The sequence below is a fragment of the Mycobacterium timonense genome (genome assembly GCF_025821985.1).
GTDB lineage: Bacteria > Actinomycetota > Actinomycetes > Mycobacteriales > Mycobacteriaceae > Mycobacterium > Mycobacterium avium.
On sequence record NZ_JACKSY010000023.1, the window covers coordinates 114,748 to 170,746 of the forward strand.

Sequence of the window (55,999 nt, forward strand, 5' to 3'; positions counted from 1 at the left end):
GGTGCACCAGCAGATCACCCTGCACGTCACCAGCGATGCCACCGACGAACTGCACGTGCATTCGACGCCGGATCACAAGTTCGCCGTCGCCGCGGCGCCCCACCAGACCTTCCAGTTCGCCGTCGACGTGCCCGGCAACGTCGCCGTGGAGCTGCACCACCTGGACCGCACGATCGCGACCATCCAAATACAGCCATGAGCCCCGCCCCCGCGGCGGTGGTGCTCGCGCACGGGCTGGGCGGGTCCGGCGACCTGCCGGTGCCCTACGCCTATGCGATGGTCGGCGCGGCGTGGGCGCTGACCTTCACCTTCGCCCTGGTGGCCTTCGCCTGGCGGCGGCCGCGGTTCGATCCGCTCAAGCCGGGCCGGGCGCTGCCGGCGGCGCTGACCGCGTTCGTCGACGCCCGGGCCACCCGATACACCGCGGCCGGGCTGGCCCTGGCCGTGGCGGCGTGGGCGGTGGCCGCCGGCGTCTGGGGGCCCGAGTCCGACGCCAACGCGCTGCTCGGCGCCTTCTACGTGCTGCTGTGGGTGGGGCTGGTGGCGGTGTCGCTGGCGATCGGGCCCGTGTGGCGGGTGATCTCGCCGATCCGCACGCTGTATCTGCTGGCGCGCCGGGTCGTCCCGGAGCGGCTCGCCCGGCCGCGGCTGTCCTACCCGAAGCGCTGGGGGTACCGGCCCGCCGCGCTGGGCCTGTTCGCGTTCGTGTGGATGGAGCTGGCCAGCCCGAACCCGGCGGCCCCGTCCTGGGTGACGGGCTGGCTGCTGGTCTACACCGTGCTGATGGCCGCCGGGGCGTGGCTGTGCGGGCAGCGCTGGCTGGCCCGGGCCGACCCGTTCGGGGTGTACAGCATGGCCGTCTCCCGGCTGTCGCCGTTTCGCCGCAATCCGCGGACCGGCCAGATCGTCGTCGGCAACCCGCTCGACCACCTGCCGTCGCTGCCGGTGCGGCCCGGCGTCGTGGTGCTGCTGGCGGTGCTGCTCGGCTCCACCGCGTTCGACAGCTTCTCGTCGTCGCCGACCTGGCGGGGCTTCTCCGATCGGCTGACCCGCGAATTCGCGGCCCCGCCCGCGCTGGCGTCGTCGGTGCTGCGCACCCTCGGCCTGATCGTGTTCATTTGCGTTGTGGCCCTGACCTTTTCACTGGCGGCACGGGCCACCGGCGGGGTCGACGCGCAGCAGCGCCGCGCGTTGCCCGGCCAGATGGCGCATTCGCTGATCCCGATCGTGGTGGGCTACATCTTGGCGCACTACCTGTCCTATCTGGTGGAGCGGGGACAGCAGGCGGTGTTCGCGCTGGCCGACCCGTTCGGCCGGGGCTGGAACCCGCTCGGCCTGGCGCATCTGCAGGTCGCCTACGTGCTGTCCATGCATCCGCCGGTGCTGGCCGCGATCAAGGTGACCTGCGTGGTCACCGGCCACATCGTCGCGGTGATCGCCGCGCACGACAAAGCGCTGCGGCTGCTGCCGGCCGGTCACCAGCTCACCGGGCAGCTGGCGATGATGCTGGTGATGGTCGGCTACACGTTCACCGGTTTGTATCTGCTCTTCGGGGGGTAGGCGTTGCGGCGTGCGCCGCTATCCCCCACCCCACCCGGCCCCCAGCGATTGATGGCGCGGCGCTCGAGGGAGCAGCCCGCACCGGACCCGCAGCAGCCGGCTCGGCAGGCCGGACGCCGCCGGCCGGGGCTGTCGTGGATCAGCATCCAGTCCAAGGTGATGGTGATGCTGTTGGTGTCCAGCCTGGCGTCGCTCGGGGTGATCGGGACGGTCGAGTACGTCGCGGCGCGCAATGCGCTGCAGCCGGCCGCGTCCGAGCGGATGGTGCAGCTTCGCGAGGCACAGAAGCGGGCCATCGAGACGCTGTTCTCGGACCTGTCGGACTCGCTGGTGGTCTACAGCCGCGGATCCACCGCGCTGGAGGCGGTGCAGGCGTTCACCGCCGGCTTCGACCAGTTGGCCAACGCGCCCGTGGATCCCGCGCAGCAACGGGCGCTGGTGGACTTCTACACCGAGCGGCTGATCAAACCGTTCGAGCGTGACACCGGCAAGAAGTTGGCCCTGGACGCGGTGCTGCCCGCCGACAATGCGCAGCGGTACCTGCAGGCGCACTACACCGTGGCGGCGGGCGGACCCTTCGAGGGAACGGGGTCCGCGCCCGACGACGCCGGCGACGGCAGCGCCTGGTCGGCCGCCAACGCCCGCTTCAACGATTACTTCCGCGAGATCGCGACCCGCTTCGAGTACCGCGACGCGTTGCTCCTGGACACCCGCGGCAACGTCGTCTACAGCGTGCGCAAGAGCGCCTCGCTGGGGACCAACATCCTCACCGGCCCCTACCGGCAGTCCAACCTGCGCGGCGCCTACGAGAAGGCGATGGCCGCCAACTCGGTGAACTTCGTGTGGATCACCGACTTTCAGCCCTACCAGCCGCAGCTCGGCCAGCCCACCGCGTGGTTGGTCGCGCCGATCGGCGCGCCGGGCAGGGCGGCGGGCGTGCTGGCGCTACCGCTGCCGATCGCGAAGGTGAACCGAATCATGACCGCCGACAAGCAGTGGAGAGCCGCCGGCATGGGCCGCACCGCCGAAACCTACCTGGCCGGACCGGACAACCTGATGCGGTCGGATTCACGGTTGATCCTCGAAGACCCCGAGCGCTACGCGCGCGACGCGGTCGCCGCCGGCACGCCGCGCAACACCGTCGACACCGCGATCCGCTGGGGCGGCACCACCCTGGTCCAGCCCGTCGCCACCGCGGCCGTGCGCGCCGCGCAACGCGGCGAGACCGGAACCGTCACCGACACCGGCTACCTGGGCCGGCGCGAACTGGCGGCGTATGCCCCGCTGTCCCTGCCGAATTCCGACCTGCACTGGTCGATCCTGGCTACCCGGGAAACCGCCGAGGCCAACGCCCGTGTGGTGTCCCTGACCCAGACCCTGGTATTGACCACTACCGCAATGGTTTTCGTCATCTGCGTGGCCGCCCTGCTGGTCGCCCAGATGTTCGTGCGGCCCATCCGCAGGTTGCAGGCCGGCGCCCGGGAGATCAGCGCGGGCAACTACGACGTCACCATCCCGGTCACCTCGCGCGACGAGATCGGTGAGCTCACCGCCGCTTTCAACGACATGAGCCGCAACCTGCAGATCAAACAGGAGCTGCTGGGCGAGCAATGCAAGGAGAACGACCGGCTGCTGGCCTCGTTGATGCCCGAGCCGGTCGCGCGCCGCTACCGCGAGGGCGAACAGACCATCGCCCAGGAACACCAGGACGTCACCGTGATCTTCGCCGACATCGTCGGGCTGGACGAGATCTCCGCCAAGCTCTCCGGCCGCGAGCTGGTGGGCGTCGTCGACGAGCTGGTCCGCGAGATCGACTCCGCGGCGGAAACCCTTGGCGTGGAACCGATTCGCACGCTACACAACGGATACCTGGCCAGCTGCGGCCTGAACGTTCCCCGCCTGGACAGCGTGCAGCGCACCGTCGAGTTCGCGGTCGAGGTGCAGGGCATCATCGCCCGGTTCAACGGCAGGACCGGCTACCACCTGGGACTGCGGGCCGGGATCAACACCGGCAACGTGGTCAGCGGGCTGGTCGGGCGCTCCAGCCTGGTCTACGACATGTGGGGCGCGGCGGTCAACCTTGCGCACCAAACACGAAGCAGCACAACGCAAACCGGGATCTATGTCACCTCGAAGGTGTATGAGGTGATGCGCGACATCCGCCACTTCACGCCGGCCGGCACGGTCACCGTCGGCGGGGTCGAGCAGCAGATCTGGCAGTTGTCGGAAAGGACCGGGCCGTGAGCACCTTTGACTCGTCGTCGCTGTACTGGGCGGCCGCGGTGGTCTTCGGCCTGCCGCTGCTGCTGATCGTCCTCACCGAATGGCACCAGAGCCTGGTCCGCAAGCACAGCCCGCTGGCCCGGCCCGTCTTCCTGCTGCGCAGCTACCTGATCCCGCTGGGCGCGCTGCTGGTGCTGCTGGTGAATGTGGCCAGGATGCCCGCCCAGTTCACCTCGGTGCGGGTGCTGGCAACGGCGTTCGGCTTCGTGGTGGTGGTGCTGCTGCTGTCCGGGCTCAACGCCACCATCTTCGAGGGCGCACCGGAAGGCTCCTGGCGTCAGCGGGTTCCGGGCATCTTCCTGGACGTGACCCGCTTCGTGCTGATCGGTGTCGGGCTGGCGGTCATCTTCTCCTACGTGTGGGGCGTTCGGGTGGGTGGCCTCTTCACCGCGCTGGGCGTGACATCGGTGGTGATCGGCCTGATGCTGCAGAACTCCGTCGGCCAGATCGTGTCCGGGCTGTTCATGTTGTTCGAGCAGCCGTTCCGTATCGGCGACTGGCTGGACACCCCGGCGGCGCGCGGCCGCATCGTGGAGGCCAACTGGCGGTCGGTGCACATCCAGACCGGGCGCGGGCTGCAGATCACGCCCAACTCGGTGCTGGCCACCACCTCGTTCACCAACCTCAGCCGCCCGCCCGGTGGGCACCAATTGACGCTCACCGCAACGTTTTCCGAGACGGATCCGCCCGACCGGGTGTGCGCGCTGCTGCGCCGGGTCGCCGACGCGCTGCCGCAACGCCGGCCCGACGCGGTCGCGGCGGCGGTGCCCGCCGGAGGGGCCGAGTATCACGTCACGATCGGATTGACCTCGCCCGCCGACGATTCCGCCGCGCAGGCGACGCTGCTGCGCTGGCTCTGGTACGGCGCGCGCCGCGAGGGTCTGCGCCTCGACGGCGCCGAGGACGACATCTCCACCCCCGAGCGCATCGAGCGGGCGCTGCGCATGGTGGTCGCCCCGGCGCTGCGGCTGGGCCCGCCGGATCAGCAGGCGTTGGTGTCGCACGCGCGAATCGTCCGGTACGGGGCCGACGAGATCGTCGAGCACGCCGGCCGCGTCCCGGAGAAGATGACGTTCCTGCTCGCGGGCGGGGTGCGGTTGACCGCCGCCGCCCCGGACGGATCGGTGGTCGCGGTCGGCGGCCTGGACGAGGGCTCGTTTCTGGGAGTGACCGCGCTGACCCGCCAGCCCAACCTGGCCGACGCGCAGGCCGTCGCGGAGGTGACCGCGCTGGAGATCGACCGCGAACACCTCGTCGAGTTGGTGACCGGCAAGCCGTTGCTGCTGCAGGACCTGGGTCGCACCATCGACGAGCGGCGCGCCCTGGTGCACCGGGCCGTGACCGCCGAGCCGATGCCGTCCCGGGAGCCGGTGTCGTAAGCCATCGCTGTCGTCCCGGGCGACAAGGAACGGGTCAACGCCGATCTGCTCGACTTCCTGCGCCGCTGAATCCCCGCCTAACCGATCGGGTGCTCGACCTTCTTGTTGCCGTCCCAGCGGCGCAAACCCACGAAGCTGCACTCGATCTGGGTGGGCCGGCCGGCGATGCGCAGCGCCCGGCCGAGTTGGGCGCCGCCGACCCGGCGGGCCATGGTGACGTGCCCGGTCCACTGGCCGGGCAGGCTGTTGGGCATCGGTGCGGGCCGCAGGTGCGGGGCGCACAGCCGGTGCACCTGGGCGTGCAGGTCCAGCAGTTCGCCGGTGGGCACCACCAGTCGGGCGAAGACCACGCTGCCCCGGCCGAACAGCACCGGCGCGCCGATCAGGCACGGCAGCGGTAGCCGGGTACACAGCGGGGCCAGCAGAGCGTCCACGTCGGCAGTGATCGCCTCGGCGACCGCCAGCGTCACGTGCGGCCGGCTCGCCGGCGCCTGGCTGGGAATTCCGGCCGCCGCCAACGCTTTCCAGGTCTGCCGGATGGCCGCCTCGGTGTCCGGGTCGAAGACCAGCTCGATCGAGTGGACCATCAGACGGCCAGCGCGGTGACCCAGTCGCGGTCGAATGCGCCGGCGCTCACGGCCTCGAACTCGGCGGCGGCCAGCGCCGCCGCCCCCGCGGGCAGCACGGCGCGCACCGGGGCAAGCGCTTCGAGCGCGGGCCGATTCGACGTCTCGACCGGGCCGGGATGTTCGGGCCAGGCGCCGATCACCAGCCCGGCACACGAAAGGCCCTGCGCGGCAAGCGCTTCCAGGGTCAGCGCGGTGTGGTTGAGGGTGCCCAGCGCCGGCCGGACCACGACCAGCACCGCCGCGCCCAGCGCGACGGCGAGATCGCGTGCGGTGACACCGTTTTCGCCGAGCTCGACCAGCAGTCCCCCGGCGCCCTCGACCAGCGTCAGCCGCCCCGGCCGGTCCAGCTCGCCGATGAACCCCAGCAGCTGCTCGCGGCTGGGCAAGGCCATCCCCGCCGCGGCGGCGGCGGCCACCGGCGCCAGCGGCCGCGGGTAGCGGGCCAGCCCGGCCAGCTCGGTCACCCCGGACAGCCGGGCCACCTCGGCGAGGTCGTCGTCGCCGTCGTCGGTGCCGGTCTGCACCGGTTTGCACACCGCCACGTCGATGCCGGCGCGGCGGGCATGACACGCCAGCGCCGCCGTGGCGACCGTCTTTCCGACCCCGGTGTCGGTGCCGGTGACGACCAGAACCGTCACGGCCTCAGCCGAGCCCGGCGAGCACATCGGTGAGCACCCGGCGCGCGACCTCCAGTTCGGCGTCGTCCAGCGACGCGCGGGCGGTCAGCCGCAGCCGCGACGTCCCGGCGGGCACCGTCGGGGGACGAAAGCAGCCCACCCGCACACCGGCGTCCAGGCAGGCGGTCGCGGCGGCCACCGCCACGTCCGGGTCGCCCAGGATCACCGACACCACCGCCGACTGCGGCGCCTCGCGAACCCGGCAGACCTCGGCCAGCACGCCGGCGTGGCGCAGCACCGCGCCGGCCCGCCAGGGTTCGGCGCGCAGCACGCCCAGCGCGGCGCGCGCGGCGCCCACCGCCGCCGGGGCCAGGCCGGTGTCGAAGATGAACGTGCGCGCCGCGTCGATCAGATGGGCCCGCACCGCCGCCGGCCCCAGCACCGCGCCGCCCTGGCTGCCCAGCGCCTTGGACAGCGTGGTGGTCATGACCACGTCGGGCGCGCCGGCCAGGCCGGCCTCGAACACCAGCCCGCGCCCGCCGCCGCGCACCCCCAGGCCGTGCGCCTCGTCGACGATCAGCAGGGCCCGGTGCCGGCGGCACACCTCGTGCAGCTCGCGCAGCGGCGCCAGGGCGCCGTCGGTGGAGAACACCGACTCGGTGATGACGACGGCGCGTTCCTCGTCGCGGTCCTGCAGCGCCGCCCGCACCGCGTCGACGTCGCGATGCGGCGTCACCACCACCCGCGCCCGCGACAGCCGGCAGGCGTCCACCAGCGAGGCGTGCGAGTACGCGTCGGAGACCACCAGCGCCCCGCGGCCCGACAGGCCCACGACGGCGCCCAGGTTGGCCGCGTAGCCCGACGAGAACAGCAGCCCGCTGGCCGCGCCGACGTAGTCGGCGAGCTCGGACTCGAACTGCTGGTGCAGCTCGGTGTCCCCGGTGACCAGCCGCGATCCGGTCGCCCCGGCGCCCCAAAGGCGCAGCGCGGCGACCCCGCCGTCGATCACGTCGGGGTGCTGGGACAGCCCGAGGTAGTCGTTGGAGGCCAGGTCCAGCTCGGTGGCCACGGGCGGCCGCGGCCGCAGCGAGCGGCGCAGCCCGGCCGCGCGGCGCTGCTGTTCGACCGCGTCCAGCCAGGCCAGCGGGGAAACCTCGATGGGTGCTTTCATCGACCTAGAGCCTACGAGAGCCGAGGCGCGCGGCGACCTGCACCATCGCCGAGGCGATCCGGGCGATCTCGTCGGGCGGGCAGATGTAGGGCGGCATGGCGTAGATCAGGTTGCGGAACGGGCGCAGCCAGACGCCGTGGTCCAGCGCCGCCGGGGTGGCGACGGCCAGGTCGACGGGCCGGTGGCATTCGATGACGCCGATGGCGCCGCGCACCCGGACGTCGGTCACGCCGGGTAGCTCCCGGGCGGGTTCCAGCCCGGCCGCCAGGCCGGCGGAGATCTCGGCGACCCGCGACCGCCAGTCCTGCCCGAGCAGCACCTCGACGCTGGCCACCGACACGGCGCAGGCCAGCGCGTTGGCCATGAAGGTGGGGCCGTGCATCAGCGCCCCGGCCTCTCCGGCGCTGATGGCCTGCGCGATGTCGGTGCTGCACAGGGTGGCGGCCAGGCTGAGGTATCCGCCGGTCAGCGCCTTGCCGACGCACATGATGTCGGGGCTGACCCGGGCGTGGTCGGCGGCGAAGAGCTCGCCGGTGCGGCCGAACCCGGTGGCGATCTCGTCGAAGATCAACAGCACGTCGTGCCGGGTGCAGGCCTCGCGCAGGTCGCGCAGATACCGCGGGTCGTGGAACCGCATGCCGCCGGCACCCTGCACGACGGGCTCGACGATCACCGCGGCCAGCTCGTCGGCGTGCCGGGCCAGCTGCGCCTCGAACGCCGCGCTGTAGGCCGGGTCGTAGTCACGGGGCACCTGCGGGGCGAACACCTGCCGGGCCAGGATGTCGGTCCACAGCGAATGCATGCCGCCCTCGGGGTCGCAGACGCTCATCGGGGTGAAGGTGTCGCCGTGGTAGCCGCCCCGCCAGGTCATCAGCCGGTGCTTGGCCGGCCGGTGGCGGCTGCGCCAGTACTGCAGCGCCATCTTCACCGCCACCTCGACCGACACCGACCCCGAGTCGCTGAAGAACACGGTGTCCAGCCCGGCCGGGGTGATGCTCACCAGCAGCTGGGCCAGCCGCGCCGCGGGTTCGTGGGTGAGCCCGCCGAACATGACGTGGTTCATGGCGGCGAGCTGGTCGGACAGCGCCGCGTCCAGCACCGGGTGGCCGTGGCCGTGGATCGCGGTCCACCAGGAGCTCATGGCGTCGAGCGCCCGGACCTCGGCGCCGTCGCGGATCAGGGTCAGCCAGGCGCCGCGGGCGCCGACTGCCACCACCGGGGCGACGGATTCGGCGCCGATGGTGCTGTAGGGGTGCCACAGGTGCGCGGCGTCGATCGCGCTGATCTGCTCGGGCGTCAGCCCGGCCTTCGCCGCGGGCATAGTGATCGAGGGTAGAGCAGCCGATTCGCGCAAAACCGGGCCGTCGGGAAGCATGGGACAGCATGGCCACGCCGCAGCCGCCCGACGGGTCGGGCCCCGACGCAGGGCCCGCCGGCCCGGGCTGGTCCGGCGACGCCCGCGGCCCGGTGGCCGAGTACGACGAGGAAGCGCCCCGGGTGCTGCGCCTGCGGCTGGCGGCGTGGGACGTCGTCTGCACCGTCGCCCTGCTGGTCCTGCTCGCGCTGCTGGCCACGGCGACGTCCTGGCCGGAGCGGCTGTTCGGGTTTCTGGCCAATGTCTGCGAGGACGAGACCTGCGGGCCGGTTCCCTACGGGCTGGATCTGTACATCCATCCGGTGGTGTGGGGCGGCATCGGTGCGGCGCTGACCGCCGCCGTGGTGGGCCCGGTGGTGTCCCTCCTGAAGGGCTGGTACATGTCCTTCTGGCCGGTGCTGTCGTTGGCGCTGGTGATGGTCAGCTCGGTGGCCGGATCGATGCTGACGATGTTCAGCGAACGCTACTGGCTGTGATCGGGCCGCCCGGCGGCGCCGCCGTTCGCTAGCCGACTGAGACCGAAATCACAACTGCGCATACGGGATTCGCCGCGGCAGTCACCGTCGGGTCACGGTACGACAAAAAATCCCCCGCGACCCTGGCGGCTAAGACCTTCTGTTGTCAAAGTGGCTCTTGTGACTGGTGTGAATACAGCGGTTCGGCCGGCTGGTTCACGCCGCAAGTGGCATGGACGGCGTGCGATCCCAGCGTGGGGGTCCTCGCCCGGTCCATGAACCGGGGCGGACGCGCGAGGTCACCGCGCCGAGGCCCGACGAGTGCCGGAGAGGCCAGGAAAGGCCAGGAAAAATGAAACGCATCTACGCCTTCGCGATCGGTTTGGCCCTGCTCGGGGCGCCGGCGGCGCCGATGGTGGTTCCCGCCGTCGCGACCGCCGACCCGGGCGTCAGGGCGATGGACTATCAGCAGGCCACCGACGTGGTGATCGCGCGCGGTCTGTCGCAGCGCGGTGTGCCGTTCTCCTGGGCCGGCGGCGGCATCAACGGCCCCACCCGCGGCACCGGGACCGGCGCCAACACCGTCGGTTTCGACGCGTCCGGGCTGATGCAGTACGCGTACGCCGGCGCCGGCATCAAGTTGCCGCGCTCGTCCGGCGCGATGTACCGCGTCGGCCAGAAGATCCTGCCGCAGCAGGCCCGCAAGGGTGACCTGATCTTCTACGGCCCCGAGGGCACCCAGAGCGTCGCAATGTACCTGGGCAACAACCAGATGCTCGAGGTCGGCGACGTGGTGCAGGTGTCGCCGGTGCGTACCGCCGGCATGGCGCCCTACATGGTCCGGGTGCTGGGAACCACGGCGCCCACCCAGCAGGTTCCGCAGCAGGCGCCGCTGCAGCAGACCCCGGCGCAGCAGGCGCCCTTGCAACAGACCCCGGGCCAGCAGGCGCCCTTGCAGCAGACCCCGGGCCAGCAACTGCCCACCCAGCAGGCCCCGCTGCAACAGGTTCCGGGGCAACAGGTTCCGGCGCAACAGGTTCCGGCGCAACAGGTTCCGGGGCAGCAGCTGCCCACCCAGCAAGCGCCCCAGCAGGCACCCCTGCAGCTGGCGCCGACCCAGCAGGCGCCGCTGCAACAGCTGCCGACCCAGCAGTCACCGCTGCAGCAGCTGCCGGTCCAGCAGTCGCCACTGCAGCCGGCGGGCGCCGGGCTCACCCGGTAGTCCCGGACCCTGCGCGCCCGTCCGACACCCGCCACCTGCTCCCCCGCCGCGCGCGCGTCAGGAGTCGGTGGCGGGTTTTCGGTAAATTAGCGGTCGATCATGCAGACCCCGTCCCCGTCCCCAGCACCGGTCGCCGCCGCCGATCCGGGCACCTCGGGAGCGCGCACGCCGGGGTCTCGCGGGTTCTACCGCTACGACCTCGACGGCTTGCGCGGCATCGCCATCGCCCTGGTCGCGGTGTTCCACATCTGGTTCGGCCGGGTTTCCGGCGGCGTCGACGTGTTCCTGGCGCTGTCCGGATTCTTCTTCGGCGGCAAGGTCATTCGCGCCGCGCTGAACCCCGCGGTGGCGCTCTCGCCGGTGGCCGAGGTGATCCGGCTGGTCCGTCGCCTGGTTCCGGCTCTGGTGGTGGTGCTGGCCGGCTGCGCGGTGCTGACCATCCTGGTGCAGCCGGAGACGCGCTGGGAGACCTTCGCCGACCAGAGCCTGGCCAGTCTCGGCTACTACCAGAACTGGGAGCTGGCCAACACCGCGTCGGACTACCTGCGGGCCGGTGAGGCCGTCAGCCCGCTGCAGCACATCTGGTCGATGTCGGTGCAGGGCCAGTTCTACGTCAGCTTCCTGGTGCTGATCGCCGGCCTGGCCTACCTGTTCGGCCGCCCCCTGGGCGCCCGGCTGCGCACCCTGGTCCTGGTGGTGCTGGCCGCGCTGACGGTGGCCTCGTTCGGCTACGCGATCGTCGCGCATCAGCAGAACCAGGCGGCCGCCTACTACGACAGCTTCGCGCGGGGCTGGGAATTGCTGCTCGGCGCCCTGGTCGGGGCGCTGGTGCCGCGGATCCGCTGGCCGATGTGGTTGCGCACGCTGTTGGCGACGGTGGCGCTGGGCGCGGTGCTGTCCTGCGGGGCGCTGATCGACGGGGTGCAGGAGTTCCCGGGGCCGTGGGCGCTGGTGCCGGTCGGCGCCGCCATGCTGATGATCCTGGTCGGCGCCAACCTGGCCGGCGATCGCCTGCCGCTGCCGAACCGGCTGCTGGCCACCCGCCCGCTGGTCGAGCTGGGCGCCATCGCCTACTCGCTGTACCTGTGGCACTGGCCGCTGCTGATCTTCTGGCTGTCCTACAGCGGCCACAAGCACGCCGGCTTCGTCGAGGGCACGGTATTGCTGCTGGTGTCCGGCGTGCTGGCGTACCTGACCAACCGCCTGGTCGAGGACCCACTGCGGCACCGGGGCTCCGCGCGGCCGGCGCCCCGGCCCGCCGCGCCGACGGTGCCGTGGCTGGCGCGGGTGCCGCGGCCGACGATGGCGCTGGGGTCGGCGATCGTGCTGCTCGGTGTGACGCTGACCGCGACCTCGTTCACCTGGCGCCAGCACGTCACCGTGCTGCGCTCGGCCGGCAAGGAACTCAGCGTCCTCAACCCGCAGGACTATCCCGGCGCCCGGGCCCTCACCGAACACGTGCGGGTGCCCACGCTGCCGATGCGGCCCACCGTCCTGGAGGTCAAGCAGGACCTGCCCGCCTCCACCCGGGACGGCTGCATCAGCGACTTCGTCAACCCGGCCGTGGTCAACTGCACCTACGGCGACGTGACCGCCGACCGGACCATCGCGCTGGCGGGCGGATCGCACGCCGAGCACTGGCTGCCGGCCCTGGACATGCTCGGCAAGCTGCACCACTTCAAGGTGGTGACCTACCTGAAGATGGGCTGCCCACTGTCGACCGAACAGGTCCCGCTAATCATGGGCAACAACGCCCCCTACCCGCAGTGCCGCGAGTGGGTGCAGCGCACCATGACCAAACTGGTCACCGATCGGCCCGACTACGTCTTCACCACCACCACCCGGCCGTGGAACATCAAGACCGGTGACGTGATGCCGGCGACCTACATCGGGATCTGGCAAACGTTGTCCGACAACAACATTCCCATCCTCGGGATGCGCGACACCCCGTGGCTGGTGAAAAACGGCCAGCCCTTCGACCCGGCGGACTGCCTGGCCAAACGCGGCGGCACCGCCCAGTCGTGCGCCATCAAGCGATCCGACGTGCTCTCCGAGCGCAACCAGACCCTCGACTTCGTCGGGCAATTCCCGCAACTCAAGGTGCTCGACATGTCGGATGCGATCTGCCGGGCCGACGTGTGCCGGCCGGTGGAGGGAAATGTGCTGATCTACCATGGGGCCCATCACATGTCGCCCACCTATGTGCGGACCATGGCGCCCGAATTGGGCCGGCAGATCGCCGAGAGCACCGGTTGGTGGTAATCGGCCCCGTAATCGGCTCTGCCGCCTCAAAATACCCCGAAATATGTCCACGCGGCCCGCGCGTGCTTCCCACCGCAGCACGGCCGCAACCTTCGTGAGCGCCGCGCGGCGCGGATAAGGTCAAGAGGTGTCAAGCAACGAACCCGCTTCAGCAGCAGGCGGCGGTACTCACCAACCCGAAGTGCCTACCGTCTGGCCGGGCAGCCCCTACCCGCTGGGGGCGTCCTACGACGGCGCCGGGACGAACTTCTCCCTGTTCTCCGAGATCGCCGAGAAGGTCGAGTTGTGCCTGATCGACAGCCGCGGCGCCGAGACCCGGATTCCGTTGGACGAGGTCGACGGCTACGTCTGGCACGCCTATCTGCCCAACATCAACCCCGGTCAGCGCTACGGGTTTCGCGTCTACGGACCGTTCGAACCGTCGGCCGGTCACCGCTGCGACCCCAGCAAGCTGTTGCTCGACCCGTACGGCAAGGCTTTTCACGGCGACTTCACCTACGGCCAGGCGTTGTTCTCCTATGACCTCAAGGCCGTCGCGGCCGGCGGCGACGACGCCGACCCCGGGATCCCGCCCATGGTCGACTCGCTGGGCCACACCATGACCAGCGTGGTGAGCAACCCGTTCTTCGACTGGGGATCGGACCGGGCCCCGCTGACGCCCTACCACGAAACCGTCATCTACGAGGCGCACGTCAAGGGCATGACCCAGACCCACCCCAGCGTCCCCGAGCAGCTGCGGGGCACCTACGCCGGGCTGGCGCACCCGGCGATCATCGACCACCTCAAGTCGCTCAACGTCACCGCGATCGAGCTCATGCCGGTGCACCAATTCATGCACGACTCGCGTCTGCTCGATCTGGGACTTCGAAACTACTGGGGCTACAACACATTCGGCTTCTTCGCCCCGCACAACCAGTACGCCGCCAACCGCAACTCCAGCGTCGCCGAGTTCAAGTCCATGGTGCGCAGCTTCCACGAGGCCGGCATCGAGGTCATCCTCGACGTGGTCTACAACCACACCGCCGAGGGCAACCACCTGGGCCCGACCATCAACTTCCGCGGCATCGACAACGCCGCCTACTACCGGCTGGTCGACACCGACCTGCGGCGCTACAAGGACTACACCGGCACCGGCAACAGCCTCAACCCGCGCCACCCGCACGTGCTGCAGCTGATCATGGACTCGCTGCGCTACTGGGTCACCGAGATGCACGTGGACGGATTCCGCTTCGACCTGGCCGCCACCCTGGCCCGCGAGCTGCACGACGTCGACCGGCTGAGCGCGTTCTTCGATCTGGTGCAGCAGGATCCGATCGTCAGCCAGGTCAAACTGATCGCCGAGCCGTGGGATGTCGGCGAGGGCGGCTACCAGGTCGGGAATTTTCCGGGTTTGTGGACCGAATGGAACGGGAAGTATCGCGATACTGTGCGCGATTACTGGCGGGGTGAGCCCGCAACCCTGGGCGAGTTCGCGTCCCGGCTGACCGGGTCGTCGGACCTCTACGAGGCGACCGGCCGCCGTCCCAGCGCCAGCATCAACTTCGTCACCGCGCACGACGGGTTCACGCTGAACGACCTGGTGTCCTACAACGAAAAGCACAACATGGCCAACGGGGAGGACAACCGGGACGGGGAAAGCCACAACCGATCCTGGAACTGCGGTGTGGAAGGCCCCACCGACGACCCCGACATCACCGAGCTGCGCTACCGCCAGATGCGCAACTTCTGGGCCACCCTGATGGTCAGCCAGGGCACGCCGATGATCGCGCACGGCGACGAGTTCGGCCGCACCCAGAACGGCAACAACAATGTCTACTGCCAGGACTCCGAATTGTCTTGGATGGACTGGTCTTTGGTCGACAAGAACTCCGACCTGCTGGCGTTCGCGCGCCGGGCCACCACGTTGCGCACCAAGCATCCGGTGTTCCGCCGGCGCCGGTTCTTCGAGGGCGAACCGATCCGCAGCGGCGACGAGGTGCGCGACATCGCCTGGCTGACACCCGGCGGCCGGGAGATGACGCACGAGGACTGGGGGCAGAGCTTCCACAAATGCGTGGCGGTCTTCCTCAACGGCGACGCCATCACCGCACCCAACGCTCGCGGCGAGCAGGTGGTCGACGACTCGTTTCTGTTGTGCTTCAACGCCGGTGAGCAACCGGTGCAGTTCGTGATGCCGGGCGGCGACTACGCGAAAGAGTGGACGGTGGAACTGGACACCAACGAACCGACCGGCCGCAAAGAAGGCGCCGAGCCGCTGGTGGTGCACGCCGAAGAAGAGCTGACGCTGCCCTCGCGTTCGCTGCTGATATTGCGTAAGACGTTGTGACGCATGGGTTTACCCGTTCTATCCAGCTACCGGCTGCAGCTGCGCGGTGAGTCCAGCGGGTTCGCGTTCACCTTCGCCGACGCGGAACACCTGCTGGACTATCTGGACGACCTCGGGGTGACGCATCTGTATCTGTCCCCGATCATGACCGCGACCGCGGGGTCCAGCCATGGCTATGACGTCACCGATCCCACCACGGTGTCGGCCGAGCTCGGCGGCCGCGACGGGCTGGCCCGGCTGTCGGCGGCGGCCCGGGCCCGCGGCATGGGTCTGGTCGTCGACATCGTGCCCAACCACGTCGGGATCGACGCGCCCCGGCAGAACCCGTGGTGGTGGGATGTGCTGCGAAACGGCCGTTCTTCGCCGTACGCAACGTTTTTCGACGTCGACTGGGATCTCGACGAGGACGGCCGGATCGTGCTGCCGGTGCTGGGCTCCGACGACGACGCCGCCGACCTCACGGTGGACGGGGAGCTGTTGCGGCTGGGCGATCTGGCGTTCCCGATCGCGCCGGGCACCGCCGGCGGCACCGGGCCCGAGGTGCACGACCGCCAGCACTACCGGCTGGTCGGCTGGCGCAACGGCGTCTGCGGCTACCGCCGGTTCTTCTCGATCACCTCGCTGGCGGGGTTGCGGCAGGAGGACCCCGCGGTGTTCGACGCCACCCACGCCGAGGTCGGGCGCTGGTTCGCCGAGGGGCTCGTCGACGGCGTGCGCATCGACCACCCCGACGGCCTGTCCGATCCGTGCGGCTATCTGGCCCGGTTGCGCGAACTCGTCGGCCCGGACGCCTGGATCGTGATCGAGAAGATCCTGGCCGCCGACGAGGCGCTCGAGCCCACCCTGCCGGTCGCCGGCACCACCGGCTACGACGTGCTGCGCGAAATCGGCGGCGTGCTGCTGGATCCCAACGGCGCCCCGGCGCTGACCGCGCTGGTGGACTCCTCCGGCGTCGACTACCAAGCGATGCCAAAGATGCTGGCCGAGCTCAAGATCCATGCCGCGACCGTCACCCTGGCCAGCGAACTGGGCCGGTTGCGCCGCAGCATCGCGGCCGCCGCCGGCGTCGATCACCCGCTGCTGCCCGAGGCGATCGCCGCGCTGCTCACCAACATCGGGGTGTACCGCTGCGACTACCCCGGCCTGGTGGCACTGCTGCCCACCGCCCTGGCCGAAACCCAGTCCGCGGCACCGCACTTGGGCCCGGCGCTGCAGGTGCTGGCCGCCGCGCTGGCCCGCGGCGGTGAGCCGGCCACCCGGCTGCAGCAACTCTGCGGGGCCGTCACCGCCAAGGCCGTCGAGGACTGCCTGTTCTACCGCGACGCCCGGCTGGTGTCGCTGAACGAGGTGGGCGGCGAGCCGCACCGCTTCGGCGTCGGCGCGGCCGAGTTCCATCACAGCGCCGCCACCCGCGCCCGGCTGTGGCCGCACACCATGACGACGCTGACCACCCATGACACCAAACGCGGCGAGGATGTCCGGGCCCGCATCGGGGTGCTGTCCCAGGTGCCGTCGCTGTGGACCGAGTTCGTCGCCCGCTGGGAGGTCGCCGCCCCCTCCCCCGACCCGGCGACCGGACAATTCCTGTGGCAGAACATCTTCGGCGTCTGGCCGGTCACCGGCGAGGTCACCGCCGCGCTGCGCGGGCGGCTGCACGGCTACGCCGAGAAGGCCATCCGGGAAGCGGCCTGGCACACCTCGTGGAACGACCCGGACGCCGCCTTCGAGGACGCGGTGCACCGGTGGCTGGACACCGTGCTGGACGGTCCTGTCGCCGGGCAGCTGACCGAGCTTGTCGCCCAACTCAATCCCCATGCCTCCAGCGACGCGCTGGCCCAGAAGCTGCTGGCGCTGACGGTCCCCGGGATACCGGACGTGTACCAGGGCACCGAGCTGTGGGACGACAGCCTGGTCGACCCGGACAATCGCCGCCCAGTCGACTACCGGGCGCGGCGCGCCGCGCTGCAGGCGTTGGAGCATCCGAAGATCCGGGTGGTCACCACCGCCCTGCGGGTGCGGCGGGCCCATCCGGATACCTTCCTGCACGGCGACTACGCCCCCCTGCTCGCCGACGGGGACGCCTGCGATCACGTGCTGGCCTTTACCCGCGGCGCCGACATCGTGGTGGCGGTCACCCGCTGGACCGTCCGGCTGGCCGAAAAAGGTTGGGGCAACACGGTGTTGCCGCTGCCCGACGGCACCTGGAAGGACGCCCTCACCGGCAGCGTCGTGGACGGGCCGACGTCGGCCGCGCAGTTGTTCGCCGAACTGCCCGTCGTGCTGCTGGAGCGACACCATGACTGAGCAGAAGACCGAATTCCGGGTCTGGGCACCCAAACCCGCGCGGGTTCGACTGGACGTCGAGGGCCGGCCGCACGCCATGTCACGCACCGACGACGGGTGGTGGCACGCCGCGGTGGCCTGCGCGCCGGATGCCCGCTACGGCTTCCTGCTCGACGACGACCCCACCGTGCTGCCCGACCCGCGTTCGCCGCGCCAACCCGAAGGGGTGCACGCCCGCTCGCAGCTGTGGGATCCGGCCGCCGCGACCTGGACGGACTCCGCCTGGCCGGGCCGCTCGACCCACGGCGCGGTGATCTACGAGCTGCACCTGGGCACGTTCACCGCGGCCGGCACCTTCGACTCGGCCATCGAGAAGCTGGACTATCTGGTCGACCTGGGAGTCGACTTCGTCGAACTGATGCCGGTGAACTCGTTCGCCGGTACCCGCGGCTGGGGCTACGACGGGGTGCTGTGGTACAGCGTGCACGAACCCTACGGCGGCCCGGACGGGTTGGTGCGCTTCGTCGATGCCTGCCACGCAAGGGGTTTGGGCGTACTCATCGACGCGGTGTTCAACCACCTCGGCCCGTCCGGCAATTACCTGCCGCGGTTCGGCCCCTACCTGTCGTCGGCGAGCAACCCGTGGGGCGAGGGCATCAACATCGCCGACGCCGACTCCGACGAGGTGCGCCGCTACATCATCGGATGCGCACTGCGCTGGATGCGCGATTTCCACGCCGACGGTCTGCGGCTGGACGCCGTGCACGCGCTGGTGGACACCACCGCCATTCACATCCTCGAGGAGCTGGCCACCGAAACAGACTGGTTGGCAACACAATTGGGCCGTCCGCTGTCGCTGATCGCCGAGAGCGACCTCAACGATCCGCGGCTGATCACCGCGCGCGAACGCGGCGGCTACGGCCTGACCGCGCAGTGGGCCGACGACATTCATCACGCCATCCACACCGCGGTGTCCGGCGAACGCCAGGGCTACTACGCCGATTTCGGCAGCATCGCCACGCTGGCGCACACGCTGCGGCACGGCTACTTCCACGCGGCGACGTACTCGTCGTTCCGGCGCCGCCGGCACGGGCGGCCGCTGGACACCTCCGCGCAGACCGGCATCCCGGCCACCCGGCTGCTGGCCTACACCTGCACCCACGACCAGGTCGGCAATCGCGCCCTGGGCGATCGGCCGTCGCAGAACCTGACCGCCGGGCAACTGGCCGTCAAAGCGGTCCTGGCGCTCCTATCGCCGTATACCGCAATGCTTTTCATGGGTGAGGAGTATGGGGCCTCGACCCCGTTCCAGTTTTTCAGCTCGCATCCCGAACCGGAGCTGGCCCGGGCCACCGCCGAGGGACGCAAGACCGAGTTCGCCGAACACGGATGGGACGCCTCAAAGAAGGGGGAGATCCCCGACCCGCAGGACCCGCAGACCTTCGCCCGGTCCAAGCTGAACTGGGACGAGGTCGGCACGGGCGAGCACGCCCGCCTGCACCGGCTGTACCGAGACTTGATCGCGTTGCGGCACAACGATCCCGACCTCGCCGATCCGTGGCTGGAGCACCTCACCGTCGACTACGACGAGGATCAGCGCTGGATCGTGCTGGCCCGGGGCCGGCTGCGCATCGTGTGCAATCTGGGTGCCGAGCCGGTGACGGTCCCGGTCGGCGGCGAGCTGATGCTGGCCTGGGACGAGCCGACGGTCGACGCTGACACCACGGCGTTGCAAGGCCATTCGTTCGCGATTCTGTCGACGCCGGGGCAGCCTGTGGATAACTGATGGCGGGCGGGCGGCATCGCGCCGCATGATGCGGCCATGAGTCATTCTGAATTCGGCCACCGACTGCGACGGATCTGCTCGTGCAAACCGGACCGTCGCGGCGCCCGGCGCCCGGTGCGCCACGACGTACCCCCGCACGCCAGCATCGAGATGCTGTGGAAGGGCCCCGGCATCGACATGCCCGGCGACGGCGCCTGATCCGCGGTCAGACGATGGGCCGCCCGCTGGGGCGCACCGCCTGTGCGACGGCGTCGGCGAGCGGTTCGATCTCGTCGGGTGTCAGGTCGGCGATGGTGATGCGGATGCCCGCCGGCGTCTGCATCCGGAACCGGGCACCCGGCGCGGCCGCCCAGCCCGCGCCGAGCAACCGGGATACCGCGACCGCCTCGTCGGGAACGCGAACCCACACGTTGAGCCCGGACCGGCCGTGCGCGTCGACACCCCGCTCGGCCAGCGCGCCGCACAGCCGGCGGCGGCGGTCGGCATAGCGCCGCTCGGCCGTCGCGACGAGCTCGGACGCCGCTGTGTCGGACCATAATTCGACGGCCAGCTGCTGCAGGACGTGGCTGACCCAGCCCGGGCCGAGCCGCAACCGGCCGTGCACCCGATCCACGGTGCGCTGGTCGCCGGCCAGCACCGCCACCCGCAGGTCGGGGCCGTAGGCCTTGGACGCCGAGCGGACGAACGCCCAATGCGTGGTGCAGCCGGCCACGGGGTGCAGGGCCGCACCGGAAATGCCCGCGCAGTGGTCGTCTTCGACCAGCAGGACGTCGTCGGCCCGCCCGGACAACAGATCTCGCAGCGCCGCGGCGCGTTCCGCCGACAGCGCGGCACCGGTCGGGTTCTGCGCGCGCGTGGTCAGCACCAGCGCCCGCGCTCCGCGGCCCAACGCGCGGGCCAGGTCCTCGGGCAGCGGCCCGGCGTCGTCGACCCGCACCGGCTCGGCCGAAAACCCGAGTGCGGCAAGCAGATCGAGGAGATTCGCCCAGCCCGGATCCTCGACGGCGACGCGATCACCGGGACGCAGATGTGCGGTCAGCGCGCGCTCGATGCCGTCCAGCGCGCCGCTGGTCAGCGCCAGGTGATCGGCGGGCACGCCGTCGGCGGACAGCGCGGCCCGGGCGTACTCCGCCAGCGCCGGCGAGATGGCCGGCTCGCCGTAGAGGACCGCGCGGCCGGAGGCCGGGCGGGCCGGCGCGGCGGCGGCGAGGGGTAACAGGGCGGGGTGCGGGTTGCCGGTCGACAGGTCGCGCACGCCGGCGGGGACGTCGAGCCCGAGCAGCGATCGCGGGGTGGTCGCCGGCCGGTGCCGCACCCGGGTGCCGCGCCGGCCCGCGGTCTCGACCGCGCCCCGATGCCGCAGCAGGCGGTAGGCCGCCGCGGCCGTGTTGGCGTTCACGCCGAGCCGCGCAGCCAGCTCGCGGACCGGCGGCAGTGCGTCGCCGGGCGCCAGCGAGCCGGCCGAGATGGCCGCTTCGATGCTGGCGGCTATGGATTCCGCACCCGTCCCGGTTATGCTCTTTTGTACCGCCATGCAACAGATTATGTACTAGGACAAAATCGTATGTCGACCGAAGCCGACTACCAGCCGACGCCGCGCAGCACGCCGACCCGCTACCGGGAACGGGCGCGCTACGACCGCCGCACCGTCCACCGCATCCTGGACGAGGCGCTGATCTGCCATCTGGGCTACCTGAGCGGCGGACGCCCGGTGGTGTTGCCGACGACGCACGCGCGCCGCGGCGAGACGCTGTACCTGCACGGTTCGACGGGCGGCGGGCCGGTGCTGGCGGCCAGGGCGGCCGCGGCCGCGGGGGCGGGACTGCCGGTCTGCGTCACCGTCACGCTGGTCGACGCCCTGGTGCTGGCGCGCGCCGCGATGCACCACTCGGTGAACTTCCGCTCGGTCGTGGTGCTGGGGGACGCGCGGGTGGTCGACGATCCGGCGGAGAAGTCGCGGGCGCTGAGCAGCCTGCTCGATCACATCGCGCCCGGGCGCGCCGCCGACTGCCGGGCCCCCGACGCCCGGGAACTGGCCGCCACCGGGGTGCTCGCGCTCGACCTGGCCGAGGTGTCGGCCAAGGTGCGCAGCGGCCCGCCGGTCGACGATCCGCAGGACCGCGCGCTGCCGCACTGGGCCGGGGTGGTGCCGCTGCAGCTGAGCGCCGGCCCGCCGGTGCCGGCGCCGGACCTCGACCCGGCCGTTCCGCTGCCCGGCTACCTCGGGTAGCGGCGACTCACGCCTGCCGTTGCCGCTCGCGGGCCGGGCGGGTGTTGTCCCACCAGGTTCCGACGAGCATGACGGCGAACGCCCAGGCCGTGCCCAGCATCCAGCCGGAGAGCACGTCGCTGAGGTAGTGGACGCCGAGGTAGATCCGCGAGAACCCGATCAGCAGGACCGCGCCGATGGCGAGCGCCCACACCAGCACCCGCCCGGTCCACCCGGGAATCAGCCAGCGGGTGAGCAGCCACGCCGAGATGGCCATCATCGCCGCGGTGCCGGTGGCGTGCCCGGAGGGGAACGAGTACCCGTCGGCGTCGACGAGGGCGAACGGCAGCGGAGGGCGATGGCGACCCACCAGCGCCTTGGCGGTGAACAGCATGACCGGGACCCCGGCGCCGGCCACCACCGCGAGCAGCACGGGCCGCCACGACCGGTACCGCCACGCGGCGACCACGGAGATCGGGAGGGCCAGCGCGGCCAGGAACAGCGGGCCGCCCGCGACGGTGATCGCCTGCAGGACGGTGGTCAGCCACAGATCGCGGTGGGCCGCGAGCCATCGGGTCACCGGGTGGTCGATGACGGCGATGCCGTCGCCCTCGAGCACGTCGTCGAGCACTTCGGTGAAGCCGACCGCCAGCAACGCGACCGCCGCGAGCCCGAGAAGCAATGCCACACCGGCGATCTCGCTCACCGGAAAGCGGCGCGCCAGCGCCCGCCCCCGATCGCCGATCCGGTCGCGCAGCCAGGCCAGCGCCTCATCGACCACGGCGTTGTGGGTCGCCCGCTGCCAGAGCCGCTGCAACGGGTCGGCGCGCCGGGCGATCCACACGGCCGCCCACCCCAGCAGCACCAGCGACGCGAGGACAGCGGCGCTGACCAGCCCGAAACCGGCATGACCGGGTCCATACGGTGGGGGCATGTATCGGATTTAGAGCAGCAGGTAGCGGTAGGCCGGCGAGCCCGGCTTCAGGGTCTCGACGTGCAGCTCGGTCGCCCGCATTCGGGCCAGCAGGCCGTCCAGGTCGGCCGAGGACCCCAACTGGATGCCCACCAGCGCCTCGCCGGTCTCCCGGTTGTTGCGCTTGACATACTCGAACAGCGTGATGTCGTCGTTGGGGCCGAGCACCTCGTCGAGGAACCGGCGCAGCGCGCCCGGCTCCTGCGGGAAGTCGACCAGGAAGTAGTGCTTGAGGCCGAGGTGCACCAGGGACCGCTCCAGCACCTCGCCGTAGCGCGACACGTCGTTGTTGCCGCCGGAGATCAGGCAGACCACCGTCGAACCGGGCTCGATGTCGGCCTCCAGCAACCCGGTGACCGACAGCGCGCCCGCGGGCTCGGCGATGATGCCCTCGTTCTGGTAGAGGTCGAGCATCGCGGTGCACACCGCGCCCTCGTCGACCGTGGTGATCGACACCATGTCGCCGGCGGCCGCCAGCGCGGCATAGGTCAGGTCACCGGCCCGCCGCACCGCGGCACCGTCGACGAACTGGTCGACGTGGTCCAGCGTCACCGGCTCGCCGGCCGCCAGGGCGGCCATCATCGCCGCGGCCCCGGCCGGCTCGACGCCGAGCACCGCGGTGGTGTCGGTGCGCTCGGCGAGGTAGGTGGTGATGCCGGCGATGCAGCCGCCGCCGCCCACCGGGACCACCACCAGGTCCGGCTCGGTGTCGAGCTGGTCGAGCAGCTCGACGGCGATGGTGCCCTGGCCGGCGATGGTGCGCAGATCGTCATAGGGCGGGACGAGGGTGGCGCCGGTGCTCGCCACGTCGGCCAGCGCCGCCTCGGCGGCCTGGTCGTAGGTGGTTCCGCCGACGATCAGCTCGATGAACTCCCCGCCGTGGTAGCGGATCCGGTCCCGCTTCTGCAGCGGCGTCTTGGCCGGCACGTAGACGCGGCCGTGCACCTGCAACATCCGGCAGGCGTAGGCGAACCCCTGGGCGTGATTGCCCGCCGACGAGCACACCACGCCCGCGGCCAGCTCCGTCTCGGACAGCTGCACCAGCAGGTTGTAGGCGCCGCGCAGCTTGTAGGAGCGCACGATCTGCAGGTCCTCGCGCTTGAGGTAGACCTGTGCGCCGGTGATCGCCGACAGCCGGTCGCTGAACTGCAACGGGGTCGGCGTGACCACCGCGGCGATCCGCTTGGCCGCGTCGTCGATGTCAGCCGCTGAAAGCGGCGCGACGCTCGGGGACTGACTCAATTCGGCGGACACGGACTAATGGTGCCATGCGGGCTGGTCAACTACGGAATTCAGGCGACCGGGGTCAGCACGAACACCGGGATCTGGCGGTCGGTTTTGGTCTGGTATTCGGCGTAGTCGGGCCAGGCTTCGACGGCCCGCTGCCACCAGACGGCCTTCTCGTCGCCGAACACCTCCCGGGCGTCGTACTCCCGGGTGACCGGGCCGTCCTGCAGTTCGACCCGGGGGTTCTTCTTGATGTTGTGGTACCAGACCGGGTTCTTCGGCGCCCCGCCGAGCGAGGCGACCACGGCGTACTGCCCGTCGTGCTCGACCCGCATCAGCGGCGTCCTGCGCAGCTTGCCGGTCTTGGCGCCGACCGTGGTCAGCACGATGATGGGCTTGCCCTTCATGTCGGCGGCCTCGGCCCCGCCCGATGCGACGTACTTGTCGGCTTGCTCGCGGGACCAATCCCACGGGCTGGGTGCGTATTCACCTGAAAGCGGCATGACCCAACCTTAAGCGCGGTCCGGGTGGGGCGGCCCGACGGCTGGGCGCGCGACGAACGAACGCAGACGGCGCCGGGTCTGGTGGTCGGGCGCCCCGGGTTCGCCGTCGCTGTGCCGGCCGCGGGTGTAGTCGCCCTGCCACGGCACGCGCTCGTCGGCCACTTCCTGCTCGCGCCCCAGCGCGCCGCGCGAGCTCAGGAAGAACTCGTGCTTGCGGTGCAGTTCTTCGTCGGACTCGATCGGCCGCAGTTCCGGGGCGAACTCCTCCAGCTCGGCCCGCCGCTGCGGCACGATCATGCAGATCGGCTCGTCCACCTCGAACCGCACCGGCATGAATTCCCGGGTGAATTTCCAGTTCATGCTGAAACTCGAACTGGACCAATCGGTTTCGACGATGCCCTCCAACGGCGATATCCCGTCCTTGGGATGGTTGGCCGGTCCGCGGACCAACAGGTTGTAGCCCGGCGGGGTGCGGAACAGGATCGGCAGATGCCAGGTCAGGATGCCGAAGCCGAAGTGACTGTCCGGCAAAAACTGACCGCTGGCACGGGTGTCGGGCACGATCGTCAGGCTGGTGCGATCATCACCGCCCATCCACGTCGCGGTGAAGGCGCTGCGGTTGCGCACCTCCCAGCCGCTCTGGTTTGCGATCAACATCGGCAGGCATCGGTGCGGCCAGCCCTGGCGCATCTGCGACATCCAGGCGCGCCCGATCGGCGCGGGGGCGATCGGCGGCGCGATGTCATGGGTGATGTACCCGATCAACGGGCGCTGCGGCCCCTCGGACTGCTCCGTCATCAGATCCTCGCTTCACCGGCTCGCTGGTCCCCTACAGGCATAGCGCACGCCGGGCGTCGGCGCGCGCGGCACAGTATCGGGACCGGACGTGAACGTTTCGTGTCGAGTGCTTGCGTGCTATACCCCGGGGCGGCGCGGCGAGCCGAACGGGTTCAGCGCGTCCGCGCCAGCTCCGCGATGGTGTTGACGCGCCGGATGGCGGTGGCGATCTCGTCGGCGAACTGCCGGCGCCGTCGCGCGATATCCGGGTCCTCGAACCCGTCGACCAGCTCGCGGTGCCGGGCCAGGCGCAGTGCCGTCTTGAACAGTTCCATCGACCGCGACTCGGCATTGGCGATTCGGCGCTGCAGCTCCCACTGCTTGCCGACCTGCAGGCACTCCGCCAGAAACGCCTGCTCGTCGAACGAATCGTCCTCGTAGCAGGCCAGCCGGTCGGCGACAATGTGATAGGCGTCCAGGAACGGGCGCAACACCAGGTGCGCCAGCAGCAGGTCGGCCTGCTCCAGCAGCCCGCGCACCACGGCGGCACCGGCGGCCTTGCCGGTGTCCACCGGATCCTCGGCGGGCCCGATCAGCCGCACCTCGTCGGCGAGCTCCTTCTCGAACTGGGCGCGGGCGGAGAACAGGAACTCGAACTTGAGCAGCTCCCGCAGTTTGAGCGCCTCGTCGCGCACCGTCGCCGGCAGCACCGATCCGTCCCCGGACGTCTCGGAGACTTCGACGGCGGCCAGCAGCGCCGTCTCGGCGATGGCCCGGTCGACCAGGATGTGGATGGCGGTGTTGCGGTAGAAGGCGGCGACCAGGTGCTGGTCGGTGCCGATCCCCCACACCGCCTCGGTGCCGGCGTCGTAGACGTTGACCACGCCGGAGGCCACCAGTTGGTGCAGGGTCCAGCGGATGGTGGAGCGGTTGGTCAGATCGGCCGCCCCGGCCACCACCCAGTTGCGGGCGGCGATGTAGCTGGCCAGCGGTCGCACGGTGGCCAGCACCTCGCTGAGGGTCAGCGACCGGTCGGCGCCCAGCAGCGCCAGGCTGACCACCGCGGTCGGGGTGACCGGCGTGGCGCGGTTGATGCGGTGCTCGACGTCCAGGGCGATGCGTTCGATCTCGGTTTGGCTGCCCGACTCCTCGGCCCGCAGCTCCTCGAGCCGCTTGCGCAGCGGCAGCGGCTCGCCGAAGTCCAGATACGCCCGGCCCAACCGGGTGCCCTGCTGGCGGGCGAGCCGGATCAGGAAGCGGAAATCCTCGGGCCGTTTCGCCGCGCCGTAGGCCTCGGTGGTCATGGCCTCCACTTCGTGCAGCTGGTCGTACACGATCGAGGTCGGCACCAAATACACTTCCGGGCCGTCGATTTCGTCGACCGCGTCGGCGAGGTAGCGCAGGATCCCGAACACCGGGGGCCGCAGCTTGCCGGTCCTGGTGCGGCCGCCTTCGATGGACCAGCTCAGGTTGGCGTGGTTTTGCACCAGCTGGGCGGCGTAGGCGCGCAACACGAAGCGGTAGACGGGAAGGTCCTTGGTTTGGCGCCGGATGAAGATCGCCCCGGTGCGCTTGGCCCAGGCGCCCATCGGGAAGAAGTTCAGGTTCGACCCGCCGAAGGTGAGCGCGGGGAACAGCCGGTTGGCCAGGATCACCTCGGGCAGCAGCATGCCGTCCAGGTACGAGCGATGCGAAAAGGCAAATGCCAGTGTGGCTTTGCGATCCAGCTTGCGCAGCGCCGCGATCTGGTCCTCGTCGATCAGCACGTCGTAGGCCCGCATCAGCCAGCGACTGAACCCGCGCCAGGCCGCCACCGCCGACTCGTCGAGCGAGGCCGCCATCTCGCGCAGGTAGCCCGCGGCCTCGGCGCGCACATCGGCCGGGTCGCGGCCGAGCTCGCCGGCCAGGCTGCGCAGCCGCTCGTCGTACCAGGGCGCGCCCAGCAACTGCACGACCTCGGCCGGGTCGGTGGCCAGCGGCGACGTCGCTTCGTCCAGAATGCCGGTGCGCTGCAACAGCTTTCGCATTCCGACGCGACCGATCTCGCGGGCGCTGCCGGCCGGCCCGCCGGTCATACGGGCTGCACCGCGGCGGCGGCGGGCTCGTGCACCTCGGGCGGAGGTGGATCGGCGTAGAGCTGCTCGATCTCCTCGGCGTATTTCGCCATGATCGGCTTGCGCTTGAGCTTCATCGTCAGCGTGATCTCGTCGCCGCCGGGCTCCCACAGCGTGGGCAGGATGCGGAACCGTTTGATCTGTTCCACCCGCGACAGTTTGGCGTTGCCCGCCGCCACCCCGGCGGCGATCTGGGCGATGACGTCCGGGTCGGCGGCCAGCGCGGCCGGCGACGCGTCGGACAACCCGTGCCGGGCGGCGTACGGGCCCACCGAGTCGGCGTCGAAAACCAGCAGCGCGGTGTTGTACGGACGCCCGTCGCCGATGGTGATCATCACGCCGATCATCGGGCAGGCGGCCAGGATGGCGTTCTCGATGTTGGCCGGCGACATGTTCTTTCCGGCCGCGTTGATGATCAGCTCCTTCTTGCGGTCCACCACTCGCAGGTAGCCCTGCGCGTCGGCCTCCAGGATGTCGCCGGTGTGCAACCAGCCGTCGGCGTCGATGGCCTCGGCCGTCTTCGCCGGTTCCTTGCGGTAGCCCTTCATCACCAGCGGGCCGCGCACCAGGAACTCGCCGTCGTCGGCGATCTTGCCCTCCAGCCCGGGCAGCAACTTGCCGACCGAGCCCAGGCGCGCGTCGCGGGGATGGCTGACGGCCGCCACACAGCTCAGCTCCGACATCCCCCACACCTCGGCGATCGGGATGCCGATGCCGGCGAAGAACGCCAGCGTCTCCTTGGGAATCGGGGCCGCCCCCGACACCGCCCAGCGCAGTTCGCCGAAGCCCAGCCGCTCACGCAGTTTCGAGAGCACCAACTCGTCGGCCCGCGCCCATTCGGCGGCCAGCTCGTCGGGTATCTGCTCGCCGGCGACCAAGGCCGCGGCGCGTTGGGCGGCCACCGACATCGCCCACTGCAGCGCCGCCCGGGTGGCCTCGTCCTGCTCGTTGGCGACGGTGAATTCGATTCCCGCCTTGAGCTTTTCCCATATCCGCGGCACCGCCGCCCACACCGTGGGTCGCACGTCGGGCAGCGCCGCGGCGATGGCGCGCGGGTCGTCGACCACGGTCACCTGCGCGCCGAACACTTCCAGGCCGTAGAGCCCCATCGCGCGGTCGGCGATGTGCGCCGACGGCAGATACGACGTGACCCGGTCGCCGAATTTCGACGGCAGCACCGCGTTGAGCGCGTGGCACTCGAACAGCAGGTTGGCGTGGGTCATCTCCACGCCCTTGGGGTTTCCGGTGGTTCCCGAGGTGTAGATGAGCGTGACGACGTCGTCGGGCCGGACCGACCGCCAGGTCGACTCGAAGTCGAAATCCCTTGGGGCGGCGGCATACAGCTGCTCGACGGAGATGGTGCCCGGCGGGGCGCCGTCGATGCAGACGATGTGTTCGACGGGCGCGCCGCTGGCCCGGATGCGGTCGACGTACTGCTGTTCGCAGATCGCCACTTTGGTGCCGGCGTTGTCGAACAGGTAGGTCAGTTGCTCGGCCGGCAGCGTGTTGTACACCGAAAATGACGTGGCGCCAAGGTGTTGCGCGCCGATCTCCAGCGGGTAGAACTCGATCCGGTTGGCCATCATCAGCGACACCGTGTCGCCGCGCCGCACGCCCAGCCCCGCCAGCCCGGCGGCGACCTTGCGGACCTGCTCGGCGAGCTCTCGCCAGGTCAACGTCTGGGTAGCCCCGGGGGTGCGCAGCACGACCGCGTCCGGGTCGATCGCGGCGTTGCGCTGGAATGCCTCGCACAAGGTGGCCGGACGTTCCGCCGTCATTTCCGCTCTCCTTGCCCCGGATCAGAACCTTCTGGCTGAGCGTACGTCCGGGCCGACGGGTGCGGGCCGGGTTGGGTGAATGCCGCAGGTGCAGGAGTCGATCGACGGGCAGGTGCACCGCATCCCCCACTCGATGACGGCGCGGGCCCGGGCCAGCGACTCCAGCTGGGCGTCGATCTGGGCGAGTTTGGCCCGGGCCAGCGCGCGGCTGGCCGGGCGTCCCGGCGCGTCGTCGGCGAACAGGCGCTGGATCTCGTCCAGCGCGAAGCCGGCGGTCTTGCACAGCGCGATCACCTCGAGCCGGGACAGCACGGCCTCGTCGTAGCGGCGCTGCCCGCCCAGCCGGATCGGGGCGGGCAGCAGGCCGATCTGCTCGTAGTAGCGCAGGGTGGTCGCGGCGACCCCGCTGCGGCGCGCGACCTCGCCGATGGTCAGCATGGGCGGCTCCCGGGTTCGTGCTTGACTTAGAGTTAACTCTAAGTCGTTGACTGGGGCCATGCCGCATCGATCCTTCGCCGAGTTGCACACCGACCGCTACGCGCTGCTGCGGTCTTTCCGCCGCGACGGCACTCCCGTCGACACCCCGATCTGGTTCGCCGTCGACGACGACGGCGTGTTGTTTCGCACCAAGGTCGGTCCCAAGACCCGCCGGCTCGCCGCGCATGCCGGCGTGGAGCTGGCCGCCTGCGACTACCGCGGCCGGGTCCGCCCGGGCGCGACGACCCTGGCGGGGCGCGCCACGATCCTTTCCGGCGCCGACGCCGAGCGCGCCAACCGCCTGCTGCACCGGCGGTACGGCTGGCAGTGGAATATCGTGCCGCTGCTCAAGATTCCCGGCGTGACGAACGTGCACCGGGATCTGTGCCTGCGTGAGAAGCTGCGCCGGGCCCGCGATCGCGGGGTGTGGCCGGACAGCGTCATCGTGCGGGTGCAGCCCACGTAGGCGCCGGGGGCGCGGCGAGCGCGGCGGCCCCGCGCCTGGCCCCGCGCCTGCCGCGCGGCGAGCCCCGCGCCTGCCGCGCGGCGAGCGTGAAATTAGCTTCACGGTCGCGGCCGAGCGTGAAACTAACTTCACGCTCGGCGCGCCGAAGACCCGCTACCCGCCGAGGCAGCCGGGGCCGAGCAGCTCTTTGAGGTCGCCCATCAACGCCGGCGACGGCGTCACCCGCAGCGACGGGTCCAGCTCCAACGTGGTGATCCGGTCGCCGCTGATCAGCCGCAGATGCACCTGCGAGGTCCCCGGATGACGGGCCAGCACCTGCTTGAGCGCGGTGACCTTGTCGATGGTGCACTGCCGCGTCGGCAGGCTGACCGCCAGCGGCCGGTCCACCTGGGCAGTGGAAAAGTCCGGCACCACAAGCTCATTGGCGATCAGCGCGATCCGGTCGTCACGGATCGCCACCTTGGCGTTGATCAGCACCACGGCGTCGTCGGCGATGTCGGCGCCGTAGGTGGAGTAGGCGTGCGGGAAGAACATCACCTCGATGCCACCGGTGAGGTCCTCCAATTGCGCTGACGCCCAAGGCATCCCGTTCTTGTTGACCCGCCGGTTGACCGACGCCAGGATGCCGCCGACCCGCACCTGGGTCTCGTTGGGCACGTCGCCGTCCAGGATGGCCGGGATCTGGGTGTCCACCTGCGCGGCCAGCAGATGCGCCACCCCGTTGAGCGGATGCCCGGACACGTAGAGCCCCAGCATCTCCCGCTCCAGCGCGAGCTTGTGCTTGTCCTCCCACTCGTCGTCGGGCACCTTGATGGTGAACACCGACTCGGTGCAGCCGCCGTCGCCGCCGAACAGGTCGAACTGGCCCATCGCCTCGGCCTTCTTGGTTCCCAGCACCGAATCGACCGCATCGGTGTGTACCAGGAAGAGGCCCTTGCGCGCGTGCTTGAGCGAGTCGAACGCGCCGGCCTTGATCAGCGACTCGGTCACCTTCTTGTTGCAGGCCGAGATGTCGATCTTGTTCAGGTAGTCGGAGAAGTCGGTGAACTTGCCCTTCTCGTTGCGGGTCTTGATCAGCGAACCGACCACGTTGGCGCCGACGTTGCGCACCGCGCCCAACCCGAAGCGGATGTCCTGGCCGACCGAGGCGAAGTTGACCAGGGACTCGTTGACGTCCGGCGGCAACACGGTGATGCCCAGCTTGCGGCAGTCGGCCAGATAGACCGCGGCCTTGTCCTTGTCGTCGCCCACCGAGGTCAGCAGGCCGGCCATGTACTCGGCCGGATAGTTGGCCTTTAGATACGCGGTCCAGTACGACACCAGCCCGTAGCCAGCGGCGTGCGACTTGTTGAACGCATACCCCGCGAACGGAAGAATGGTGTCCCACAAGGCTTTTACCGCCTTCTCGGAGAACCCGTTGGCGGTCATGCCCTCGTAGAAGCCCTTGTACTCGGCCTCGAGCACCTCGAGCTTCTTCTTGCCCATCGCCTTGCGCAGCGCGTCGGCCTTGCCCATGGTGTAGGAGGCCACCTTCTGGGCGATGAACATGATCTGCTCTTGGTAGACGATCAAACCGTAAGTCTCGGAGAGGATTTCGCGCAGCGGCTCCTCGAGCTCCGGGTGGATCGGCTTGATCGGCTGGCGGCCGTTCTTGCGGTCGGCGTAGTCGTTGTGGGCGTTCATCCCCATCGGCCCGGGACGGTACAGCGCCAGCACCGCCACGATGTCGTTGAACTCCGTGGGCTGCATGCGGCGCAGCAGGTCGCGCATCGGGCCGCCGTCGAGCTGGAACACCCCCAGCGTGTCGCCGCGGCCCAGCAGCTCGTAGGTGGCCTTGTCGTCCAGTGGCACCGACTCCAGGTCGAGATCGATTCCCCGGTTGGCCTTGATGTTGTCCAGGGCGTCGCCGATGATCGTCAGGTTGCGCAGGCCCAGGAAGTCCATCTTCAGCAGGCCGATGGCCTCGCACGACGGGTAGTCCCAGCCGGTGATGATGGCCCCGTCCTGCGGCCGCTTCCACAGCGGGATGGCCTCGGTCAGCGGCTCGCTGCTCATGATCACCGCGCACGCGTGCACGCCGGCGTTGCGGATCAAACCCTCCAGGCCGCGGGCGGTCTGGTAGATGGTGCGCACGTCGGGGTCGGTCTCGATCAGGCCGCGCACCTCGGCGGCTTCCTTGTACCGCTCGTGGCTGGGGTCGGTGATGCCGGACAGCGGGATGTCCTTGGCCATGATCGGCGGCGGCAGCGCCTTGGTGATCCGGTCGGCGATCGCGAAGCCCGGTTGACCGTAGTGGATGCGCGCCGAATCCTTCAGCGCCGCTTTGGTTTTGATGGTGCCGAAGGTGATTACCTGGGCGACCCGGTCGGAGCCCCACTTGTCGGCGGCGTAGCGCACCATCTCGCCGCGGCGACGGTCGTCGAAGTCGATGTCGATGTCGGGCGCCGACGGCCGCTCCGGGTTGAGGAACCGCTCGAACAGCAGGCCGTGCGGAATCGGGTCGATGTTGGTGATGCCCAACGCGTAGGCCACCAGGGAGCCGGCCGCCGAGCCACGCCCGGGCCCCACCCGGATGTCGACCGAGCGGGCGTAGTTGATCAGGTCGGCGACGATCAGGAAGTAGGACGGAAAACCCTTGTCGCAGATGACCTTGATCTCGTATTCGGCCCGGTCGATGTAGTCCTGGCCGACCCCGTCCGGGAACCGCCGCCGCAGCCCGGCCATCACCTCGTGGTGCAGCCAGCTGGCCTGGTCGTGACCGTCGGGCACCGGGAAGACCGGCATCCGGTCGCGCGGCGTCCACACCTCCGCGTAGGACTGCACCCGTTCGGCGATCAACAGGGTGGAGTCGCACGCGCCGGGCACCTCGGCGTCCCAGATCTGGCGCATCTCGGCGGCCGACTTGAGGTAGTAGCCGTCACCGTCGAACTTGAACCGGTTGGGATCCGAGAGCGTCTTGCCGGTCTGCACGCACAGCAGCGCCTCGTGGTTGTGCGCGGCGTCGCGGGTGACGTAGTGGCAGTCGTTGGTGGCCAGCGGCGGGATGTTCAGCTTGCGGCCGATCTCCAGCAGGCCGTCGCGGACCCGCTGCTCGATGGACAGGCCGTGGTCCATCAGCTCGAGGAAGAAGTTGTCGGCGCCGAAGATCTCGCGCCACTTGGCCGCCGACTCGAGCGCCTCGCGGTCCTGGCCCAGCCGCAGCCGGGTCTGCACCTCCCCGGAGGGGCAGCCGGTGGTGGCGATGATGCCGTCGGCGTGTTCGGCGATCAGCTCGGCGTCCATCCGCGACCACTTGCCCAGCTGGCCCTCGAACGAAGCCAGCGAGGACAGCTTGAACAGGTTGCGCAGGCCGGCCGCGTTCTCGGCCACCATGGTCAGGTGCGTGTAGGAGCCGCTGCCGGACACGTCGTCGGCCTTCTGGCTGGGATCCCCCCACAGGATCCGCCGGGTGTCGAACCGGGAGCCCGGCGCGATGTAGGCCTCCACGCCGATGATCGGCTTGATCCCGGCCTTGGTGGCGGCGTTGTAGAACTCGCTGGCGCCGAACATGTTTCCGTGGTCGGTCATCCCGACCGCGGGCATGCCCAGCCGCTCCACCTCGGCGAGCATCGGGGTGATCTTCGCGGCACCGTCCAGCATCGAATACTCGGTGTGGTTGTGCAGGTGCACGAAGGACGAGTGGTTCATAGGGACGCCAGTCTATGACCGAGGACCGACGGGTTTCGGGCGTGTCGGGTCCGTGTGTTGGGTTTTATCCGTAGAGCTCGACGAAGTTGCGCAGCGACCTCTGCACGTCGCCCTTGACGGCGCGCGCGGCGGCCGATCCGACCGGCCCGAACAGCGCCCGACCGCCCAGCTCGAGCCGCAGGCCGAGGGTTGAGCCGTCGCCGGTGGGCCGCACGGTCAGCGAGACGGCGTACTTGGTCCCGCCCTTGCCCGAGCCCGTCATCGCCACCCGGTGCGGCGGTTCCCAGATGGTCACCGTCCAGGTCACCCGATTGCGAAAGCCCTTGGCGCGGGCCACCCCCACAACCTGGGTGCCCTCGCCCAGCTCGTCGGGCAGTTCGCCGCGCCAGGCCTCGTGCAGCACCAGCCAGTCGCCCAGCTCCGACAGGTCGGACACCCGGTCCCACATCTGCTGCGGGCTCATCGGCACCTCGGCGGTCATCTCCACGGCGGCCATGAGTTTCCTCCTCGCTCCCCCCGCGTCCACCCCACGCTGGCGTGACGCTCGGCACCGAACACCACGCTGGCGTGGCGCTCGGCGACACTCAGCGCTTGGGCCCGCCGCGGAACCGGTTGCCGATCCGGATGCCCGGCAGCAGCAGGCTGCGCGGGGCGAAGCGGCCGCCTGTGCTGACCACCTTGGGCACCACGCCCGGCACCACGGTGCGACGGCCGGTGAGCATGCCGCCGATCGCCGCCTCGGCCACGTCCCGCGGCGAGACCTGCGCGATCGGGATGCTGAACCGCTCGGCGTTGGCGATCTCGGCCCACTCGGTGGGCACCGGCCCCGGACACAGACAGGTGACCGACACCCCGCTGCCGTGCAGCTCCTCGTGCACGGCCTCGGAGAACGTCTGCACGAACGCCTTGGTCGCCGAGTAGACGGCCATGTAGGGAACCGGCTGAAAACCCGCGATCGACGCGATGTTCAGCACCGCGCCCGCCCCCCGCGACACCATGCCGGGCAGCGTCGCGTGCGTCAGCTCCATCAGCGCCAGCGCGTTGAGGGTGACCTCTTCGCTCTCGCGCTGCACCGGCAGCTCGTGGAAGACCCCGCTGGTGCCGAAGCCCGCGCTGTTGCACAACCCGGCGATCGATTCGCTGCGCAGCCGGCCGGCCAACCGGGCACGGGCCTTCGAGTCGCCGAGGTCCAGCGGCAGCACCTCGACGCCGACCGAGTACTGCCCGCCCACCTCGTTGGCGAGATCGTCGAGCCGCTCACGGCGCCGGGCGACCAGCAGCAGCGGGAAGCCACGGCGGGCCAGGCCGCGCGCCAGTTCGGCGCCGATGCCGGACGAGGCGCCGGTGATGACGACGGTGGTCGCGATGTCGGGTTTGGGAAGGCTCATCGTCTCACCAATGTATCCCTCTGGTCGCCCGCACGAACGTTTCGCTGCGCGCGTCGAATTCGGTTGCGTCGGTTGCGGATTCATCGCCCTTGGCGGCGCTGGAGTCGCCGAACATGGCGAACGCCCGGTTGCGCACCCGGTCCATCACGGCCGGGTTGACCGCGTCGGCGACGGCGGCGAACTGCCCGAACGGCGAGCTGGCCCGCCGCGGCCGGTGCACGATCGCGTCGGCGATCACCCCGGCCGCCTGCTCGGGCGTCAGCGCCGGGAACTTGTCGTACAACGTGGTCGGGCTGATCATCGGGGTGCGCACCAGCGCCATGTGCACGGTGGTGAATTTGACGTTGTCGTTGACGACTTCGGCCTGCAGCGCGTCGCACAGGCTGTCCAGCGCAGCCTTGCTGGCGATGTACGCCCCGAACCGCGGCGCGCGGGTCTGCACCCCGACCGACGACACGTTGATGATCTGGCCGAAGCCGCGCTCGCGCATGCCGGGGATGAACTTGAGGATGAGCTGCACCGCGCCCAGGTAATTCAACTGCATGGTGCGCTGGTAGTCGTGGATGCGGTCGTAGGACAGCTCCAGCGAGCGCCGGATCGAGCGGCCCGCGTTGTTGATCAGGATGTCGACGCCGCCCAGATCGTCGAGCACCCGATCGGCCATCGCGGCGATGGCGTCCATGTCGGACAGGTCGCACGGGTACACGTGGGCGCTGCCACCGTTCTCCCGGATTTCGGAGGCGACCTTCTCCAGGTTCTCCCGGGTGCGGGCCACCAGCGCCACGACACCGCCCGCCTCGGCGATCTTCTTGGCGGCGGCCTCACCGATGCCCGAGGAGGCGCCGGTGATCAGCACGGTCTTGGCGTCAACGGCCTCCTCGAGGGTGCGGCCCTGCACCGCGTCCAGCAGGTTCCGCAGATAGAACGGCCGGTATCGCCCGGCCGAGTTCGGGGTGTTGATGATGTTGGAGACCGCCGCGAGGGGCTTTTCCACCAGGTTCGTCAGGTCACCAAGGTTCATCGGCTTCGGCTCCCCCGCCCTCGCGCAACTGATGTGACGTGCGTCATGACGCCAACCTAGGACAAAAGCGCCCCGCGTCGATGCGGATTGCGGTCATGCGCCCCGACGCGGTCTCTCACCGTTCCCTTAGGCCGACCGCCAGGTGTGGGCAATCCGCTTGTTACACAGAGCAATCCGGGTGTGACCGCGCCCTAACTGACGGGCAACGCCGCGATGTTCCAATCGTGGTCATGAAAATTCTGGCGCGCTTCCGCAAGGCCGAGCCGGCCAGCATCTACGACCGGATCGGCGGGCACGAGGCGCTCGAGGTGGTGGTCGAGGACTTCTACGTTCGGGTGCTCGCCGACGAGCAACTGTCCGGATTTTTCACCGGCACCAACATGAACCGGCTCAAGGGCAAACAGGTGGAGTTCTTCGCTGCCGCGCTGGGCGGGCCGCACCCCTACACCGGGGCGCCGATGAAGCAGGTGCACCAGGGCCGCGGCATCACGATGCACCACTTCGGTTTGGTGGCCGGGCATTTGGCCGACGCGCTGACCGCCGCCGGCGTGCCGTCGGAGACGGTGAGCGAGATCCTGGGGGCGATAGCGCCGCTGGCGCCGGAGATCGCGACCGGCGAGGCGAAGGCGACGGTCTGAGCGTCGCGCCTAGCATGCCTGGCATGCGGCGCACGTTCGAGGATCTGATCGCCGAAGCCGAGGCCGCCCCGGTCGACGGCTGGGATTTCTCCTGGCTGGACGGCCGTGCCACCGAGGAGCGGCTGTCGTGGGGCTACCAGCGCCTGCTGCGCGACCGGTTGTCGACGGCGTCGGCGGCGCTGGACATTCACACCGGCGGCGGCGAGGTGCTGGCCGGGGCGGGCCCCTTCCCGCCCACCATGGCGGCCATCGAGACCTGGCCGCCCAACGCCGCGCTGGCGACCGCGCGGCTGCATCCGCTCGGCGCGGTGGTGGTGGCGGTGCGCGACGAGCCGCCGCTGCCGTTCGCCGACCACGCCTTCGACCTGGTGACCAGCCGGCACCCGGTCTCGGTGTGGTGGTCCGAGATCGCGCGGGTGCTGCGGCCCGGCGGCAGCTACTTCGCCCAGCACATCGGGCCCGCCACCATGGGCGAGCTGGTTGAGTACTTCATCGGGCCGCAACCGGAGAAGTGGGCCGAGTTTCACCCCGACGCGGTGCGCGCGCAGGTGGCGGCGGCGGGCCTGCGGGTGGTCGAGGTGCGCATGGAGCGGTTGCGGGCCGAATTCTTCGACATCGGCGCCGTCGTGTACTTCCTGCGCAAGGTGATCTGGACGGTGCCGGACTTCTCCGTGGCGCGCTACCGCGAGCGGCTGGCCGAACTGCACGAGCGCATTGAGTCCCAAGGCCCGTTCGTCGCGCACCCGACTCGGGTGCTCGTCGAGGCCCGCAAACCGGAGTGATCAGCCTTCGTCGCGCAGCACGTCGAGCGCGTGCTGCAGATCCGGCGGGTAGGGGCTGACGATCTCCATCCGCCGGCCGTCGGCCGGGTGCGCGAACGACAGCGACCGCGCGTGCAGCCATTGGCGTTGCAGCCCAAGCTTTTTCGCGAGCTTGGGGTCGGCGCCGTAGACCAGGTCGCCGCAGCACGGGTGATGCAGCGCGGAGAAGTGCACCCGGATCTGGTGGGTGCGGCCGGTTTCCAGGTGCACGTCGAGCAGGCTGGCGGCGACGAAGGCCTCCACGGTGTCGTAGTGGGTGAGGCTGTGCCGGCCGTCCTTGGTGACCGCGAACTTCCACTCGCCGCCGCGGTGCCGCCCGATCGGGGCGTCGATGGTGCCGCTGGACGGGTCCGGATGTCCTTGCACCAGCGCGTGATAGCGCTTGTCGACGGTGCGTTGTTTGAACGCCCGCTTGAGCACGGTGTAGGCGCGCTCGGACAGCGCCACCACCATCACCCCGGAGGTGCCGACGTCGAGGCGGTGCACGATGCCCTGCCGTTCGGGCACCCCCGAGGTGGTGATCCGGTAACCGGCGGCGGCCAGGCCGCCGAGCACCGTGGGTCCGGTCCAGCCCACCGACGCGTGCGCGGCCACCGCGGCGGGCTTGTCGACGGCGACGATGTCGTCGTCGGAGTACAGGATGGTCATGCCCTCGATGTCGACCGGGGTGTTCTGCGGCGGCGCCGGCGCCTCGGGCAGGCGCACGTGCAGCCACGCCCCGCCGGTCAGCCGATCGGATTTGCCGGCCGGCACCCCGTCCAGTTCGACACCGCCGTCCTCGGCCAGGGCCGCCGCCGCGCTGCGGGACAGTCCCAGCAGGCGGGCCAGCCCGGCGTCGACGCGCATGCCCGCCAGTCCCTCCGGGACCGGCATCGAGCGCTCAGTCACGGCTCTGGTCGGCCTTTTTCCGTCGACCGACGGTGTCGAAGTCGTAGCCGAAGATCGACAGCACGACCAGCAGGATGGCCCCGCCGACCACCGAGGGGTCGGCGACGTTGAACACCGGCCACCAGCCGACCGACAGGAAGTCCACCACGTGGCCGCGCAGCGGCCCGGGGGCCCGGAAGAAGCGGTCGACCAGGTTGCCCATCGCGCCGCCCAGGATCATGCCCAGGCCCACCGCCCACCAGGGCGACACCAGCCGTCGTCCCATCCAGAAGATGCCGACCACCACGCCGGTCGCGATCAGGGTCAGCACCCAGGTGTAGCCGGTCGCCATCGAGAAGGCGGCCCCGGAGTTGCGAACCAGCGTCCAGGTCACCGTGTCGCCGATGATCGGCACCGGCTGGCCGGGCGGCAACAGCTTGACGGCCAGCACCTTGGTGACGATGTCCAGGGCCAGGACTGTCGCGGCGACCGACAGCAGCAGACGCAGCCGTCGCGGCGGCCGGTCCTGCGGCGCGGTCGATCCCGTTGGTTGTTCAGGCACGCTCATATCATCCCCTACCGCGTCCGTAGACCGGCGACGTGCGGGCGGCGGCGATGCGCGATGATTCCCCCATGGCCCGCCTCACCGTGATCGCCACCGGGGGCACCATATCGACCGGCACCGGCGCCGACGGGGTGCACCGGCCCTGCTACAGCGGGGCGGATCTGACGGCCCCGTTCCGCGCCGATCACGACGTCGAGGTGGTCGACCTGCTGGCGGTGGACAGCTCGGAGCTGACCCTGGCCGACTGGGATCGGATGCGCGGCGCGGTGACGGCGGCGCTGGACGGCGGCGCCGACGGCGTGGTGATCCTGCACGGCACCGACACCATGGAGGAGACCGCGCTGTGGCTCGATCTGACCTACGACGGGCCGGCCCCGGTGGTGTTGACCGGCGCGATGCGCAGCGCCGACGCGCCGGACGCGGACGGTCCGGGCAACGTGCGCGACGCCCTGGCGGTGGCCGCGCATCCGGCCGCCCGCGGTCTGGGCGTGCTGCTGTGTTTCGCCGGCCGGGTGCTACAGCCGCTGGGCCTGTCCAAGGTGGCCACCGAGGACTTGAGCGGCTTCGCCGGCCGGCTGGTGGGCACGGTCGCCGGCGATGTCGCGCTGACCGGCCCGAAAACCCGGCCCTACCTCGGTGACCTGGGTGCCGCCGCGGCCCCGCGGGCCGACATCGTCGCGGCGTATCTGGGCAGCGACGCGGTGGCCCTGGACGCCTGCGTGGCCGCCGGGGCCCGGGCCGTGGTGCTCGAGGCGCTGGGTTCGGGTAACGCCGGGCCGGCGGTGGTCGACGCGGTGCGCCGGCACTGCGGCACCGGGGTGGTGATCGCGGTGTCCACCCGCGTGCCCGGCGGGCGGGTCGGCGCGAGCTACGGGCCCGGGCACGAGATGGCCGCCGCGGGGGCGGTGCCGGTGCCCACGCTGCGGCCGCCGCAGGCCCGGGTGCTGCTGATCGCCGCGCTGGCCGCCGGGCTACCGGCCGCCGACGTCCTCGGCCGGTGGGGCTGACGACTCCTGCAGGCCCTCGACGTAGTCCGGCCAGTCCAGCGAATCGACCGGGTTGGCGCGCACCAGCTCGGCGCTGTCGGCGGGGAAGGTGCGGGCCGGGCCCGGGCCGGAGGTGCGGGTCTCGAACCGGGCGGTGACCACGCCGTGCCCGGCGCCCTGCACCCAGCCGTGCCCCAGGTCGGGGTGGGCGACGTCGTCGCCCACCCGCCAGCCCGCGTCGTGTCCGGGCCCGAACATCGCCTCGGCCGCGGTCTCGACCGACTGCGAATCCGATTGCGGCGCAGGCATTTCCAGGTCCGGGAACAGCGACTCCTGACGCACCTCGCTCAGCCCGGAAAACCCCACCCCGAGCAGGCGGATCGGCCCGATCTCGCGCGGGTCGAGCAGCAGCCGCCGGGCCACGCCGACTAGCGCGGCGGCCTCGGTGGTCGCGTAGGGCAGGGTCGCGGAGCGGGTCAGCGTGCTCATGTCGGACTTCTTCAGCTTGACCGTGACGGTGCGCGCGCCCCGGCCGTCGCGCAGCAGGCGGTGATGGGCGTGCTCGGCGATCGGTTCGATCGCCTCGCGCAGCTGCTCGAGAGTGGTCAGGTCGGCGGCGAAGGTCGACTCGGAGCTGATCTGTTTGGCTTCGGCGCGTTCGGCGACGGGCCGGTCGTCGATGCCGCGGGCCAACCGGTGCAGCGCGGGGCCGATGGTGGCGCCCAGGATGTTGGCGGCCTCGGCGTCGGTCAGCGCGGCCAGCTCGCCGATGGTCTCGATGCCCAGCCGATGCAGCTTCTCCTCGGCGACCGGCCCGATCCCCCACAGCCGGCGCACCGGCAACCCGCCGAGCAGCTCGCGTTCCTCGGCGCGGCGCACCACCCGGACCCCGTCCGGTTTGGCCAGGCCGGAGGCGATCTTGGCGATCTGCTTGCCCGAGCCGGCACCCACCGAGGCGATCAGCCCGGTCTGCTCACGAACCCGTCGACGCAACTGTTCGCAGAACGCCTCGACGTCCTGAGCCGGCGCGCCGGCGAGTTGGGCCGGCTCGCCGAACCCCTCGTCGAAGGACAGTTGCTCGACGACGGGCACCACGGCGCGGATGGTGTCGAAGACCCTCCTGCTGGCCACGCCATAGACCACGCCGCGCGGCGGCAACACCACCGCGGAGACGCCGACCAGCCTCTTGGCCTGATGCATGGGCATGGCCGAGCGGGCGCCGAACACGCGCGCCTCGTAGCTGGCGCCGGCCACCACGCCGCGACCACCCAAACCACCCACCAGCACCGGACGCCCGCGCAGCGTCGGGCGGGTGAGCTGCTCGACGGACGCGAAGAACGCGTCCATGTCCAGGTGCAGCACCCATCGGGACTCCACCCGATCGATGCTATTGCCCGGGCCTGCTGCGGCCCGGGCTGACCGCGAGAGTGCATCTACCGACGCAGCCTCTCGGGAAACGCGTCGCTGGTTGCACTTTCGCGGCTCACAGCGGGCAGCCCGCCGCGCGCAGCGCCTCCCGGATCCTGCCCACTAAGACGTCCGGCCGATTACGCAACAGGTCCGCGCTCACCCGGATGATCCGCCAACCCCGGCGCTCCAATTCTGCGACGCGGTCGATGTCCTTGGCGCGGATGCGCGGATCGGTCCAGTGTTGGGCGCCGTCGTATTCGACGCCCACCCGCCACTGCTCCCACCCCAGATCGATGCGAGCCAGCACGAAACCCCAGTCGTTGTGCACCGTGATCTGGGTGCTGGGTTTGGGCAATCCGGCGCCGACGATCGCCAGCCTCGTCCGGGTCTCTTGCGGCGACTCGGCCCCTGCATCGATGAGAGGCAGCACCCGTCGCAACTGACGCACGCCTCTGGCGCCGCGGTGGGCCCGCATGAGCGGTTCGACACACTCGGTCGTCAGCCCCGTCGCCCTCGCCAACGAATCGATCGCTATGACCGCGGCCACCAAGCCGGGTCGCCGTCCCAGGTCGTACGCGGTGCGCACAGGCGTCGTCACCGGCACACCGCGGACTTCGGTGATCTCGTCAGGCAGCAACGTCTCATTGCGGGCGACGATCAATGGCGGCGGCCGCTTGCGATCAGTGATCAGTTCGGCGGGTGCGCGCGGATCGACCCATTGCGCGCCCAGCAACGCGGCCGCCGAGTTGCCGGCGACCACCGCGCGCCTGCCTGACCACAGCCAGGCAGCTATCGCCCGGTCGCTGGCGGTGAAGTCGGCACCGCGCTGGTAGACGTTGCGATAGATCCGCGTGCACGAGCGCCGCAGGTCGCGCTCCGTCAGCGCGCCTGCGCTCAGCGCCTCGGTGCCCACAAACAGCTGCCCCTCGCCCATGGGCGGAGGCTGCCACACAGCTCCGACAACCGACGAGAGTGCATCTACCGACACCGTTACTCGGTAAATGCGTCGCCAGTTGCACTTTCGCGGCTCAGACTTTGGAGATGCTCACCCGCACGCCGTCGCCGATCGCGACGGGGTCGGCCGGCTCCCCGAATTCGAAACGGGTGGCCAGGATTTCACCGGCGATCAGGTCGCGGTGGGTGTGCGCCCACTCGGCCCGCCCGGCGGGCACCGATATCACCACGCTGATCCGGTCGGAGACGTCCAGCCCGGTCGACTTGCGCAGCTCCTGCAATTCGCGGATCCGGTCCTTGGCCCAGCCCTCGGCCTCGAGCTCCGGGGTGACGGTGCCGTCGAGGACCACCAGGCCGGCCCCATTCGGCAGGGCCGCGGTGAATTCCGGGTCGGCGGCCACCAGCCGCGAGCTGTACTCCTCGGGCCGCAGCACGGCCGGGCCGGCGGTCAGGGTGCCGTCTGCGTTGACGACGCCCTCCCCCGCCTTGACGGCCTTGATGGCCGCCTGCACGTCTTTGCCCAGCCGCGGCCCGGCCACCCGGGCGTTGACGGTCAGCTCGAAGGTGCCGTAGGTGTCGATCGCGTCGGTCAACTCGACGCTCTTGACGTTGAGCTCGTCGGCGATCAGGTCGACGAACGGCGCCAGGTGTTGCGGATTCTCCACCGCCACAGTCAGTTTCGGCAGCGGCAGGCGCACCCGCAGCTTCTTTGCCTTGCGCAGCGAGGAGGCGGCCGAGCACACCTCGCGAACCTGGTCCATCGCCGCGACCAGGCCGGGGTCGGCGGGCAGCTCGCCGCTGCGCGGCCAGTCGGTCAGATGCACCGAGCGTCCGCCGGTCAGGCCGCGCCAGACCAGCTCGGTGACCGAGGGCAGCAGCGGCGCGGCCAGCCGCGCGGTCACCTCCAGCACGGTGTGCAGCGTGTCGATGGCGTCGGCGTCCTCGCTCCAGAACCGCGAACGCGACCGTCGCACATACCAGTTCGTCAGCGCCTCGGTGAACTGGCGCAGCTGCTCGCAGGCCCGCGAAATGTCGCAGGCGTCCATCTCCCGGGTCAGGTCGTCGCGCAGTTCGGCGAGCTTGGCCAGGATGTAGCGGTCCAGCACCTGGGTCGAATCCGTGCGCCAGGTACCGACTTTCGGCGCGTAGAGGGCCAGGAAGCTGTAGGCGTTCCAGAACGGCAGCAGCACCTGGCGCACACCGTCGCGGATGCCCTGTTCGGTGACAATGAGATTGCCCCCGCGCAGGATCGGCGAGGCCATCAAGAACCAGCGCATGGCATCGGAGCCGTCGCGGTCGAACACCTCCGACACGTCGGGGTAGTTGCGCAGCGACTTGCTCATCTTCTGTCCGTCGGAGCCCAGCACGATGCCATGGGCCACACAGGTTTTGAACGCCGGCCGGTCGAACAGCGCGGTGGCCAGCACGTGCAGGGTGTAGAACCAGCCGCGGGTCTGCCCGATGTATTCGACGATGAAGTCGCCGGGGTAATGCGTCTCGAACCAGTCGCGGTTCTCGAACGGGTAGTGGACCTGCGCGTACGGCATGGACCCCGAGTCGAACCAGACGTCGAGCACGTCGGGGATGCGGCGCATGGTGCTGCGACCGCTCGGGTCGTCGGGGTTGGGCCGGGTCAGCTCGTCGATGTAGGGCCGGTGCAGGTTGTCCGGCCGCACCCCGAAGTCGCGCTCGAGTTCGTCGAGGCTGCCGTACACGTCGATCCGCGGGTAGGCCGGGTCGTCGGACTTCCACACCGGAATCGGGGTGCCCCAGTAGCGGTTTCGTGAGATCGACCAGTCGCGGGCGCCGGTCAGCCACTTGCCGAACTGGCCGTCCTTGACGTGTTCGGGATACCAGGTGATCTGCTGGTTGAGTTCGACCATGCGGTCCCGGAATCGGGTGACCGCCACGAACCAGGACGACACCGCCCGATAGATCAGCGGGTTGCGGCAGCGCCAGCAGTGCGGGTAAGGGTGCTCGTAGGTTTCGTGGCGCAGCAGCACCGGCGCGTTGGCCGCGGCGGCGCCGCTGCCGTTCTTCAGGTCCCGGATGATCTGCGGGTTGGCGTCGAAGACGTTGAGGCCCTGGTAATCCGGGACGGCGGCGTCGAAGCGTCCGTTGGAGTCGACCGGCGTGACCGGGGCGATGCCCGCGGCGTCGGCGACGGCCATGTCGTCCTCGCCGTAGGCCGGCGCCAGGTGCACGATCCCGGTGCCGTCCTCGGTGGTGACGAACTCGCCGGCCAGCACCCGAAATGCGTTGGGGCTGTCCATGAAATACGGGAACGGCGGCAGGTACCGGGTGCCCAGCAGCTCGGCGCCCCGGTAGCTGCCCAGGATCTCGGGCTCGGGGCCCAGCTCGCGGGCGTAGGCGGCCAGCCGCGGCTGGGCCAGCACGAAACGACGGTCACCGGAGCGCACCTGCACATAGGTCACCTCCGGGTGGACGGCGACGGCCAGGTTGGACGGCAGCGTCCACGGCGTCGTCGTCCAGATCAACAGGTGCGCGCCGTCCAGCTCGCCGCCCACCACCTTGAACCCGACCGTCAGCGCCGGGTCCTGCCGGCTCTGGTACACGTCGTCGTCCATCCGCAATTCGTGGTTGGACAGCGGCGTTTCGTCGCGCCAGCAGTACGGCAGCACCCGGTAGCCCTCGTAAGCCAGGCCCTTGTCCCAGAGCTGCTTGAACGCCCAGATCACCGACTCCATGTAGGGCAGGTCGAGCGTCTTGTAGTCGTGGTCGAAATCGACCCAGCGGGCCTGGCGGGTCACATAGGCCCGCCACTCGTCGGTGTAGCGCAACACCGATTCGCGGCAGGCGTCGTTGAACGCGGCGATGCCCATGTCGTCGATCTGCGATTTGTCGGTGATGCCCAGCTGGCGTTCCACTTCCAGTTCGGCCGGCAGCCCATGGGTGTCCCAGCCGAAGCGGCGCTCCACCTTGTTGCCGCGCATGGTGCGGTAGCGCGGGACGATGTCCTTGACGTAGCCGGTGAGCAGGTGGCCGTAGTGCGGCAGCCCGTTGGCGAACGGCGGCCCGTCGTAGAACACGTATTCCTCGGCGCCGTCGCGGCGGGCGATGCTGGCCCGGAAGGTGTCGTCGCGGGCCCAGTAGTCGAGCACCTCGAGCTCGAGCGCCGGGAAGTCGGGCGCGCCGCCGGCCGGCTTCGGGTAGGTCTGCACGGAATCCGCCGGCTGAGCCTCGCGGTCAGCCTGGAACCCGAGATTGTCGGTCACGATGCGCGTTGTCTCCTGTGCCACGGTGCAAACCGGGGACGACGACGCGCTGGCTGCGCGAGCGCCGCGGTACCACCCCGCTTGCCGCGCTTTCGCGTGGCCACTCGAGTGCGGCTGTGACGGGCCTACCCGTTCGGTTCTACTGAGCCGCCCCGCCGGGCCGGCCGTTCTTCCGAAGGCTCCCCGGTGATGGCCGGATCGACGCCAGTACGACGATTCTACGAAACCCCGCAACCGCGGGTCCGCTCCAAGGGGCTACCTGGTCTCAGGGGTCGCCTGCGACCGGGAAGCCCCTCGGAGCGGTGTAGGTTCGCTGTCCATTTTCAGGCCTGGACTTCCAGCACACCGACCCGCCACAGCGCCGCGTACACGTGGCGCAGCGGGATGCTCAACAGGCGGGCGGCGCCGTCGACCAGCGGGTCGCCGCCGGCACCGAACGGCGCGCCGCTGCCCCGGCGAGTCTTGGGCGCGGGGGCCGCGATGGTGTCGGTGTCGCGCACCACCCGCAGGGTCGGGGCGGGCGCCACGGTGGCCACTTCGTCGTAGAAAGCTGCGGTCATGATCGCCTCCTGGCGGAGAAATTCCAACGGGGACTACGGGGACTGACGTGTCCCGTCCCGGGGTTGGTTCCGATCTTCGGAGAACGCTTGGCCGGCAAGGGTTTTCGCGTTGGCGACGGCTCAGCCGAGCGGGTCGCGCCGGAGACCGGGTCGGGACGAAACACGGTTCGGACTTCGGTCCGGACTGTCACTGGAACTCATGTGTCCCTCACCTCCTCGCGGTCCCGGCGCATGCGGGGTCGCATGCGATCTACGCGCAGCATGAGGAGCAGAACCCGACGATCGTCGGCAATCCGCACCCCTCTCGTCAGAGCTTTGACACCACACGACGTGTCCTGGCCCGAACGACAATCCGAGCCGGAAGCCACCTGGGCTCAACCCTTAAGCCGGGAGGAGCTGTCCTGACCCGGGGCGTCTTTCGACGTTCGGGGTCAGTGGCCTGTATTCGTGTAGACGCCTCACCTAACGAGGTGCTTACCCGACCGATAATGCACGAGCGCTCCGACACGGTCAAATCCCCCGCCAGCGTGTCCGCGATTCTTTACGCGTTCCGTGGGGGCGCCCACAGCATTCGGTCAGCTACCTGCGCTGACCTGGCCGGATGGCGATGGCCGATCAGTTCTCGATCAGGCCGTCGAGCCGTCCGACGGTGTCGATGAACTCCTCGACCATGTCCAGCACCACCGCGCGGGTGGGGCGGATCCGGTCCAGCGAGCCCACCACCTGCCCGACGAAGTAGGTGGCCAGCTCGCGGGCCTTGGCGCCCGGCTGGGTGGCGGCGGCGTTGATCCGCAGCTGCGGCTCGGTGATCAGCGCGGTCTGCAGCGGCATGCCCAGCGGGTCGGGGTTTTCCGGGCGGTCCCACTCGTCGGTCCACGCGGTGCGCAGCATCCGGGCCGGCTTGCCCGTCATCGAGCGCGACCGCACGGTGTCGGAGGAAGTGGCGGCCAGGAACTTCTCCTTGACCACCGGCACCGTCTCGGCCTCCTCGGTGGTCAGCCACACCGACCCGCACCACACGCCCTCGGCGCCCAGCGCCAGGGCCGCCGCGATCTGGCGGCCGCGGGCGATGCCGCCCGCGGCCAGCACCGGCACCGGCGCGACGGCGTCGACCACTTCGGGCACCAGGACCATGGTCGCCACCTCACCGGTGTGCCCGCCCGCCTCGGTGCCCTGCGCGACGATCAGGTCCACCCCGGCGGCGGCGTGCCGTTGGGCGTGCGCGGTGGTGCCGGCCAGCGCGGCCACCAGCACGTCGCGGTCGTGCGCGCGTTCGACGAGGTCGGGCGGGGGCGGGCCGAGCGCGGAGGCGATGAGCCGGATGTCGTGGGCGAAGGCCACGTCGAGCAGCGGCTGGTAGGTCTTGGGCGAGATGTTCAGGCCGCCGGCACGGATGTCCGCGGCGGGCGCGGTCACCCCGTAGCGGGCCAGCAGGTCGTCGACGAACGCGCGGTGCTCGTCGGGCAGCAGGGTGCGGGCCTGGCCGGCGTCGATGCCGCCCTGCTCGGCGCCGACGTATTTGGGTGGTAGCAACAGGTCGACGCCGTAGGGCTTGCCGCCGGTCTGCTGCTCGATCCAGTTCAGTTCGTTGTCCAGCCGTTGCGGGCTGTGCGCGGTGGCGCCCAGGATGCCGAATCCACCCGCATTGGTCACCGCGGCCACCACGTCGCGGCAGTGGCTGAACGCGCAGATCGGGAATTCCACGCCGAGCAACTCGGCGACCCTGGTTCTCATTGCCCGACGCTAAGAGCTCTTGACAGAGAAGTCAATCGGTTACGGCCGTGGGTGATTCGGCGTCAGCTCGCGGGCTCCCGGCCGTCCGGAGGCCAGCTCGCCACCCCGTCCTCCAACGGCACCTCGAGGCTCTGCAGGATCGAGGCGACCATCCGCCACGCGCCGATGACCGTGACCAGCTCGACGAGAACCGTTGTGTCCCCGTTGAATTCGTGCTCGCACTGCGCCCAGCTGGCGGCGCTGACCGAACCGTGGCGCACCACGTCGTCGGTGGCGGCCAGCACGGCCCGCTCGGTGGGCCCAAACCCCGGGTAGTTCCGCCAATCTCGCACCCCGAGCAGATCGTCGCCGGGCACGCCGAGCCGGGACGCGACCCGCCAGTGCTGCGTCCACTCGTAGTCGCAGCCGGTGAGCCAGCCGATGCGCATGATGATCAATTCGCGCAACCGGGAATCCAGCGCGCCGTGCCAGAGCATGGTGGCGAGCAGGTCGTTGATGGCACGGGCCAGGGGCGGATGGTTGAGCAGCACCTGGAAGATGCTGAGCTCGGCCATGTAGTTGGGCACGGCAGCTTCGTCGGCGGCGGCCTTGGCTTCGTCCAGGGGCAGTTTGGGCAGGCGCGCTGTGGGCATCGGGTGAGCACTCCTCGGTACTGGCGGGACCGTCGCGTTCTACGGTCATGGTAGCCAGCGCCGGGCGCGGCGACGACGGCCTGCGCGCCTATCACCAGAGCCTTTGCGGCCCAATATCTTTCAGAGCAAGCCCAGCAATTGCAGGTCGGTCACGTATTTGACGATGACCGGGGCGGTGATGTGCGGGATGTCGTTGTCGGCGCCGATTTTGGCTTCTTGCACCGCGGCGCGGAACCGCTCGGTGGGCCCCAGGCAGCCGCGGGCCGGGTCGGCCGGCGGCACGTGCCGGGCGTTGCGCAGCGCCAGCAGCTGCAGCACCGACTGGTGGCGCTGCCGTTCCGGCAGGGCGTGCAGCGCGGTCTCCATCCGGTGCAGCCACTGGTCGAAGTCGTCGACCCGCTCGATCGGGTAGCCCGCCTCGATCAGCCAGTCGACGTACTCGTCGAGCCCGATGCCGTCGTCGTGCGGGTTCATCACGTGGTAGGTCGCGAACGCGGTGCCGGCGTCCCGGCCCACCTGGGCGCCCAGCGTGGCGATCGCCTCGGCGACGAACTCGACCGGCAGCGCGTCGAAGTGCGCGCGCTGCCGGTTGCCGTGCGCGTCGAGCCGGTAGAACGAGCGCGGCGCCACGCCGCTGGCCACCACGCTGAACAGCAGCCGGGTGAACATGTCCGACAGGTTGAGCTGGCCCGCGTAGCTGGTGTCGGCCAGGATCATGTCGCAGCGGAACACCGAGACCGGCAGCCCGCACAGGTCGTGCGCCTCGCGCAGCAACACCTCACCGGCCCACTTGCTGTTGCCGTAGCCGTTGCCGTAGCCGCCGTCGATGGTGCGGATCGGCCCGGCGACCCGGATGTCGGCGTCCTCGGTGAACGCCGACGGCTCGATCTGGTCGCCGACGTTGGCGGTCGACACGTAGCTGTACGGCTTGAGTCTGGTGGACAGCGCCAGCCGGATCAGTTCGGCGGTGCCGGCGACGTTGGGGCCGAACAGTTCCTGGTAGGGCAGGACGCCGTTGACGACGGCCGCCGCGTCGACGATCAGGTCGACGGTGTCGGCCAGCCGCTGCCAGGTCCGATCGTCCAGGCCGAGGTTGGCGCGGCCCTTGTCGCCGGCGATGACTTCGAGGTGGTCGGCGGCCAGTTCGTGGAAGTACCGCAGCAGGGCGGGATCGCCGCTGTCGAAAGTGCGCTCGAGGCGGCGCCGCGCGTCGTCGTCCGAGGCGGCCCGCACCAGACAGATGAGTTTCCCGTCGGCCAGTTCCAGGCGTTCCAGCCATTGCAGCACCAGGTAGCGGCCCACGAAGCCGGTGGCGCCGGTCAGCAGCACGGTGCGCACCTCGGCGCCGGGGCCGGGCAGCGCGGGTGCGGCGGACAGCGTCGCGGCGTCGATGAACTTGTCCAGGGTCAGGTCGCTGGCGTACACCTCGGTGGCGTCGCGGCCGTGCACCGATGCGAAGTCGGCCCGAAGGCCTTGCGCCACAGCGGGATCGGCGTTCAGCCGCTGGCTCAGGCTGCGCACCGAGGGCGCCTCGAAGACGGCCCGCACCGGCAGGTGGATGTCCAGCGCGTTGTAGATGGCTGCGACCAGCCGCATGGCCGACAGCGAGTCGCCGCCCAGGTCGAAGAAGGATTCCTGCACCCCGACCCGCCGCGGCAGCCCCAGCACCTGGGCGTAGAGCCAGGCCAGGATCTCCTCCACCGCGCCGGCCGGGGCCAGGTAGTCCTCGGGGCCCTGGTAGTCGGGGGCGGGCAGGGCGCCGGTGTCGAGTTTGCCGCTGGGTGTCAACGGCAGCGCGTCCAGCACCAGCACCGCGGCGGGCACCATGTAGCCGGGCAGCCGTTCGGCCAGCGCGGTGCGGAGCTGCGCCGGGTCGGCGGTCCCGGTGACGTATGCGACCAGCCGCTTGTCGCCGGGGCGGTCCTCGCGGGCGATCACCGCCGCCTGCTCGACGCCGTCCAATTCGGCCAGGGCGGACTGGATTTCGCCGAGTTCGATGCGGTAGCCGCGAATCTTGACCTGCTGATCGGCCCGGCCCAGGTATTGCAGCTGCCCGTCGGTGCCCCACCGGGCCAGGTCCCCGGTGCGGTACATCCGCTCGCCGGCGCCGCCGAACGCGCAGGCCACGAACCGCGCCGCCGTCAGGCCGGGCCGGCCCAGATAGCCGGTCGATACCCCGGCGCCGGCCACGTACAACTCGCCGACCACACCGGCAGGCACCGGCCGCAGGTGTGCGTCGAGCACTCTCAGCGCGGTCCCCGGCACGGGCGCACCGATCGGCGGCGCCTCGGGGCCGGGGGTCAGCGGCGCGCTGACGGCGGCGACGATGGTGGTCTCGGTGGGCCCGTAGACGTTGATCATCACCCGGCCGGGCGCCCAGCGGTCCACCACCTCGACCGGACAGGCCTCGCCGGCGACCGCCAGCGTCGTCGACTCCAGACCGTCCGGTGAGAGCACGCCCACCTCGGACGGCGTCTGGGTCAACATGTCGACGCGTTCCGCAACGAGCAAGGCGTGCAGGTCTTTTGGCGAGCGGACCACGTCGTCGGGCACCACCACCACCCGCCCGCCGTGCAGGAGCGCGCCGAAGATCTCCCACACCGAGAAGTCGAAGGCCAGCGAATGGCACTGGCCCCACACCTTTCCGGGTGCGGCGGGCAGGCCGGCGGCTCCCAGCGACGCGAACAGCTGGGTGGCGTTGCGGTGGGTGACCGCGACGCCTTTGGGGCAGGCCGGCGGCTCCCAGCGACGCGAACAGCTGGGTGGCGTTGCGGTGGGTGACCGCGACGCCTTTGGGGACGCCGGTGGTGCCGGAGGTGTAGATGAGGTAGGCGATATTGTCCGGGGCGGGCGCGGGTGGTGCGGTGACGGGTTGTTCCGGGATCGACGGGTCGTCGACGTCGATGACGGTCTGGTGGTAATGCTGTAGGCGGCAATGGAATTCGGTGCTGGTGAGCACGGCCGCGGGTGCGGCGTCGGCGAGCATGAACTCGATCCGGGCGCTGGGCAGGCCGGGGTCGACGGGCAGGTAGGCGGCCCCGGCCTTGAGCACCCCCAGGATGGCCGCGACGGCCTCGGCGGAACGCTCCATCAGCACGGCCACGCAGCGGCCCGGCCCTGCGCCGTAACGAATAAGATGGTGCGCCAATTGGTTTGCCGAGGAGTCCAGTTCACGGTAGGTCCACGAACGCCGCCCGCAAGTGACGGCCACCGCGTGCGGGGTGCGCGCCACCTGGGTGGCGAATACCTCCGGGATGGAGGTGGGCGGGTGTTGTGGTCGGGTCAGTGCTGCGCGGTTGCCGAGGGCGTCGAGGCGGGCGTGCTCGTCGGGGTCGAGCAGGTCGATCGAGGACAACCGGCGGCCGGGGTCGGCGGTCATGGCCGCCAGCACCCGCCGCAACCGCTGGGTCAGCGCCTCCACGGTGGCGGTGTCGAACACGTCGGTGCGGAATTCGACGGCTCCCCCGATACCGGCGGGGGAGCCGTCGGATGTCCAGCGTTCGGCCAGCGACCAGGCCAGATCCATCCGGGCGGTGCGGGTATCCACCGGCAGCGGGCTCACCCGCACCTGCCCCAGGCTCAGCTCGGTGGGCTCGATGTTCTGCCAGGCCAACATCACCTGCACCAGCGGATGGTGCGCCAGGCTGCGGGCCGGGTTGAGTCGCTCCACCAGCACCTCGAACGGCACATCCTGATGCTCATAGGCAGCCAGGCTGCGTTGCCGCACCCGCGCCAGCAGCTCGGCCACCGTGGGATCACCGGAGACGTCCACCCGCAGCACCAGGGTGTTGACGAAAAAACCCACCACGTCATCCAGCGCCGGGTCGCGCCGCCCAGCGATCGGAAAGCCCACCGCCACATCCGAACTCACGCTCACCTTGGCCAGCAACACCGCCAACGCAGCCTGCACCACCATGAAACTGGTGGCATTATGCGCCCGCGCCAACTGCGATATTTGCTGCTGCAACTGCGCCGGCCAATCAATGGTCACGCTGGCGCCGCGGAAATCGGCCACCACCGGATACGGCCGATCGGTGGGCAATTCCAACCGCTCGGGCATGCCCGCCAACGCGCTTTCCCAGTAGCGCAGCTGACCGGCGATCAGGCTGTGCGGGTGCTGGCGCCGCGGAAATCGGCCACCACCGGATACGGCCGATCGGTGGGCAATTCCAACCGCTCGGGCATGCCCGCCAACGCGCTTTCCCAGTAGCGCAGCTGACCGGCGATCAGGCTGTGCGGGTCGTCGAGGTCACCGAACTGGGCGCGCTGCCACAACGTGTAATCGACATACTGCACCGGCAACGGCACCCAATCCGGGACCCGCCCCGCCGACCGACTCGCATACGCCCGCGCCAAGTCACGCACCAACGGCGTCAACGACCACCCGTCCGCGGCAATATGATGCACCACCGCCACCAACAAATGCTCCTCGACACCACACCGCAAAAGCACTGCACGCAACGGAATTTCAGCAGCCANAAGTCACGCACCAACGGCGTCAACGACCACCCGTCCGCGGCAATATGATGCACCACCGCCACCAACAAATGCTCCTCGACACCACACCGCAAAAGCACTGCACGCAACGGAATTTCAGCAGCCAGGTCGAACGGGTGGCTGACCACGGTCTCGATAGCCCGGCCCAGCTGAGTGGGCGACCAGCCACTGGCGTCGACGACCTGCCAGCCGATGTCGGCCTCGTCGACCTCGATCACCAGCTGCTGAGGTATGCCCTCGCGCGCGGGGAACAGGGTGCGCAGGCTCTCGTGGCGGCCCACCACGTCGGCCAGCGCCGCGCCGAACGCCGCCGCGTCGAGGCACCCGTGCAGCTGCAACGCGATGGCCATGTTGTGCACCGGCGACGGCCCGTGCAGCTGACCGATGAACCACAGCCGCGACTGGGCGAACGACAACGGCACCACCGCCGGCCGCTCGGCGGCCACCAGCGGCGCCCGCGCCGACCCGTCGGCCCCCAGCCGCGCGGCCAGCCGCCGAATGGTGGGCGCCTCAAACAGGGCCCGGACGCCGAGGTGGACGTCGAGGCGGGAGTTGACCTCCGCGACCAGCCGCATGGCCGACAGCGAGTCGCCGCCCAGGTCGAAGAACGAGTCGTCGACGCCGACCAGCCGGGGCGGCCGCACGTCCAGGACGTGGGCGTAGATGTCGGCCAGGGTCTGCTCGACCGCGCTCGCCGGGGCGTGGTATTGGTCGGCGCCTTGGTAGTCGGGGGTGGGCAGGGCGCCGGTGTCGAGTTTTCCGTTGGGCGTCAACGGCATTGCGTCGATCGTGACCACGGCCGCGGGGACCAGGTAGGCGGGCAGCCGTTCGGCCAGCGCGGTGCGGAGCTGCGCCGGGTCGGCGGTCCCGGTGACGTAGCCGACCAGCCGCTTGTCGCCGGGACGGTCCTCGCGGGCGATCACCGCCGCCTGCTCGACGCCATCCAACTCGGCCAGGGCGGACTGGATTTCGCCGAGTTCGATGCGGTAGCCGCGAATCTTGACCTGCTCGTCGGCCCGGCCCAGGTATTGCAGCTGCCCGTCGGTGCCCCACCGGACCAGGTCCCCGGTGCGGTACATCCGCTCGCCGGCGCAGCCGAACGGGCAGGCCACGAACCTTGACGCCGTCAGACCGGGCCGGCCCAGATAGCCGGCGGCCACCCCGGCGCCGGCGATGTACAGCTCGCCGGTCACACCGGCAGGCACCGGCCGCAGCCATCCATCCAGCACGAAGAATCCCAAGTGCGCCAAGGGCATTCCGATCGGGCTGACGTTGCCGTCGATGTCGCCGTCGACGATCTCCCGGAACGAGGCGTGCACCGTCGTCTCGGTGATGCCGTACATGTTGATCAGCCGCGGGCGTGCGGGATGCCCGTCCAGCCAGCCGCCCAGCCGGTGCGGGATCAGCGCTTCGCCCCCGAAGATCACCGTCTGCGGGTTGAGCCGCCGGGCGGAGTCGGCGCGCTGCAGCGCATCGAATGCCGACGGCGTTTGGCTGAGCACGTCGACATGTTCGTCGATCAGCAAGGCGCATAGGTCTTCCGAAGAGCGGACCACGTCGTCGGGCACCACCAGCAGCCGGCCGCCGTGCAGCAGCGCGCCGAAGATCTCCCACACTGAGAAGTCGAAGGCCAGCGAATGGCACTGGCCCCACACCTTTCCGGGTGCGGCGGGCAGGCCGGCGGCTCCCAGCGACGCGAACAGCTGGGTGGCGTTGCGGTGGGTGACCGCGACGCCTTTGGGGCAGGCCGGCGGCTCCCAGCGACGCGAACAGCTGGGTGGCGTTGCGGTGGGTGACCGCGACGCCTTTGGGGACGCCGGTGGTGCCGGAGGTGTAGATGAGGTAGGCGATATTGTCCGGGGCGGGTGCGGGTGGTGCGGTGACGGGTTGTTCCCGGATCGACGGGTCGTCGACGTCGATGACGGTCTGGTCGTACTCCTTTAGACGGCAATGGAATTCGGTGCTGGTGAGCACGGCCGCGGGTGCGGCGTCGGCGAGCATGAACTCGATCCGCGCGCTGGGCAGGCCGGGGTCGATGGGCAGGTAGGCGGCCCCGGCCTTGAGCACCCCCAGGATGGCCGCGACGGCCTCGGCGGAACGCTCCAGCAGCACGGCCACGCAGCGGCCCGGCCCTGCGCCGTAACGAATAAGTTGGTGCGCCAATTGGTTTGCGTGTTCCTCAAGCCGACGATAGGTGACCGAGCGACCGTTGGCGGTCAGCGCCACGGCGTGCGGGGTGCGCGCCACCTGGGCGGCGAACATCGCGGGGATGGAGGTGGGCGGGTTTTGCGGTCGGGTCAGTGCTGCGCGGTTGCCGAGGGCATCGAGGCGGGCGTGCTCGTCGGGGTCGAGCAGGTCGATCGAGGACAACCGGCGGCCGGGGTCGGCGGTCATGGCCGCCAGCACCCGCCGCAGTCGCTGGGTCAACGCCTCGACCGTGGCGGTGTCGAACACGTCGGTGCGGAATTCGACCGCTCCCCCGATACCGGCGGGGGAGCCATCGGGTGTCCAGCGTTCGGCCAGCGACCAGGCCAGATCCATCCGGGCGGTGCGGGTATCCACCGGCAGCGGAATCACCCGCACCTGCCCCAGGCTCAGCTCGGTGGGCTCGATGTTCTGCCAGGCCAACATCACCTGCACCAGCGGATGGTGCGCCAGGCTGCGGGCCGGGTTGAGCCGCTCCACCAGCACCTCGAACGGCACATCCTGATGCTCATAGGCAGCCAGGCTGCGTTGCCGCACCCGCGCCAGCAGCTCGGCCACCGTGGGATCACCGGAGACGTCCACCCGCAGCACCAAGGTGTTGACGAAAAAACCCACCACGTCATCCAGCGCCGGGTCGCGCCGCCCAGCGATCGGAAAGCCCACCGCCACATCCGAACTCGCGCTCACCTTGGCCAGCAGCACCGCCAACGCGGCCTGCACCACCATGAAACTGGTGGCATTATGCGCGCCGGCCAACCGCGATATTTGCTGCTGCAACTGCGCCGGCCACTCCACCGCGACACTGGCGCCGCGGAAATCGGCCACCACCGGATACGGCCGATCGGTGGGCAATTCCAACCGCTCGGGCATGCCCGCCAACGCGCTTTCCCAGTAGCGCAGCTGACCGGCGATCAGGCTGTGCGGGT

The 55,999-nt window shown here is 70.4% G+C and carries 39 protein-coding genes, 3 pseudogenes and 1 riboswitch (1 of these 43 cut by a window edge); of the genes and pseudogenes, 16 read left to right on the plus strand and 26 right to left on the minus strand.

The annotated features are described in order from the left end of the window. The 4 genes in view from H7I87_RS07740 to H7I87_RS07755 are tightly spaced (at most 51 nt apart) and all read left to right on the plus strand, a layout consistent with a single transcriptional unit that may run on beyond the window. Positions 1–199 carry the 3' portion of a hypothetical protein gene (locus H7I87_RS07740; RefSeq protein ID WP_023881800.1) on the plus strand. It extends 164 nt beyond the left edge of the window, so 199 of the gene's 363 nt are visible here — the last part of the coding sequence; its start codon lies off the left edge, out of view; the stop codon is at positions 197–199. Further along, entirely contained in the window at positions 196–1,560 is a 1,365-nt protein-coding gene (locus tag H7I87_RS07745) for a hypothetical protein (RefSeq protein WP_033724794.1), read from the plus strand. Before H7I87_RS07740 ends, H7I87_RS07745 begins: the two co-directional genes overlap by 4 nt. 51 nt (positions 1,561–1,611) lie before the next feature. After that, positions 1,612–3,804, plus strand: coding sequence for an adenylate/guanylate cyclase domain-containing protein (locus tag H7I87_RS07750; protein WP_009977409.1), 2,193 nt, complete (start codon positions 1,612–1,614; stop codon positions 3,802–3,804). After that, the gene (locus tag H7I87_RS07755; protein ID WP_033724793.1) at positions 3,801–5,222 is read left to right on the plus strand and encodes a mechanosensitive ion channel domain-containing protein; all 1,422 of its coding nucleotides are present in this window, start codon (positions 3,801–3,803) and stop codon (positions 5,220–5,222) included. Before H7I87_RS07750 ends, H7I87_RS07755 begins: the two co-directional genes overlap by 4 nt. Before the next feature lie 77 nt (positions 5,223–5,299). Here the strand turns inward: H7I87_RS07755 and H7I87_RS07760 are convergent, their stop codons facing one another. The 4 genes from H7I87_RS07760 to H7I87_RS07775 are packed head-to-tail and all read right to left on the minus strand — an operon-like array spanning position 5,300 to position 8,960. Beyond that, the gene (locus tag H7I87_RS07760) at positions 5,300–5,809 is read right to left on the minus strand and encodes a 2'-5' RNA ligase family protein (RefSeq protein WP_023881803.1); all 510 of its coding nucleotides are present in this window, start codon (positions 5,807–5,809) and stop codon (positions 5,300–5,302) included. Continuing rightward, positions 5,809–6,489: a dethiobiotin synthase gene (bioD, locus tag H7I87_RS07765; RefSeq protein WP_009977412.1), complete on the minus strand. Its 681-nt coding sequence runs from the start codon at positions 6,487–6,489 to the stop codon at positions 5,809–5,811. The genes H7I87_RS07760 and bioD overlap by 1 nt, the downstream gene beginning before the upstream one ends. A 4-nt stretch (positions 6,490–6,493) precedes the next feature. Beyond that, positions 6,494–7,639, minus strand: coding sequence for an 8-amino-7-oxononanoate synthase (locus H7I87_RS07770; RefSeq protein ID WP_033724792.1), 1,146 nt, complete (start codon positions 7,637–7,639; stop codon positions 6,494–6,496). A 4-nt stretch (positions 7,640–7,643) separates the two neighbouring features. Further along, a complete protein-coding gene (locus H7I87_RS07775; RefSeq protein ID WP_033724790.1) occupies positions 7,644–8,960 on the minus strand; it encodes an adenosylmethionine--8-amino-7-oxononanoate transaminase in 1,317 nt (438 codons plus the stop codon). A 62-nt stretch (positions 8,961–9,022) separates the two neighbouring features. On the opposite strand from H7I87_RS07775, the gene H7I87_RS07780 reads away from it, so the two are divergent. The 7 genes and pseudogenes from H7I87_RS07780 (at position 9,023) to H7I87_RS07810 (ending at position 19,546) form a co-directional block, all read left to right on the plus strand. Then, positions 9,023–9,490, plus strand: coding sequence for a hypothetical protein (locus tag H7I87_RS07780; protein WP_003876184.1), 468 nt, complete (start codon positions 9,023–9,025; stop codon positions 9,488–9,490). A gap of 331 nt (positions 9,491–9,821) precedes the next feature. Continuing rightward, positions 9,822–10,511 (plus strand): annotated as a pseudogene (gene ripD, locus H7I87_RS07785) (NlpC/P60 family peptidoglycan-binding protein RipD); the annotation flags it as partial. A 279-nt stretch (positions 10,512–10,790) separates the two neighbouring features. Beyond that, complete coding sequence (gene sucT, locus H7I87_RS07790; protein ID WP_023861775.1) at positions 10,791–12,953, plus strand: acetyltransferase SucT; 2,163 nt, start codon at positions 10,791–10,793, stop codon at positions 12,951–12,953. Between the two features lie 127 nt (positions 12,954–13,080). Continuing rightward, positions 13,081–15,279, plus strand: a complete 2,199-nt coding sequence (glgX, locus tag H7I87_RS07795; RefSeq protein ID WP_024637124.1) for a glycogen debranching protein GlgX — start codon at positions 13,081–13,083, stop codon at positions 15,277–15,279. Positions 15,280–15,282: 3 nt separating this feature from the next. Further along, positions 15,283–17,583 (plus strand): malto-oligosyltrehalose synthase, encoded by a 2,301-nt coding sequence (treY, locus tag H7I87_RS07800; protein WP_033727057.1) that lies wholly within the window; start codon positions 15,283–15,285, stop codon positions 17,581–17,583. Then, positions 17,576–19,348 (plus strand): malto-oligosyltrehalose trehalohydrolase, encoded by a 1,773-nt coding sequence (gene treZ, locus H7I87_RS07805; protein WP_011725329.1) that lies wholly within the window; start codon positions 17,576–17,578, stop codon positions 19,346–19,348. The genes treY and treZ overlap by 8 nt, the downstream gene beginning before the upstream one ends. Positions 19,349–19,384: 36 nt before the next feature. Next, positions 19,385–19,546 (plus strand): hypothetical protein, encoded by a 162-nt coding sequence (locus H7I87_RS07810; RefSeq protein WP_009977430.1) that lies wholly within the window; start codon positions 19,385–19,387, stop codon positions 19,544–19,546. Between the two features lie 7 nt (positions 19,547–19,553). On the opposite strand, the gene H7I87_RS07815 is transcribed toward H7I87_RS07810, so the two are convergent. Then, entirely contained in the window at positions 19,554–20,882 is a 1,329-nt protein-coding gene (locus H7I87_RS07815) for an aminotransferase class I/II-fold pyridoxal phosphate-dependent enzyme (RefSeq protein ID WP_011725330.1), read from the minus strand. Positions 20,883–20,912: 30 nt separating this feature from the next. Here H7I87_RS07815 and H7I87_RS07820 point away from each other — a divergent pair, with 30 nt between their 5' ends. Then, positions 20,913–21,578 carry a pyridoxamine 5'-phosphate oxidase family protein gene (locus H7I87_RS07820; RefSeq protein WP_011725331.1) on the plus strand — a complete coding sequence of 222 codons (666 nt, stop codon included), beginning with the start codon at positions 20,913–20,915 and terminating at the stop codon, positions 21,576–21,578. A 7-nt stretch (positions 21,579–21,585) separates the two neighbouring features. Here H7I87_RS07820 and H7I87_RS07825 read toward each other — a convergent pair whose 3' ends face one another. From H7I87_RS07825 to H7I87_RS07855, 7 genes are all read right to left on the minus strand, one after another. Continuing rightward, complete coding sequence (locus tag H7I87_RS07825) at positions 21,586–22,491, minus strand: phosphatase PAP2 family protein (RefSeq protein WP_011725332.1); 906 nt, start codon at positions 22,489–22,491, stop codon at positions 21,586–21,588. Between the two features lie 9 nt (positions 22,492–22,500). Further along, positions 22,501–23,784 (minus strand): threonine ammonia-lyase, encoded by a 1,284-nt coding sequence (gene ilvA, locus H7I87_RS07830; RefSeq protein ID WP_003876174.1) that lies wholly within the window; start codon positions 23,782–23,784, stop codon positions 22,501–22,503. A gap of 38 nt (positions 23,785–23,822) precedes the next feature. Then, positions 23,823–24,260 (minus strand): nitroreductase family deazaflavin-dependent oxidoreductase, encoded by a 438-nt coding sequence (locus H7I87_RS07835; protein ID WP_011725333.1) that lies wholly within the window; start codon positions 24,258–24,260, stop codon positions 23,823–23,825. Between the two features lie 9 nt (positions 24,261–24,269). Next, a complete protein-coding gene (locus H7I87_RS07840) occupies positions 24,270–25,058 on the minus strand; it encodes a DUF6065 family protein (protein WP_009977439.1) in 789 nt (262 codons plus the stop codon). 152 nt (positions 25,059–25,210) lie between these two features. Continuing rightward, a complete protein-coding gene (locus H7I87_RS07845) occupies positions 25,211–27,112 on the minus strand; it encodes a lysophospholipid acyltransferase (RefSeq protein ID WP_011725334.1) in 1,902 nt (633 codons plus the stop codon). Next, on the minus strand, positions 27,109–28,929 hold the full coding sequence (fadD11, locus tag H7I87_RS07850) for a fatty acid--CoA ligase FadD11 (RefSeq protein ID WP_033727058.1): 1,821 nt from the start codon (positions 28,927–28,929) through the stop codon (positions 27,109–27,111). The genes H7I87_RS07845 and fadD11 overlap by 4 nt, the downstream gene beginning before the upstream one ends. A gap of 21 nt (positions 28,930–28,950) precedes the next feature. Then, entirely contained in the window at positions 28,951–29,367 is a 417-nt protein-coding gene (locus H7I87_RS07855) for a helix-turn-helix domain-containing protein (protein ID WP_033727060.1), read from the minus strand. Between the two features lie 58 nt (positions 29,368–29,425). On the opposite strand from H7I87_RS07855, the gene H7I87_RS07860 reads away from it, so the two are divergent. Then, on the plus strand, positions 29,426–29,872 hold the full coding sequence (locus H7I87_RS07860) for a PPOX class F420-dependent oxidoreductase (protein WP_023885629.1): 447 nt from the start codon (positions 29,426–29,428) through the stop codon (positions 29,870–29,872). Positions 29,873–30,025: 153 nt separating this feature from the next. Here the strand turns inward: H7I87_RS07860 and dnaE are convergent, their stop codons facing one another. The 4 genes from dnaE to H7I87_RS07880 form a co-directional block, all read right to left on the minus strand. Beyond that, complete coding sequence (gene dnaE, locus H7I87_RS07865; RefSeq protein WP_033727061.1) at positions 30,026–33,559, minus strand: DNA polymerase III subunit alpha; 3,534 nt, start codon at positions 33,557–33,559, stop codon at positions 30,026–30,028. 64 nt (positions 33,560–33,623) lie between these two features. Then, a complete protein-coding gene (locus tag H7I87_RS07870) occupies positions 33,624–34,055 on the minus strand; it encodes a type II toxin-antitoxin system Rv0910 family toxin (protein ID WP_023861783.1) in 432 nt (143 codons plus the stop codon). Between the two features lie 88 nt (positions 34,056–34,143). Further along, positions 34,144–34,947: an SDR family NAD(P)-dependent oxidoreductase gene (locus H7I87_RS07875; RefSeq protein WP_023861784.1), complete on the minus strand. Its 804-nt coding sequence runs from the start codon at positions 34,945–34,947 to the stop codon at positions 34,144–34,146. A 4-nt stretch (positions 34,948–34,951) separates the two neighbouring features. Then, complete coding sequence (locus tag H7I87_RS07880) at positions 34,952–35,968, minus strand: SDR family NAD(P)-dependent oxidoreductase (RefSeq protein WP_009977446.1); 1,017 nt, start codon at positions 35,966–35,968, stop codon at positions 34,952–34,954. 230 nt (positions 35,969–36,198) lie between these two features. On the opposite strand from H7I87_RS07880, the gene H7I87_RS07885 reads away from it, so the two are divergent. Together H7I87_RS07885 and H7I87_RS07890 are read left to right on the plus strand one after the other, a co-directional pair. Then, positions 36,199–36,606, plus strand: coding sequence for a group I truncated hemoglobin (locus H7I87_RS07885; protein WP_009977448.1), 408 nt, complete (start codon positions 36,199–36,201; stop codon positions 36,604–36,606). 23 nt (positions 36,607–36,629) lie between these two features. Continuing rightward, a complete protein-coding gene (locus H7I87_RS07890; RefSeq protein ID WP_033727062.1) occupies positions 36,630–37,388 on the plus strand; it encodes a methyltransferase domain-containing protein in 759 nt (252 codons plus the stop codon). On the opposite strand, the gene H7I87_RS07895 is transcribed toward H7I87_RS07890, so the two are convergent. Together H7I87_RS07895 and lspA are read right to left on the minus strand one after the other, a co-directional pair. Continuing rightward, positions 37,389–38,315, minus strand: a complete 927-nt coding sequence (locus tag H7I87_RS07895; RefSeq protein ID WP_033720049.1) for an RluA family pseudouridine synthase — start codon at positions 38,313–38,315, stop codon at positions 37,389–37,391. After that, on the minus strand, positions 38,308–38,856 hold the full coding sequence (gene lspA, locus H7I87_RS07900) for a signal peptidase II (RefSeq protein WP_370445535.1): 549 nt from the start codon (positions 38,854–38,856) through the stop codon (positions 38,308–38,310). Before lspA ends, H7I87_RS07895 begins: the two co-directional genes overlap by 8 nt. A gap of 53 nt (positions 38,857–38,909) precedes the next feature. On the opposite strand from lspA, the gene H7I87_RS07905 reads away from it, so the two are divergent. After that, positions 38,910–39,866: an asparaginase gene (locus H7I87_RS07905; RefSeq protein ID WP_031354162.1), complete on the plus strand. Its 957-nt coding sequence runs from the start codon at positions 38,910–38,912 to the stop codon at positions 39,864–39,866. Here the strand turns inward: H7I87_RS07905 and H7I87_RS07910 are convergent. From H7I87_RS07910 to H7I87_RS29315, 8 genes and pseudogenes are all read right to left on the minus strand, one after another. Then, positions 39,831–41,222: a DNA polymerase IV gene (locus H7I87_RS07910; RefSeq protein ID WP_003877694.1), complete on the minus strand. Its 1,392-nt coding sequence runs from the start codon at positions 41,220–41,222 to the stop codon at positions 39,831–39,833. The genes H7I87_RS07905 and H7I87_RS07910 overlap by 36 nt on opposite strands. A 106-nt stretch (positions 41,223–41,328) precedes the next feature. Then, the gene (locus H7I87_RS07915) at positions 41,329–42,189 is read right to left on the minus strand and encodes a PDDEXK-like endonuclease domain-containing protein (protein ID WP_033720050.1); all 861 of its coding nucleotides are present in this window, start codon (positions 42,187–42,189) and stop codon (positions 41,329–41,331) included. A 94-nt stretch (positions 42,190–42,283) separates the two neighbouring features. Beyond that, the gene (gene ileS / locus H7I87_RS07920) at positions 42,284–45,391 is read right to left on the minus strand and encodes an isoleucine--tRNA ligase (protein WP_033727064.1); all 3,108 of its coding nucleotides are present in this window, start codon (positions 45,389–45,391) and stop codon (positions 42,284–42,286) included. Between the two features lie 377 nt (positions 45,392–45,768). Continuing rightward, the gene (locus H7I87_RS07925) at positions 45,769–46,005 is read right to left on the minus strand and encodes an Rv1535 family protein (RefSeq protein ID WP_009977455.1); all 237 of its coding nucleotides are present in this window, start codon (positions 46,003–46,005) and stop codon (positions 45,769–45,771) included. 292 nt (positions 46,006–46,297) lie between these two features. Further along, positions 46,298–46,482: riboswitch (M-box (ykoK) riboswitch) on the minus strand. A gap of 138 nt (positions 46,483–46,620) precedes the next feature. Next, the gene (locus tag H7I87_RS07930; protein ID WP_009977456.1) at positions 46,621–47,739 is read right to left on the minus strand and encodes an NAD(P)H-dependent flavin oxidoreductase; all 1,119 of its coding nucleotides are present in this window, start codon (positions 47,737–47,739) and stop codon (positions 46,621–46,623) included. 62 nt (positions 47,740–47,801) lie between these two features. Continuing rightward, the gene (locus H7I87_RS07935) at positions 47,802–48,371 is read right to left on the minus strand and encodes a carboxymuconolactone decarboxylase family protein (protein WP_003876151.1); all 570 of its coding nucleotides are present in this window, start codon (positions 48,369–48,371) and stop codon (positions 47,802–47,804) included. Positions 48,372–48,491: 120 nt separating this feature from the next. Further along, positions 48,492–52,730: pseudogene (locus H7I87_RS29310) on the minus strand (non-ribosomal peptide synthetase family protein); the annotation flags it as partial. Positions 52,731–52,852: 122 nt separating this feature from the next. Next, positions 52,853–55,999: pseudogene (locus tag H7I87_RS29315) on the minus strand (non-ribosomal peptide synthetase); the annotation flags it as partial.

Bases quoted from the DNA above. Each gene is read 5' to 3' on its own strand.
- H7I87_RS07890 (WP_033727062.1), top strand. From the start codon at position 36,630: ATGCGGCGCACGTTCGAGGATCTGATCGCCGAAGCCGAGGCCGCCCCG.
- H7I87_RS07905 (WP_031354162.1), top strand. From the start codon at position 38,910: ATGCGCGATGATTCCCCCATGGCCCGCCTCACCGTGATCGCCACCGGG.
- dnaE (WP_033727061.1), bottom strand. From the start codon at position 33,559: ATGAACCACTCGTCCTTCGTGCACCTGCACAACCACACCGAGTATTCG.
- treZ (WP_011725329.1), top strand. From the start codon at position 17,576: ATGACTGAGCAGAAGACCGAATTCCGGGTCTGGGCACCCAAACCCGCG.
- H7I87_RS07845 (WP_011725334.1), bottom strand. From the start codon at position 27,112: ATGACCGGCGGGCCGGCCGGCAGCGCCCGCGAGATCGGTCGCGTCGGA.
- H7I87_RS07815 (WP_011725330.1), bottom strand. From the start codon at position 20,882: ATGGCGGTACAAAAGAGCATAACCGGGACGGGTGCGGAATCCATAGCC.
- H7I87_RS07925 (WP_009977455.1), bottom strand. From the start codon at position 46,005: ATGACCGCAGCTTTCTACGACGAAGTGGCCACCGTGGCGCCCGCCCCG.
- H7I87_RS07855 (WP_033727060.1), bottom strand. From the start codon at position 29,367: ATGCTGACCATCGGCGAGGTCGCGCGCCGCAGCGGGGTCGCCGCGACC.
- H7I87_RS07810 (WP_009977430.1), top strand. From the start codon at position 19,385: ATGAGTCATTCTGAATTCGGCCACCGACTGCGACGGATCTGCTCGTGC.
- H7I87_RS07935 (WP_003876151.1), bottom strand. From the start codon at position 48,371: ATGCCCACAGCGCGCCTGCCCAAACTGCCCCTGGACGAAGCCAAGGCC.
- H7I87_RS07780 (WP_003876184.1), top strand. From the start codon at position 9,023: ATGGCCACGCCGCAGCCGCCCGACGGGTCGGGCCCCGACGCAGGGCCC.
- H7I87_RS07930 (WP_009977456.1), bottom strand. From the start codon at position 47,739: ATGAGAACCAGGGTCGCCGAGTTGCTCGGCGTGGAATTCCCGATCTGC.
- H7I87_RS07775 (WP_033724790.1), bottom strand. From the start codon at position 8,960: ATGCCCGCGGCGAAGGCCGGGCTGACGCCCGAGCAGATCAGCGCGATC.
- treY (WP_033727057.1), top strand. From the start codon at position 15,283: ATGGGTTTACCCGTTCTATCCAGCTACCGGCTGCAGCTGCGCGGTGAG.
- H7I87_RS07915 (WP_033720050.1), bottom strand. From the start codon at position 42,189: ATGGGCGAGGGGCAGCTGTTTGTGGGCACCGAGGCGCTGAGCGCAGGC.
- H7I87_RS07860 (WP_023885629.1), top strand. From the start codon at position 29,426: ATGCCGCATCGATCCTTCGCCGAGTTGCACACCGACCGCTACGCGCTG.
- H7I87_RS07875 (WP_023861784.1), bottom strand. From the start codon at position 34,947: ATGAGCCTTCCCAAACCCGACATCGCGACCACCGTCGTCATCACCGGC.
- H7I87_RS07825 (WP_011725332.1), bottom strand. From the start codon at position 22,491: ATGCCCCCACCGTATGGACCCGGTCATGCCGGTTTCGGGCTGGTCAGC.
- H7I87_RS07745 (WP_033724794.1), top strand. From the start codon at position 196: ATGAGCCCCGCCCCCGCGGCGGTGGTGCTCGCGCACGGGCTGGGCGGG.
- H7I87_RS07885 (WP_009977448.1), top strand. From the start codon at position 36,199: ATGAAAATTCTGGCGCGCTTCCGCAAGGCCGAGCCGGCCAGCATCTAC.
- H7I87_RS07820 (WP_011725331.1), top strand. From the start codon at position 20,913: ATGTCGACCGAAGCCGACTACCAGCCGACGCCGCGCAGCACGCCGACC.
- H7I87_RS07840 (WP_009977439.1), bottom strand. From the start codon at position 25,058: ATGACGGAGCAGTCCGAGGGGCCGCAGCGCCCGTTGATCGGGTACATC.
- H7I87_RS07880 (WP_009977446.1), bottom strand. From the start codon at position 35,968: ATGAACCTTGGTGACCTGACGAACCTGGTGGAAAAGCCCCTCGCGGCG.
- H7I87_RS07750 (WP_009977409.1), top strand. From the start codon at position 1,612: ATGGCGCGGCGCTCGAGGGAGCAGCCCGCACCGGACCCGCAGCAGCCG.
- fadD11 (WP_033727058.1), bottom strand. From the start codon at position 28,929: ATGACGGCGGAACGTCCGGCCACCTTGTGCGAGGCATTCCAGCGCAAC.
- H7I87_RS07760 (WP_023881803.1), bottom strand. From the start codon at position 5,809: ATGGTCCACTCGATCGAGCTGGTCTTCGACCCGGACACCGAGGCGGCC.
- H7I87_RS07835 (WP_011725333.1), bottom strand. From the start codon at position 24,260: ATGCCGCTTTCAGGTGAATACGCACCCAGCCCGTGGGATTGGTCCCGC.
- H7I87_RS07770 (WP_033724792.1), bottom strand. From the start codon at position 7,639: ATGAAAGCACCCATCGAGGTTTCCCCGCTGGCCTGGCTGGACGCGGTC.
- H7I87_RS07870 (WP_023861783.1), bottom strand. From the start codon at position 34,055: ATGGCCGCCGTGGAGATGACCGCCGAGGTGCCGATGAGCCCGCAGCAG.
- sucT (WP_023861775.1), top strand. From the start codon at position 10,791: ATGCAGACCCCGTCCCCGTCCCCAGCACCGGTCGCCGCCGCCGATCCG.